Below are 40,427 nucleotides of genomic sequence, written 5' to 3'. Positions count from 1 at the left end.
GTTGCATCGGGCTTCCTTAATTGGTGCCCACTAACGGTACGTTAGGACCGCGCACGCGGCCCGCAGGGTGAGCGCTTGCGCGAATCAACGCCGGACGACGTCCGGACTGGCAAATATAAAAAAAGCCCGATGCATTTGCATCGGGCTTCCTTAATTGGTGCCCACTAACGGTACGTTAGGACCGCGCACGCGGCCCGCAGGGTGAGCGCTTGCGCGAATCAACGCCGGACGACGTCCGGACTGGCAAATATAAAAAAAGCCCGATGCATTTGCATCGGGCTTCCTTAATTGGTGCCCAAGGCCGGACTTGAACCGGCACGACTTGCGTCACTACCCCCTCAAGATAGCGTGTCTACCAATTTCACCACTTGGGCTAAACCTTTTCGATTACTGCTCTGGCGCCTGAGGCACTTCATCCGTCGTTTCTTCAACCACGGGCACTTCAACATCTGACGACAAACCGGACTGCTCTACAACTGCGGGAATACCCACATTTGCCTGAATATCAGCCTTATTTTTCGCCACGATGGCCAAACCGAAGCTCGTGATAAAGAAGATCAGCGAGAAAACGGCCGTTGCGCGGGAGAAGAAATTACCACCCCCAGAGCTACCGAATACTGTTTGAGAGGCGCCACCACCAAATGAGGCTCCAGCTTCCGCACCCTTACCTTGCTGCAACAAAATCAGACCGATAATGGCCAGTGCGGCGAGGACGTGCACAATAATAATCAACTGTTCCATAACTTTCTCTAAACGCCGTGCGGCTTATCCCAGAGACTGGGCCGCACTTTCACAAATTTGTTTAAACTCGCCCGCATTGAGGGCGGCTCCACCCACGAGGGCTCCATCTATATCCACCTGACTAAACAGGTCTTGCGCATTAGCGGCTTTAACGCTGCCACCATATAAAATATTTACCGATTCACCCGCGCCGCCCAATTGCTGACGAATTGCTGCGTGCACCGATTGCGCCTGCTCAGGGCTTGCCGTTTTCCCGGTTCCAATCGCCCATACGGGCTCATAGGCAACCACAAGCTTACTCACATCACGCACTACATCTAACACTGCGGCCAACTGTCGCTCAATAACCGCCAGCGTCTTATTCTCTTCTCGTTCAGCAAGCGTTTCCCCCACACAAACCACGGGGGTTAAGCCAGCAGAAATGGCCGCTACTGCCTTATTCGCCACCAGCTCGTCAGACTCAGCTTGAAACTGACGTCGCTCCGAATGGCCCACAATTGCATAGCGAACACCAAGGTCCGTCAACATCTCTGCCTGCAACTGCCCAGTAAAAGCACCTGCGGACAACTGCTCACTGACATCCTGAGCGGCAAGCCAAATGCCCTGCTGCGCAACCAACTCAGCGAATTGCGCGATATACAGCGCAGGTGGCGCAATGGCTACATTCACTGATGGGCTTTGTGTCCACTGGAAGTCCGCTGCCCATTGCCGATTAAAGGCTTGGGAGCCATTCATTTTCCAGTTACCCATTACCAAAGGGCGCCGCATCGCTGCTCCTTAATTCACCGGACGCACTCCGCACATAAGTTGCACCGAGTGCACATCTACGGGGTGCTGTTCAAGCGGGCGCCAATGGTAGCGAAGTCGTCGCCGAGATACAACGGCTTTTCGCCCCATAAATCAATCAATTAGCTTAGCTTTAAAATTTACATGCCCACTGCGGTTTGCACCACTTCGGCCAACTCCGTCGCCAACTTCTTGACCACAGAAGCGTCTTCACCTTCCACCATGACGCGCACCACAGGCTCGGTTCCCGAGGGACGCAACAAAACCCGCCCGCGCCCCGATAGTACCGACTCAGTCTCCGCAATTGCAGCCTCAATATTGGCATTGCCCTGCAACAGGGATTTATCCTTCACGCGCACATTGATCATGGTCTGCGGGCACTTAGTCATGGCAGACTTCAATTCGTGCAAGCCCTTTCCGGTCGACACCATAGCCAGCAATACCTGCAGTGCCGCCACAACGCCATCGCCGGTAGTCGTCACATCACCACAAATAATGTGACCGGAAGACTCCCCTCCCAAATCCCAACCGTGGTTGCGCATGGCTTCTATCACATAGCGATCACCGACATTGGCGCGCACCAGCTCAACCCCAATGTCTTTTAGACCCAACTCAAAGCCAAAATTGCTCATGAGCGTGCCAACAACCCCTGGGCAATCACGCCCTTGCTCGATTCGATGTGCCGCGATGATGTACAGGATTTCATCGCCATCGACAACTTGGCCGCGGTGGTCCACGAAGCACACGCGATCGCCGTCACCATCAAAGGCTATCCCAAGGTCGGCCCCAAGCTCCATCACCTTTTCCCGCAACACTTCCGGCTTGGTTGAACCGCAGGCACGGTTAATATTCGTTCCGTTCGGCTCATTGGCAATTGGCACCACTTTAGCGCCCAGTTCGCGGAATACATCAGGGGCCACGTGATAAGTAGCGCCGTTGGCACAATCTACAACAATTTTGAGACCCTGCAGGGTAAAGCCCCAGGGCAAGGTACCTTTACAGAATTCGATATAGCGTCCCGCAGCATCCTCGATACGCCGAGCCTTGCCCAAGCGCTCGGCAGTCACCATGGGCTCATCAAGCATCTGTTCAATCTTCAATTCGATGTTGTCGGGCAATTTAGTGCCGGAACCACTAAAAAACTTAATGCCATTGTCGCCATAGGGGTTATGAGATGCACTGATGACGATCCCCGCCTGCGCTTGGAAAGTGCGCGTCAGGTAAGCAATAGCGGGGGTTGGCATCGGCCCCAATAATCCAACATCCACCCCGGCATTAATCAAGCCAGCCTGCAGTGCAGACTCAAACATATAGCCACTGATGCGGGTATCCTTACCAATCAGGATGCGCTTCGGGCCATCGAATCGCTCGCCCAATACGTGACCAGCGGCCCAGCCAAGCTTGAGCATAAAATCGGGGGTAATGGGAAATTCGCCAACGTTACCGCGAATGCCGTCGGTGCCAAAATATTTGCGGGTCATGAAAGATGTCCTGTTTTGCGTCCCTGCTGTGCCTGTCAGCGTCTAAACCGGGCATTCTAATGTAAATTAGCGCGCCACTAAAGCGATGGAGTCACCGCGCGCAAGACCTTGAGAAGGTCGCAAGTCTCCGCCACATCGTGCACGCGCAATATCGCGGCGCCTGATTGCGCGGCCAATAACGCCAATCCTAAGCTGCCAGCAAGTCGGCCATCCACGGGTTTATCGCAAATTGCGCCCACCATCGTTTTGCGCGACACACCTACCAAAACCGGCGCGATAGCTGAAAATTCGGGCAGTGCGCGAAACAAAGCAAGGTTATGCTCCAGGGACTTTCCAAAACCAAAGCCGGGATCGAGAAGGATGCTGTCCGAACCAATTCCAGCGTCGATGCAGGCCTGCATGCGGTCTCGTAAAAAGTGCTGAACATCCACCACAACATCCGAATAGGTTGGCGCGGCCTGCATCGTTTGCGGATTGCCCTGCATGTGCATGAGGCACACGGGCAAACCAACGCTGGCTGCGGCAGCTAGTGCACCGGGCTCAGTCAGTGCGCGCACATCGTTGATTAAGGTGGCACCCGCCTTTGCTGCGGCAACCATCACATTGGCTCGACTGGTATCGACACTGACAATAGCGGGAAAACGGCTGGCCAATGTTTCGATAACAGGAATCACCCTTTCCAACTCTTCCTGCTCAGTGACCGAGGCGGCACCAGGTCGCGTAGACTCACCCCCCACATCTAAAAAGGTGGCGCCGGCGGCCACCATTTTTGCAGCCTCATCCACTACCCGATCGAGCTGAAGGTTACTGGTATAAAATCGCCCACCGTCGCTAAAAGAATCCGGTGTGATATTAATAATACCCATAACATGGGGCTGGCCTAGATTTAATTCACGGCCACCAAATTTGACCAATTGGCTCAAAGACTCATCCTTCAACGTACAGGTTTATGGTGATCGTCGAACAACGACACAAACATATTGATCATGGCCATTAATTCAGGCCTATTTTCCGCAATCTCGACGGTCCCGTTATCCAAAAATTCTGAAAAGCCGTCAACAGATACTGCGGCAGCACCGTCGAAATGTTTAAACGCCATGGACCACTTCGAAAAGGCGCGCGCTTGCGCATCGCGATATATTAATCGGCGAATATCGCAATGGCGCTTATCGCCCAATAAGGTGTCATACAACTGGTCAATGGCTAATTGGGGGCCTTCAATGATTTGAAAAAAGCTGCCGCTGCAATACAGCAGCATACCGGTTATACCGCGCAACTCGTTCTTGTTGCGCGACAGTGACAGCAAGTTAGTGAGATCTTCATCGGTAAACGGCGTTGTGGCACGGCTGACATATGCCAGCGTACAGAGATTGCCGGACATCATCGACCTCCAAACGTTAGTTGATGGGCATAAACCAGAATATAGTTGCCACTCTGCAGCCCAACAACTAAAGAACCAAGTGTAAAAAAGCCAGCCCAATGGCTGGCTTTTTCAATCAATGGTCCTTGGCGGGCCCGCCAATTGGACTGGATGGCTTCTCTTGGTCACGGGACTCACCACCCTTTAAGTGACCATTAAAGTCATTGTCATCCCAATCGCGTGGTGGACGCACCTTGCGGCGCGCCATCAAATCATCGACTTGCTCAGCATCAATGGTTTCATATTCCATTAACGCATCTTTCATAGCTTCTAAAATATCGCGATTGTCCTCCAATATTTTAGTAGCCCGAGCGTAACAGCTGTCGATGATGTGGCGCACTTCCTCATCGATCATCCGAGAAGTCCCGTCAGAATGTGCAGAGTGGTACATACCGGGGTAAGCGCCCTCTTCCTCACCGTAATTCAGCGGGCCTAACTTTTCTGACAGCCCCCATTTCGTCACCATGTTGCGCGCTAACTGGGTGGCTCGCTCGATATCGTTAGAGGCACCCGTTGTCACGCCTTCAAAACCGAGGGTCATCTCTTCGGCAATGCGGCCACCAAACAACGTACACAGCTGAGACTCCAGAGCCCGCTTACTGATACTGTACTTATCATCTTCGGGCAAAAACTGGGTGACGCCCAAGGCTCTACCACGCGGAATAATAGTCACCTTGTGCACCGGGTCATGTTCCGGCACCAATCTGCCAACAATGGCATGGCCGGCCTCGTGATACGCGGTATTTTCCTTTTCCTTCTCGCCCATAACCATGGTTTTGCGCTCTGCGCCCATCATGATTTTATCGCGCGCTTTTTCAAATTCTTCCATGGTTACCAGACGCCTATTGGCGCGCGCGGCAAACAAAGCGGCTTCGTTGACAAGGTTGGCAAGATCAGCACCGGAAAACCCGGGCGTACCACGCGCAATAATGGAGGCCTGAACTTTTTCATCCAGCGGTACTTTGCGCATATGCACTTTCAGTATTTGCTCACGGCCACGGATATCAGGCAGCCCCACAAACACTTGGCGATCGAAGCGACCTGGGCGCAACAACGCTTTATCCAGCACGTCGGGTCGGTTAGTAGCGGCGATGACGATAATGCCCTCGTTGCCCTCAAAACCATCCATTTCAACCAACAGTTGGTTCAGCGTTTGTTCGCGCTCGTCGTGCCCACCGCCATGACCGCCGCCACGGTGACGACCCACAGCATCAATTTCATCGATAAAGATAATGCATGGTGCCTGTTTTTTGGCCTGATCGAACATATCGCGTACACGGGATGCACCCACACCCACGAACATTTCCACAAAATCTGAGCCCGATATCGAGAAAAATGGCACCTTGGCTTCGCCCGCGATGGCCTTGGCCAGCAGCGTTTTACCGGTGCCCGGTGGGCCCGCCATCAATACACCGCGCGGAATTTGGCCGCCCAGACGCTGAAAGCGTGAGGGGTCGCGCAAAAACTCTACCAGCTCTTGCACTTCTTCTTTCGCTTCATCCACACCCGCCACATCGGCGAAGGTGGTCTTAATTTGGTCTTCACCCAGCAGTCGCGCCTTGCTTTTACCAAAGCTCATGGGGCCGCCGCGGCCACCGCCACCGCCCTGCATTTGGCGCATGAAAAACATAAATACAGCGATAATGAGTAGAATCGGGAAGCTGGCAAAAAATAGCTGCTGCCAGAAGCCTGCCTGCTCGGGCTTTTGTCCCACCACCTTCACGCTGTGGTTTAACAGATCATCCATTAATTTCATATCCACCAGATTTGGGCGGATCGTAATAAAACGGGAGTTGTCGGCTTGGCGTATTCCCTCGATGACTAGGCCATCTATGCTGACCTCCTTCACCCGGTCGGCCTGCACTTCCAGCACAAACTCGGAATAGGGAATCTCTTCCTTGTTGGGGGAGGCATTAAAGTTCTGAAACACCGATAACAGCACAGCGGCGATTATCAGCCACAGAACTAGATTTTTTGCCATATCATTCAAAGGGTTACCCTCACATCTTTACGTCAGCAATTAACTTTGCGGTCAATGAGCAGAAACAGATGCCCCCGCAATTCAACACCACATACACCAGCATGATACAGGTACGCACTGGTGTAAATGGTGGATTTATCACCGAGAGACAAAAGCCGGCGAGAATCCGACCAATTGATTCAACACTCTCTCTAAGTGGGGGCCAGGTCGAGAATTGCAAGCGCGCATTTCACAGGCGCAGCGAACCCACTTTAGGCTACAATGCGGGCCTCTGGGGACAAAACCCCGACACTACGTGATTTAGACAGTTCAGGATCTTATATGCCAGTCAGTGCAGAGCGCAGAAAACAATTCCGTCAAATCGGCCACAACTTAAAACCTGTGGTCATGGTCGCCGAAAAAGGGCTCTCTGAAGGCGTGCTCGAAGAGCTGAATAGAGCGCTGGAAGATCACGAGCTCATCAAAGTTAAGATCGCCATTAACGACCGCGAATCACGCAAAGCGGCCATTGAAGCCCTGTGCAAAACCACCAAAGCCGAAGTCATCCAAGAGATTGGAAAAATTGCGCTGATTTTCAGAGCCGCTCGCGAGCCCAACGCCAAACTTTCAAATATTCTTCGATAAGTAAGACTATGGCGCCCATTTCAGGGCGCCATGTACCCTACCGATAATGCACCGCGTCGATTTCATACTCGACTTCGCCCGCCGGCGTACGCACTAGCGCGACGTCACCCACCTCTTTACCAATCAACGCGCGCGCGATAGGTGAGGTAACGGAAATCATATTCGCTTTCACATCCGCCTCGTCCTCACCCACAATTTTATAGGATTGAACGGCGTCAGTTTCCAAATTTAGGATATCCACAGTAGAACCAAAGATGACTTTGTCACCCTCGGGTATTTTGCTGATATCAATCACTTGGGCATTGCTTAATTTAGCTTCAATCTCCTGAATGCGACCCTCACAAAAACCCTGCTGCTCGCGGGCTGCATGGTATTCCGCATTCTCTTTCAAATCGCCGTGTTCGCGGGCTTCTGCGATGGCGCTGACGATGCGTGGCCGCTCAACTTTTTTGAGGTGTTCCAACTCTACGCGCAGCTTTTCGGCACCCGCTACAGTCATGGGATATTTGGTCATGCATGAATCCTCTTATGCAAATCTTGCAGGCGGCGAACTTCCGTTTTTAAACCAAAACGCAACGCGACACACAGCGCCTCGGCTGCTGCTAACGTAGTGGTGTAATAAACACGGTGGCCCTCTGCTCCTCGGCGAATTGACGCCGAATCTTTAATGGCTTGCTTGCCCTCTGTGGTGTTAATGATCAGGTCGATTTCATCGTTCTTGATCATGTCCACAATATGGGGGCGCCCCTCGGTGACCTTATTGACGATCTGCACGGGCACTCCCGCAGCCTGAATCACAGCCGCAGTACCGCGCGTTGCCACCAAATCAAAGCCGAGATCTGCCAATTCTTTGGCCACGGTGAGCATGCCATCTTTATCGAAGTCGCGCACTGAAATGAATGCCCGCCCCTTGGTGGGCAATTCATCGCCAGCCCCCAGCTGAGCTTTGGCAAAGGCTTCAGCGAAGGTTTCACCGACACCCATCACCTCGCCTGTCGAGCGCATCTCAGGACCGAGAATCGGATCAACGGTGGGGAATTTATTAAAGGGGAATACCGCCTCTTTCACGCTGTAAAAATTGGGGACGATTTCTGAGGTAAATCCTTGGTCGGCCAAACTGCGACCAGCTTGACAGCGCGCGGCCACCTTCGCCAATGATACCCCGATGCACTTTGACACGAAGGGAACCGTACGCGAGGCGCGAGGATTCACTTCGATGACGTAAATTTCACCGTCTTGGTAGGCCAACTGCACGTTCATTAGCCCCACAACGCCCAATTCAAGGGCCATTTTGCGCACCTGCTCGCGCATTTCGTTTTGCACTTCTTTGTCGAGCGAATAGGGCGGCAAAGAGCAGGCCGAATCACCGGAGTGAACCCCACACTGCTCAATGTGCTGCATGATCGCGCCGATCACCACTTCCTTGCCATCAGACACGGCATCAATGTCCACCTCAATGGCATTGTTTAAGAAATGATCCAACAAAACTGGGGCGTCGTCTGAGGCCTGTACAGCCTCGCGCATGTACTGTTTAAGTTCGGATTCGTTATACACGATTTCCATTGCACGGCCGCCAAGCACATAGCTTGGGCGCACCACGAGGGGATAGCCCACCGCTTCAGCGGCGCGCAACGCCTCTTCAGTGGAGCGCACAATGGCGTTTGAAGGTTGCTTCAAACCCAAACGGATAACCATTTGCTGGAAGCGCTCGCGATCTTCAGCGCGATCGATGGCCTCTGGCGGCGTGCCGATAATGGGCACCCCCGCCCCCTCGAGTGCGCGCGCCAATTTAAGCGGCGTTTGGCCGCCAAACTGAACAATAACGCCCTTAGGCTTTTCGAGGGCCACAATTTCCAGCACGTCTTCCAGCGTGACCGGTTCGAAGAACAATCGGTCACTGGTATCAAAATCGGTAGATACGGTTTCGGGGTTGCAGTTCACCATGATGGTTTCAAAACCATCTTCGCGCATTGCCAACGCGGCGTGCACACAACAGTAATCAAATTCAATACCTTGACCAATGCGGTTGGGGCCGCCGCCAAGCACTAAAATTTTATCGCGATCAGAGGGGTTCGCTTCACACTCTTCCTCGTAGGTCGAATACATGTATGCGGTCGAAGTAGAGAACTCCGCAGCACAGGTATCCACGCGCTTGTATACCGGATGAATGTTCAACCCATGACGGTGCTTACGGAATGTTTTTTCGGTCACGCCTAGCAGTGTCGCTAGGCGCTTGTCAGCAAAGCCTTTGCGCTTAAGCGCAAACATTTTATCGGCATCGATGGATGACAAGGCCATGGACTCCAATTCTTTTTCCGTGCGCACGATGTCTTCAATCTGCACCAAGAACCAGGGGTCGATAAATGACGCTTCAAATACTTCCGCTACCGTCATGCCCGCGCGAAATGCGTCCGCCACGTACCAAATGCGCTTAGCACCGGGCGTGGTCAGATCGCGGCGAATTTGAGTCAGGGCATCACTGTCGGTGAGGTTGACGATGGGCTCGAAGCCCGCGGAGCCCACTTCCAGGCCGCGCAGCGCCTTTTGCACCGACTCCTGGAATGTGCGGCCAATGGCCATCACTTCGCCCACAGATTTCATTTGTGTTGTGAGGCGTGCATCGGCATCGCCGAATTTTTCGAAGGTAAACCGAGGGACTTTGGTAACCACATAGTCGATCGACGGTTCAAAGGACGCGGGGGTAGCGCCTCCGGTAATTTCGTTTTGCAATTCATCGAGCGTATAACCCACCGCCAACTTCGCAGCAATTTTCGCGATGGGGAAACCGGTCGCCTTTGACGCCAGTGCCGAGGAGCGGGATACGCGGGGGTTCATCTCGATCACAACCAAGCGGCCGGTTGCCGGGTCGACAGCGAATTGAACATTGGAACCACCGGTTTCCACACCAATTTCACGTAGCACAGCCACCGAGGCGTTGCGCATGATTTGGTATTCTTTATCGGTCAATGTTTGCGCCGGTGCGACAGTGATAGAGTCTCCGGTGTGCACGCCCATTGGGTCAAAGTTTTCAATGGAGCAGACGATAATGCAGTTATCGTTCTTGTCGCGCACCACTTCCATTTCATACTCTTTCCAACCAATGAGCGACTCATCGATCAGCAGCTCATTGGTGGGTGATAGATCCAAGCCGCGCGCACAAATTTCTTCAAATTCTTCCCAGTTATAGGCGATGCCACCACCGGAACCGCCCATGGTGAACGACGGGCGAATAATGCAGGGAAAACCAAACTCTTTCGGGACTTCCTTGGCCTCTTCCATGGAGTGCACGATTTTCGCGCGAGCACACTCTAAGCCAATGCGCTTCATGGCCTGATCAAACAATTCGCGGTCTTCCGCCTTATTGATTGCCTCTTCATTGGCGCCGATCAGTTCGACGCCATACTTCTCAAGCACGCCATGCTTGTGCAGTGCCAGCGCACAATTCAATGCTGTTTGCCCGCCCATGGTAGGCAACACCGCATCGGGACGCTCTTTCTCAATGATGGCTGCCACTGTCTGCCACTCAATGGGCTCAATATAAGTGGCATCAGCCATTGAGGGGTCGGTCATGATGGTGGCCGGATTGGAATTCACCAAGATAACGCGGAAGCCCTCTTCACGCAGGGCTTTACAAGCTTGCGCGCCGGAATAGTCAAATTCACACGCCTGACCAATCACAATTGGGCCGGCGCCGAGGATCAGGATACTTTTAATGTCAGTTCTTTTTGGCATTGCTGTTTGGCCTGAAGCTTAATAGTTTGAAAGAGTGTTGGGCGTGTGCGCCTAGCGACGCGCTGCCATCAATTCGATAAAGTGGTCAAACAATGGGGCCGCGTCGTGGGGCCCAGGACTCGCCTCTGGATGCCCTTGAAAGCTAAACGCAGGCTTGTCTGTGCGATGAATTCCCTGCAGAGATCCGTCGAACAAACTTTTGTGCGTTGTGCGCAAGGTCGCGGGCAAGGATGCCTCATCCACGGCAAAACCGTGATTCTGCGCGGTAATCATCACCTTGCCAGATGCCAGATCTTGCACCGGGTGGTTGCCGCCGTGGTGACCAAACTTCATTTTTACGGTTTTGGCGCCACTGGCCAGCGCCAACAGCTGGTGCCCCAAACAAATGCCAAACACCGGAATGTCCGTTGCCAGCAACTGCGTAATGGCCTCAATGGCGTAATCACAAGGCTCCGGGTCGCCCGGACCATTTGACAAAAATACACCATCCGGCTGCAGCGCTAAAACCTCAGCAGCCGAGGTTTGGGCCGGCACCACGGTCAAATCGCAACCGCGATCCACCAACATCCGCAAAATATTGCGTTTGACGCCGTAGTCATAGGCCACCACCTTGTAGGGCTTTTCACTGGGTGTGCTAAAACCCTCGCCCAGCGTCCAGGAGCCTTCAGTCCACGGGTAGGCTTTGTCGACGGTGACTTCCTTTGCCAGGTCCATGCCCTTTAAGCCGCCAAACGCTTTGGCCTGTGCCTGAGCCGTTTCGATATCGACATCGCCCGCCATGATGCAGCCACTTTGCGCACCTTTATCGCGCAAGATGCGCGTCAGCCGGCGGGTGTCTATATCGGCAATACCAACCACATTGCGCTCGGCAAGGTAATCCTGCAGGGATTGCTCACTGCGGAAGTTGCTCGCTAGCAGCGGTAGATCTCTGATGACCAAACCTGCAGCCCACACGCGATCACATTCGGCATCCTCACTATTGGTGCCGGTGTTGCCGATATGGGGATAGGTTAAGGTGACAATTTGTCGGGCGTAGGAGGGATCGGTCAAAATCTCCTGGTAACCCGTCATGGCGGTGTTGAACACCACCTCACCTACGGAAGCGCCTGAAGCGCCAATGGCTGTACCTTTAAAAATACTGCCGTCTTCAAGAACGAGAATGGCGGGACGTGGGGCACCAGTAGACAAGTCGACCTCCTAGGCAATGGCTGGCATTCTGACTTTTTTCAAGTTGAGCAAGGCAACCGCGCTTTTTACAGCACGTTGTGCGACGATCGCATCATAATCCGTATTAGGAGTGCACCGCAGGTTGCAAAAAAGCGAGATGAAACCTCTGCCTCATCTCGCTTTTTCAACGTCTTATCTCGGTCTTATCTCGAAAGATCCCCTGCGGCCGACGGGCGAATTTGCCCTGCTCTGACCTTAACCAACTTAACCGCGCATTTTACGGAAAGCACCTCATTCTGTCCACGCGCAATTTAAGTGAATTTCAGCAAGCCCGTGCCACTAAACCTTAAACTGCTTAACAATACTGGCCATGCTCGCCGCCATTTCTGCCAATCGTGCTGTGCTGGCTGCGATCTCCATAGAGCCTTCGGAAGCCTGACGGGCTACACCCGCAATATTTTCCATATTGCGCTCCATTTCTCGGGTCGCCGCCGACTGCTCCTCCGTAGCGCTAGCGATTTGATTGGTTTTGTCTTTAATGGAGCCAACACCCGCGGTAATCGCATCCAATGCACGACTCGCCTCTTCTGCTTGGGTTACCGATTCCCCGGCCTGCCCGGTGCCCTTATCCATCATCTGCACAGCTTCGCGAGCACCCGCTTGCAGGCGCTCAATCATCACTTGAATTTCCTGGGTGGACGTTTGGGTTCTGGATGCCAAGGTCCGCACTTCATCCGCCACCACGGCAAAGCCACGCCCCTGCTCACCTGCGCGCGCCGCCTCGATGGCCGCATTCAGGGCCAAAAGATTGGTTTGCTCGGCGATGCCGCGAATCACATCGAGCACACTACCGATACTTTCAGTCTCTGAACGAAGCTTGTCGATAACCTCGGCGGCGGCGTTGATATCGCGCGCCAACCCTTCAATCTTGGTCACCGTGGACGACACAACACCCTTGCCGCTGTTCGCTTGACGATCCGCCTCTTCAGCATTGGCCGCCGCTTGCGATACATTGTTGGAGACATCGCCCACCACTTCAGCCATTTCCCGCACCGCGGTAACCACTTGCTGGATCTCGGTTTGCTGGCGCACTACGCCGCGCTCCGTTTCCTTTGCGGTGCCCGAAAGTGTATTGGCCTGCTGATTCAAGTCGGTGGCGGTAACGGAGAAGTCCGCAATAATGCCATGCACCTTATCGACAAACGTGTTGAACGCGGTCGACAGGCGCCCCACCTCATCATCGGAGTTAACGGGCAGACGCTGCGTTAAATCACCCCCACCGCCGGCGATGTCTTCAAGCGCTTCCGCCACCTTATTAATGGGGCCGACAATACCCGCCTGCAAAATGAAGCTGATAACAGCTGACAATATGCCAATAATAATCACCGTGCTGACTGCACCCCAGATTGCCGCAGCCACCGCTTTATTGAGCTCGTCGAGACTCGCGGACAGATAAATAGTGCCTACTTTGCTGCCATCAGCCTGAATACTCGCCATTACGTCGACGCGATCATCGTGCACCGATATACCCAAATTGCCGGGCGAGCGCGGAGCAATTGATGGTGGCTTATCAGCACCTTTCACGCCCCGCTCATACCACACAAAGGGTTTGCCGTTTTCACCGTAGATCACGGCGCCCAGCACCCGCCCCTGTTGTTGCAGGCTACCGAGGATGTCCCGGGCAGATGCGCTGTCGCCGAAGGCAATGGCGCCAACGGTCGCGTTGCCGATGATCTCGGCGAGGTCTTGGGTGTCTGACTGAATGGTCGCCTCAACGCGCTCTACCTCAGCGCGAACGGACAGGGTGCTAGACAAGATCACCGCCATCAAACTGGTGACTGTAATTCCTAAAAATACCTTCCATTTCAATGACATACTAAACATATTCATCTACATTGCACCTTGTTGTTACGCGCCCCAATTGCACTGCACCCGGCCGGTAAGCCTCGGTTATTTGCACACCACCGCCAGACTTAGATAGGTGTCGGTTCCAACCGCCCCTCGCTTGCCGGACAATCAGGTTATCGAACCCGCAATCTAATTCTTTAACGAAATCGGAATTGGCGACTTGAATCAGTCATCGCCAGATCACTGCCCGCAGCTAGGCTAAAAGCCACAGGTACTATTGAGCATAGTCAGCGCTGGCAAAATAACCAAATGACAGAGTGAGAGGATTTGTGAGTCTAGAAGGGTATAGCGGTGCCATCACCCTAAGAGGTGACGGCAACTGAAGGGCATTCGGTGGATATTTAACGCAAGCCGAGCACGTCTTGCATATCAAACAGCCCCGATTTTCGGCCATTGAGCCACTCGGCAGCGCGCACTGCACCCCGTGCGAACGCCATGCGCGATGACGCCTTATGTGAAATTTCAATGCGCTCACCATCGGCCATAAACATCACCGTATGGTCGCCCACCACATCTCCGCCGCGCACTGTGGCAAAGCCGATGGTATCGCGCGCGCGCGCGCCTGTTTGCCCCTCGCGACCGTAGACGGCGACCTGATTCAAATCGCGTCCGAGCGAGTCAGCTAATACTTCACCCATGCGCAGTGCGGTACCCGATGGCGCATCCACTTTATGGCGATGGTGGGCCTCATAGACTTCAACATCGTAGTCATCGCCCAACACCTTCGCGGCCTGGGCCAACAACTTAAAGCAGACATTAACGCCCGTCGCATAGTTGGCCGACAGACACAGGGCGGTGGCATCCTGCGCCGCTAACAACTCACTTTTTTGTTCGTCAGTAAAACCCGTGGTGCCTATGACAATTTTCTTGTGGGCATCGGCGCAAATGCCCACATTTTCAAGGGTGGCCTTCGGCAGCGTAAAGTCGATCAACACATCAAAGTCGTCAACCACCTCATGCAAATCGCCCACTAAACGCACACCATTTTTACCAATACCGGCGAGCTCGCCAGCATCTGCGCCCACCAAACTTGAACCGGCGCGCACCACAGCCGCCGACAGCTCCACGCCGTCGGCACTGGCGATTGCCTCAATGAGCATTTTGCCCATGCGCCCAGCAGCTCCGGTGACGGCTAGCTTAATGGTCATGCAACATCCTTAACATTAAAAAAATCAATCAAAATCGGCAGCGCTTGCACTATATCTTCATATCACCGAAGAAATTTTTCATACCTTCAAACCAGGAATTCTGACGAGGTGAGTGCTTGCTGTTGCCCATTGTTTCTTGGAAATCGCGCAACATTTGTTTTTGCTTGTTCGACAAATTGACGGGCGTTTCAACCACGACTTTACACATCAAGTCACCCGCAGCACCGCCGCGCACAGGCACTACACCCTTGCCGCGCAAACGAAACATCTTGCCAGTTTGAGTCTCAGCCGGCACTTTTAACTTGACCCGCCCATCGAGCGTGGGCACTTCAAGCTCGCCACCGAGGACGGCGTCGACAAAACTAATGGGCACTTCACAGTAAAGATTGCGACCCTCGCGCTCAAAAATTGCGTGGTCTTTTACGTGGACCTGCACATATAAATCCCCAGGTGGCCCACCGGCTTCACCCGCCTCACCTTCGCCTGACAGACGAATTCGATCGCCCGTATCCACACCGGGTGGAACCTTAACCGACAGCGTGCGCGTCTCTTCTTTGCGACCCTGTCCGTGACAGCTGGTGCAGGGATCGGTAATGATTGTGCCGCGCCCGCGACAGTTGGGGCAAGTTTGTTGAACAGAGAAAAAACCTTGCTGCATGCGCACCTGTCCGACGCCACCACAGGTGGTACAGGTGCTTGCATTAGTGCCTTTCTTAGCGCCGCTACCGTTACAGGGCTCACACGCCACTAGCGTTGGCACTTTAATTTTTACGGTGGTGCCTTTTACAGCGCTTTCGAGATCGAGATCTAACGTGTAGCGCAAATCGGAACCGCGCGCTGGACCGCCACGACCTCTACCGCCGCCTCCGCCACCAAAGATATCGCCAAACACATCGCCAAAAATATCGGAGAAATTACCGAAGCCCTGACCGCCGCCACCGCCAGCCATGCCTTCAACGCCGCGGTGACCGTATTGATCATAGGCGGCGCGTTTCTGGCTATCCGACAACACTTCATAGGCCTCACTGGCCTCTTTGAATTTGTCTTCGGCGCTCTTGTCGTCCGGGTTACGGTCGGGGTGATACTTCATGGCAACTCGACGATAGGCCTTTTTCAATTCCTTTTCATCGACGCCGCGTTCAACACCCAGCACTTCGTAATAATCGCGTTTAGACATAGGTTTGGTAACTTGTTGGGGTACGCGCGCAATGTTGGCTCGTACGGGTTAATGCACTTCGGTTAAAACAACGGCGCGACTCATGACAAGCCGCGCCTTGTTACTTTCGATCAACAGAATTGGCTAACGCCAACACTTACTTCTGATCGTCTTTCACCTCTTCAAACTCGGCATCGACTACGCCGTCATCGGCTTTGGCATCAGCTTGATCGGCACCGGCCTGCGCACCGCCAGCAGCTTGCTGGGCCTGTGCTTGCTCGGCATACATCTTCTGCGCCACGGGGCCAGAGGCTTCGGTCAACTTCTGAGTCGCCGCTTCCATCGCCGCCTTGTCGTCACCTTTCACCGCAACTTCCGCCTCTTTCAATGCGGCTTCAATGGCGGCCTTTTCTTCGTCGGTAGCCTTGTCGCCCGCCTCAGTGAGGGTTTTCTTAGTGGCGGAAATCAAACCGTCCAAGGTATTGCGAGCGGTAACAACTTCTTCGAACTTCTTATCCGCTTCGGCATTGGCCTCGGCATCTCGCACCATTTTCTCGATTTCATCGTCTGACAAACCCGAAGAAGCCTTGATGACGATAGACTGTTCTTTGCCGGTGGCCTTGTCTTTCGCGCTCACGTTCAAAATACCGTTGGCGTCGATGTCAAACGTCACTTCAATTTGTGGCATGCCGCGCGGCGCAGGTGGAATGTCTGCGAGGTCAAAACGACCCAGCGACTTATTCTGCGACGCCTGCTTGCGCTCGCCCTGTACCACGTGAATGGTCACTGCCGTTTGGTTGTCTTCCGCGGTCGAGAACACCTGCGACTTCTTGGTGGGAATAGTGGTGTTCTTTTCGATCAGTGGCGTAGCCACACCGCCCATGGTTTCGATACCCAAGGTCAGGGGTGAAACGTCCAACAGCAATACGTCTTTTACGTCGCCAGACAGCACCGCACCCTGAATAGCCGCACCAATGGCTACCGCTTCGTCTGGGTTAACGTCTTTGCGTGGCTCTTTGCCGAAGAAATCGGTCACGTATTTTTGCACCAGTGGCATACGGGTCTGACCGCCCACCAAAATCACGTCGTTAATTTCGTCAACGGACAAGTCGGCGTCAGCCAAGGCCTGCTTGACGGGCTCCATTGAGCGCTTAACCAACTCTTCAACCAGCGACTCAAGCTTCGAGCGCGTCAGCTTCACAACCAAGTGCTTGGGACCCGTCGCATCGGCAGTGATGTAAGGCAGGTTCACTTCGGTCTGCTGGCTAGAAGACAATTCAATCTTGGCTTTTTCAGCGGCTTCTTTCAGACGCTGCAAAGCCAGCGGATCGCTGTGCAGGTCGATGCCGTTGGTCTTTTTAAACTCTTCTGCCAAGTACTCGATCAAGCGCAGGTCAAAATCTTCACCGCCCAAGAAGGTGTCACCGTTGGTCGCCAACACTTCAAACTGGTGTTCGCCATCAACATCGGCAATTTCAATGATAGAGATATCAAAGGTACCGCCACCCAAGTCGTATACCGCGATGGTGCGATCGCCTTTCACCTTGTCCATACCGTAGGCCAGTGCCGCTGCGGTAGGTTCGTTGATGATGCGCTTCACTTCCAGACCGGCAATTTTACCGGCGTCTTTGGTGGCCTGACGCTGAGAATCGTTGAAGTAGGCCGGTACGGTAATCACCGCCTCGGTCACAGACTCGCCCAAATAGTCTTCGGCGGTCTTTTTCATTTTCTTCAGCACTTCGGCAGAGATCTGTGGGGGGGCCTTGCGGTCGCCCTTCACTTCTACCCATGCGTCACCGTTGTCGGCGCCAACAATTTTGTAGGGCACCATTTTGATGTCTTTCTGCACCACGTCGTCGGTGAACTTGCGCCCGATCAGACGCTTCACGGCAAACAGCGTGTTGTGGGGATTGGTGACAGCCTGGCGCTTGGCACTCTGGCCCACCAGCACTTCACCGTCATCGGTAAAGGCTACAATGGAGGGCGTAGTACGATCACCTTCAGCGTTTTCAATGACGCGCGTCTTGTCGCCGTCAAGCACAGCCACACAAGAGTTGGTGGTGCCTAAGTCGATACCGATGATTCTACCCATGAAAATTCTCCAGTTACTTAATCGTAAAATTCTTTAACGTGCGTCGCTGACTGCGCCAGTGACATTCAATGTTGGTCAGGTTTCGCGGCTGCGTTTGCGCTTTGCCGGCTACTTGCTGTCTATATTGGCGCTGTTGACAGATTTTCAACCCCACCAAGGTATTTTCTCAGCCTTATTCTGGCGCTTTAGACACCACTACCATTGCGGGTCGCACTAGGCGGCCATGCAACATGTAACCCTTCTGGAACACGTCCATCACGGTGTTTGGCTCCATGTCAGGGTTGGGCACCATGGTCATCGCCTGATGAAATTGCGGGTCAAAGGGCTCGCCTTTGGGATCAATCTGGACCACTTGGTGGCGCTTGAGTCCGTCGATGAGGGATTTCAAGGTCAGCTCCAAGCCTTCAGTCACGGGCTTAAACTGCTCGTCGGCGCCCTCCACGGACGCCAGCGCGCGCTCAAGATTGTCGGCCACCACCAACATGTCTGACACAATCTTCTCTTGGCCAAACTTGTGGGCTTTCTCAACGTCCTGCTCGGCGCGACGGCGCGCATTTTGCGCCTCTGCCGCAGCCCGCAGCGCGTTGTCCTTTGCCTGCTGCAATGCTTCTTCCAACTCCGCCACGCGGGCCTCTAGGCTGTTTTCCTCAGGCGTATCAGCAGGGTTCTCAGAGGTATCAACGGCCTCTACGTGGGGTGCTTCTTGTGCCTGATCTACCTGGGGGTTGTCTTGTTCAGTGGTCACTGTGGGTTGCTCCAATTAAGTCGAGGTCGGCGCTGCGACGCCAGAAAAACATTGCAGGCTATATGGGGCCTCTCACCGGACATTCAAGGGAAATTTCACACAGGGATTGCATAGAGCGATTTTTACTGTATAAATACACAGCAAAGACCGCAGGAGCCCCACCATGCTCACACATCTCAGCATTCACAATTTCACCCTCGTCGACCAATTAGCGCTGGAACTGGATCAGGGCCTAACCGCCATCACCGGTGAAACCGGCGCCGGGAAATCACTGCTGCTTGATGCGCTAGGTATGGCGCTAGGTGACAAAGCCGATGCCGACAAGGTGCGCAGCGGCACCGACCGCGCCGACATCTCAGCCACCTTTGATGTCAGTCAACTCGCCAAGGCCCGCCAGTGGCTGAGCAGCCATGAACTCGAGGCCGATAGTGAGTGCATACTGCGCCGCACAATCAGTGCTGACGGTCGATCGCGTGCCTACATTAACGGCCAGTCCGCCACGCTTACCCAGTTGCGCAGCTTGGGCGAGCTGCTGATCGACATCCACAGTCAGCACGCCCACCAGCGGCTGCTAAAAAAAGATCATCAGCGCGCACTCATTGACCTCTACGGTGGCCACACCAGCCTGTATCAAGCGGTCAAAACCCATTGGCGCAACTGGCAGTCATTGCAGGAGCAGCTTCAACAGCGCCAGCAAAACGATGCTGAAATATCCGCCCGCACGCAACTGCTGCGCTATCAGGTAGAAGAGTTAGATCAGCTAGACCTGCAACCTCAAGAGTTGGATGCGCTGGAAACCGAGCACCGCCAACTGGCCAATGCCGAATCGGTCATGACCGCCAGCCACCAGCTGGCAACCCTGTGTAACGACGACGAACAGGGCCTGCTCGAAAACCTCCACAAGGGCTTACAACTGCTGCGCAGTCTGCCCGACAAAACCGAGCATCTGCTGGAGGCAGAGCAACTGCTGGTGAACGCCCAAATACAGGTGGAGGAAGCCCAGCACGCCATCGACCAACACATCGACAGCTTTGACGCCGACCCGGCGCGGCTCCAATGGCTGGAGCAGCGGCTCGACGCAATCTATCAAATTGCCCGAAAGCACCGCGTCAGCCCACAGGATTTGTGTGAGCTACACCAGTCACTGGCTCAGGAGCTGGCCAAGCTGTCCGGCGGTGATGTGGATCTCGACCAATTGGCCGCAGACGCCCACAAGGCTGAAGCGGAATACCGCAAACTCGCCCTGGAGCTGAGTCAACAACGCCGTCAGGCCGCCATGCACTTGGAGCGAGCAGTGAATCGACAACTGCAGCAACTGGCCATGGCCAACGCCTCGATTGAAATTGCGTTTAACGAATGTGTACCTAGTGCCAGCGGGCTTGAGGAGCTTGAGGTGTTGGTCAGCACCAACCCCGGCCAACCCCATCGCAGTCTTGCCAAGGTGGCCTCGGGCGGTGAACTGTCGCGTATCAGCTTGGCCATTCAGGTGTGTATGGCCAACAAATCCACCATACCCACGCTCATTTTTGATGAAGTTGATGTGGGTATTGGCGGGGCGACAGCGGATATTGTGGGCCGCCTACTGCGCCAGCTGGGCAAATCCGGTCAGGTGTTGTGTGTCACCCACCTTGCGCAGGTAGCCAGTAAGGCCCACCAGCACCTGCAAGTGCGTAAAACCAACCGAAAAGCAGCTAGCCAATCGACCTTGGTGGCGCTCGAAGGCGACGCAAAAGCGGAGGAAATTGCGCGCATGCTCGGCGGCGTGGAGCTCACCGAGCAGTCGCGAGCCCACGCCCGCGAGATGCTGGCCATGGCCCAGTAGCGCGGCTACGGGTCCCGCTAACACGGGGACCAGACCACAAAAAAGGCCGCTAATGCGGCCTTTTTTACAATGCTTAGTAAAGGGTGTGCACACCTACTTTATCGGCTTTACGTACAGCACAAGATTGTGGTCTGTGAGCTCATAGCCATGTTCCGCTGCAATTTTTTCCTGCAGGGCTTCAATTTCACTGTTGTGAAACTCGATCACTTTGCCCGTTTCCATGCACACCATGTGGTCGTGATGATCGCCGCGATCGATTTCGAACACAGAATGGCCGCCATCAAAATTGTGTCGCGTCACCAGCCCCGCCGTTTCAAACTGCGTCAACACGCGGTAGACAGTCGCCAAACCCACGTCTTCGCCCTGATCCAACAACGCCTTGTAGACCTCTTCAGCGCTGTAGTGGTGACTGCCATCAGACTCCAAAATCTGCAAAATTTTCACTCGTGGCAGCGTGACCTTTAGGCCAGCCTTGCGCAATTCCTGATTTTCTGAAGTCATCTAGCATCCTCTATGCAGTATCTGGCGAGTCCGGTATTATCCCCGTTCGCTCAAGTTTGTGGAAGCCCTACGATGTTGTCCCTGTTCCGCGCCGCCGTTGCGCACCTGACCACCCTTAAAACCGCCCTCCTGTGCAGCCTATTGTTGCTCGGTGGCTGTAGCTACTTTCAATTCCCTGGCGTGTACAAAATTTACGTACAGCAAGGCAACATCGTCACTGAGGAGATGGTAGAACAGTTGCAAACCGGCATGACCCGTCGCCAAGTGCGCTTTGTGCTGGGCACCCCGCTGGTGGAAGACACCTTTCACGCCGATCGCTGGGACTATATTTGGACGCTAAAAGACCCAAAGGGCGAAACCAAGAAAAACCTTTTCACCGTCTATTTTGATGGCGACCAGCTGGCGCGCTTTGAAGGCGATTACCGCAAAACGCCGGTACAAGACACAGAAGCGCTGCCAACTGCAGATGAGGCCGCTCAGGCTGAAGAAACCGCCGCACAGGCCGCAGAAGATACAATATCCACCGACCAATAGCGGCTTCGGTTGATGCTAAAAGGCCCGCACATGCGGGCCTTTTGTTTTGTATGACTCGAGTGAAGCAGGGTTAGCTATCACCTGTTTTCGCCTTTTCCGCGCGCCGGCGACGGGCCTCTTTAGGGTCGGCGGTCAGTGGCCGGTAGATCTCGACGCGATCCCCCTCTTGCAACTCGTGTTCACGCGCGGGCTTTAGCCCCTTGGTACCCAGTGCTTGCCCAAATATACCCATTTTGGCGGTTTCGATATCCAGGTCTTTAAAATGTTCGACAATGTTTGAGCGCACGACCGCTTGGTAGGCCGTGGTTCCCGGCTCCACCAATAACGCAATGATTTTCTGTTGCGTCGGCAGCGCGTAGGCGACCTCCACCCGAATTAAATCACGATCTGGCATCCTACCCCCTCAAGCTTTATAGAGTTGCTCGGCCCGCTTGCACAGGCTATCCACCTGCTGCGATGCCACAGATTCAAATACCTTACCGGCAGCCAGCGCCACCAACCCATTGCTGAGTTCGAACTCAACACTAAAGATGACTTTGCAGCCCAAATCGCCCAGCGCCAAAAATTGCCAGCACCCATTAAATCGCTTGAACGGCCCCTCTACCAAGGCCATATCCATACGCTCAGGTGGCTGCAGCTGATTACAGGTGACAAAACTTTGCTCAATACCGGCCGCCTTGAGGGTCAATCTGGCCGAGAGCGAGGCGTCGGTTTGCGACAACACCTCGGCGTTAACACAACCGGGCATGTATTCTGGATAGCGCGCCACATCGTTCACCAGCGCGAACATCTGTTCACAGGAAAAGCGCACCAGCGCACTGCGCTCTATTTTGGCCATACGTTCGCCACCGTGGATCTGGGAACACTAAAGGAACGGCATTCTAGCCATTGCTAACGGCGGCGACCAGTGCCGACTTGCGGCAAAGGCTGTTAAGATCGTCTCCTTGATGCCAGATCCTGACCTTGGCACCCACAATACGTAACAAAAAATAATAGAAGAAGTGACATCTATGACTGCACCCAGAGAGCAATTCGGTTCCCGTTTAGGGTTTATTCTTGCCGCCGCGGGCTCCGCCGTAGGCATTGGTAATCTGGTGGGGTTTCCCGTCAACGCCGCGAAAAATGGTGGCGGCGCCTTCCTCCTGATGTACGCCATTTTCGTTTTCGTAATTTGCCTACCTGTGATGATGGCCGAATTGGCCACGGGTCGCCATTCCGCAAAGGGTCCGCTGGGCGCCTATGCCAGCCTGACCCACGGCAACCGCATGTGGGGCATCGCCGGCTGGCTGTCCACCGTCACGCCCTTCATGATTGCCGTCTTCTACACGGTAATCACGGTTTGGTTATTTGAGTATTTATTCAGCGCCGTGACCGGTGACTTGGATGTGCTTGCCGACCCCGCCACCTTTGGTGCGTTCATCAACAATGGCAACATCTTCATCCACCTCGCCATTGTGGTGGCTATCGTCAACCTCATTTTGGTGGGCGGCGTTAAAGAGGGCATCGAGCGCAGCGCTAAGATCCTAATGCCCGCGCTATTTATGATGCTCATCGGCATGGTGATTTTCGTGCTCACACGCGATAACGCGATGACCGGTTTAAAGTTCTACCTGATCCCAGACTTCAGTAAAATCACCGGGCCGGTAGTGAGCGGCGCCCTGGGTCAGGCCTTCTTTTCGCTCAGTCTCGGTATGGGTATTTTAATTACCTACGGCTCTTACATGGATAAGCGCAGCTCTATTACCAGCTCTGCCAAAATGGTTGCCTTGGCAGACACCGGTGTGGCCTTCTGCGCCGGACTAATGATCCTGCCTGCGATTTTCAGCTTTAACCCCGAGACCGACCCAACCCAGCTGTCAGATTCCTCGGTAAGCCTTATCTTCACTTTCTTGCCGAAGATTTTTCTGGCTCTGCAAACCAGCATTGGCTACATGGGTGCCAGCGTCGTCGCCAGCGTCTTCTTTTTGTTGGTGTTCTTCGCAGCCCTAACCTCCTTGGTGTCGATCATCGAAGTGCCCGCGGCAAGCCTCGTAGACCAAAAAGGCTACAGCCGTAAAAAGGCCTTGTTGATACTGAATATCGGTATGGTTGTGTTCACCATCGCCTGTACCGCATCTTTTGGCATGGTGGGCTGGCTAACGGAATTCGTACATTATGCAGGCTCGCCCAAGTCGCTGTTTGATGTGGTCTATGACATTTTTTACGACACGATTCTGCCGCTCAATGGCCTGCTAATTTGTCTATTTGTCATCTATCGCTGGAAGAAGTCCAACCTCAACGAGGAGCTTGAAACCGGTGATGACGGCTTTAAAGGCTCCTTCCTTGAGCGCTACATGAACTTTTCACTGGGTACTTTTATCCCGCTGATCTTGGCGTTGATCTTCATCAATACCGTCGCCATCAAGTTCTTTGGCCGCTCGCTGCTGGCCAGCATCGGCTTCTAAGGCTACCCACCACATGAACGCGCTTGGCTCAGCCGAGCGCGTTCGCCTTGTAGCACTCCATCACGCACCCCTATATAATCGCCGCCCTATGGCTAAACCAAAGAAAAAACCCGCAGACAACACCATTGCGCAAAATAAAAAGGCGCGCTTCGACTATGCCCTGAGCGAAAAGTTCGAGGCTGGTCTTGAGCTGCAAGGCTGGGAAGTAAAGAGCTTGCGCGCAGGCAAGGTCCAGTTAGTGGACAGCTTTGTCCAGTTTCACCGTGGCGAAGCGTGGCTGATGGGCGCGCTGATCTCTCCCATGCAGTCGGTTTCGACCCACTATGTGGCAGAGCCCAGTCGCAAACGCAAGCTGTTGCTCAATCGACGAGAATTGGCGCAGCTGCAACAGGGGGTCGAGCAAAAGGGCTACACGGTCGTTTGCACTGCACTCTACTGGAAGAACCACCTGGTCAAAGCCGCCGTGGCGCTGGCCAAGGGTAAGGCCGAGCACGATAAGCGCAACGTCGAAAAAGAGCGCGATTGGAACCGGGAAAAGCAGCGCGTTGTGCGCGACCACAACCGCTAGTTCAGTCCCAATCTTCGCGCCCTGCGACTTGCGGCATTCGCCACCTCAGCCGTTTTACTTAAGCACCTTGCTGTAACAAGGTGCTCGCTGTAGCGGAGCCTAAACGCTCTGCATTTCACAATAATAAATGAAAGATGGACAGGTTCATGAGTGCACCCAGAGGTCAGTTTTCAAGCCGATTCGGATTCATTATGGCTGCGGCAGGTTCCGCCGTGGGCCTGGGCAATATCTGGGGTTTCCCCACCCAAACCGCAAGCAATGGCGGCGCCGCCTTTGTGCTGGTGTACTTAGTTTTGGCCTTTGTGCTGGCCTATCCGGCACTAATGGCGGAACTGGTGATTGGTCGCCACGCGCGCGCCAATATTGTCACAGCCCTAGGTGGCCTGAGCGACAAACCCCTGCTGAGCAGATTAGGCCGCTTTACTGGCTTATACGGTGTGTTGACCGCCAGTTTGATCCTCAGCTTTTACACCATTGTGGCCGGCTGGATGATTTGCTACTTGGCGGCTTCTGTCACCGACATGACCGGTATGGACGATGCCACCCACTGGCTCACCAGCATGTCCGTGGAGCGCAATTTAATTGCCAGCTTTTTGTTTGCGGGCCTCACGCTCTTCATCATTTCCAGCGGCGTGCAAGACGGTATCGAGAAATGGTCTAGCCGCTTGATGCCGATGCTGGTTGGCCTGTTAGTACTGCTGATTGTCTACGTATTAACCCAACCCGGCGCCATGGAGGGACTGCGCGTCTATCTGATGCCCGACATGAGTCGCGTGCTCGAACCCAAACTCATTATCAGCGCCATGGGGCAAGCGTTCTTCTCGCTGTCTTTAGGCGTGGGCACCATGCTGGTGTACGGCTCCTATCTTTCGAAAGAGGAAAGCCTGCCCCGCATGGGAGCCATCGTTACCGTGGTGGACGTGGGTATCGCCTTTATTGCGGGCCTGCTGATTTTGCCGGCCATGTTTGTGGCCAAGGAAGCGGGCATTAACATCACCGATGCCGCCGGCAATTTGATTGGTGATTCCGACATTATTTTCCAAGTGCTACCGCCACTGTTTGACTCAATGGGCGGTGCCGGAGATTTTGTGGCACTCGCGTTTTTTGCCTTGATGACTATCGCCGCGCTAACCTCCTCCATCAGCATGCTGGAAGTGCCCGTATCGCTAGCCGTCGAGCGTTTCCAGATTCGCAGACCGCTGGCAGCACTTGCCATTGGCGGCAGCATCTTCGCAATTTCAACCCTAATCATCTTTAACTTCGGCAGCCTGTTTGGTTTTGTTATCGATCTAACCACCAAATATTCCCAGCCGCTGTTAGGTGTGGCCATTTGTCTTTATTGCGGTTGGATTTTTAAACGCAATCAACTGCTGGAAGAATTGAAACAAGGCCATGACAACTTGGAACAAGGCGTGTTTTGGAAAATCTGGCCGTTCTACGTAAAGGTCATTTGCCCGCTGTTAATCTTATTTACCTTCTGGCAATCACTCGCCTAAATCATTTAGAAAACCGTGTAGACCCCCCAAAAAAACGCCGTCAACATGACGGCGTTTTTTTGGGTCGCTGCACGCAAGAGTGCGCACCTGCTGTTGCGCAGCGTGACTTAGACAATGCACAGCCACTAGGCTAAGAAAATACGCAACCGCGCTAGCATCAATGCCAGCGCGACTTACTCCTGCTCTGCTATACGACGCTCTGCTATAAGACGCTCTGCGCCAACGCGCTACGGCGCGACACCCAACTGCTGCAGCATAAACGCAAAATACTCTGCCGATTCTTTATAGCGCTGGAACCGGCCCGATTTACCGCCGTGCCCCGCTTCCATATTGACCCGGAATACCAGTGGATTGTCATCCGTTTTCAAACGACGTAAACGCGCCACATACTTAGCGGGTTCCCAATACTGCACCTGTGAATCCCACAGCCCCGTGCCCACAAACATCGCGGGGTACTGCTTCGCTTCTAGTTGATCGTAAGGCGAGTATTGCAACATGTAATCATAAAAGGCTGTCTGTTCGGGATTGCCCCACTCATCATACTCATTGGTGGTCAGCGGAATACTTGGGTCTAGCATGGTGGTGACCACATCCACAAAGGGCACCAACGACAACATCACCCGATAATCGGCCGGCGCCATATTCGCCACACCGCCCATCAATAGTCCACCGGCACTGCCACCCATGGCAGCAACCCGATCGGGCGCGGCGAAACCTTGAGCCACAAGTTCACGCGTGACATCAATAAAGTCAGTGAAGCTGTTCATCTTATTAAACAACTTGCCGTCGTCATACCAGCTGCGCCCCATCTCTTGACCGCCGCGAATATGGGCAATCGCAAACACCACGCCGCGATCCATTAAGCTCGGGCGCGTAATGCCGAAGCGTGGGTCAGAGCTGGAACCATAGCTGCCGTAGGCATACTGCAACAAAGGCGCGCTGCCATCTTTTTTAAAGCCCTTGCGATATGCAATCGACACCGGAATTTTAGTGCCATCGCGCGCATCAACCCACAAGCGCTCGGTGACATAATTTTCGGCAGAAAAATCCCCCAGTACCGGTTCTTCCTTCAACAACCGCCGCTCACCCGTGTCGATATTGACCTCGTAAATGCGCTCGGGCGTGGTTAACGACGTATAGCTGTAACGCAACCACTTTGAACTCGCCTCTGGATTGACATCGACGCCCATGGTGTAGGCGGGCTCGTCGGAGCTCACCCACTCATTGGCTTGCTGTGGGCGCATAATGCGAATGCGTCGCAGACCTTCAGAGCGCTCACCCACGGCAATAAAATCATCGAAAAGTGTCACCGACATAATCAGGACAGTGTCGGAATGGGGAATCATTTCCGTCCAGCGTTCGGGTTGATTCCACTGGCCTTCATTCATCACCATCACGCGGGAATTGGGCGCCTGCCAATCGGTCTTGATCACCCAGCGACCGTTTAAGTGGTCTGCTTCATACAAGTGATCCCGCTGACGCGCGGCGATCACATGGAATTCGCCTGGGTCGGACGCCAGTGTACACCGCTGCTCGCTGCTCACGGTGCTCTGGACGCCAATGCAAATATACTTCTCTGAGCGCGTGCGCCCGATGCCCATATAGAAGCTATCGTCTGGCTCGTGATACACCAGTGTGTCATCGCCGGTGGGCGTGCCCATCTTGTGCACTTTCACCCGCTTGGAGAGCAGAGTGATCGGGTCGTTTTCCACATACCAGAGACTGCGATTGTCGTCGCCCCACAACATATTGGCCGCCGCGCCAGTCACCACATCCGGCAGCAGCTCGCCCGTGGCGATTCGTTTCGCCCGCAGTGTGTATTGGCGGCGACCATTGGTGTCCTCCGCCCAGGCTAACCACTGGTTGTCGGGGCTGACCTCCCAATTGCCCACCTTAAAGTAATCGCGGCCGGCCGCCATGGCATTTTGATCGAGCAGAATTTCCTCGGGAGCTTCCATGCTGCCCTTGCGGCGGGCAACAATGGGGTAATCTTTACCGGTCTCGTAGCGGCTGTAATACCAGTAGCCATGCTTGAGGTAGGGGACGCTCGCATCATCCTGTTTTATGCGACCGACAAACTCCTCATACAACTGATCTCGCAATGGCGCGCTACTGGCAAGCAGCTGGTCGGCATAGGCATTTTCCGCATGTAAGTAGGCCAACATTTGCGGATCTGCACGGCTGTCGTCGCGCAGCCAATAATATTCATCCATGCGCTCGGCACCGTGCGGCGCCGTCACCGTTTTCGGCTGCTGCTGGGCGACGGGGGCCGTGGGCTGCTGACTGCACGACTGGAAACACAGTGCCGTCAGCGCCAAACCACACAGGGGCAAACCCCTGCGAATCAATTGCCATTGCTTCATTATTTTTCTCCTTATGAATAGGCCTACCCAGCGCTTATCGCCAGTTCTGAGAAGGGTTCGAGCATTCTGCTGCCGGCGCCCCAATAGGTCAAAAAAAACGAGGGGCGTTTGGCACTTTTCTGAGAAAAAACGCAATAAACGCCCTTGAAATCCGGTTTTGGCGTCCCTAATTTCTGTTCATCTTTCGCAAAACTCCATAGTGAGGCGCTTTTGCCTGCAACCACGGGAACTCGGTTATGGCCTTTTACGCGAGATACAGCCTCCCCCGCCCTGCACTTGCGGCTGCCCGCAGTGCGTCTCACACCTATTTGTTTTTGAAACGATTCCACCACCTTTTCCCATACCACGGAGGACGCTATGCTGGAAGTGAGCCAGTTAAGCCGGCGCTACGGTGAATATCTCGCCGTCGATTCGGTCAGTTTTTCAATATCAAAGGGTGAAATTGTTGGTTTGCTTGGCCACAACGGCGCAGGCAAAACCACCATCATGAAAATGTTGAGTGGGTTTTTAGAGCCCGACCACGGCAAGGTCATGGTGGACGGTCTCGACCTTGCTCAACACACCAAAAAAATTCAACACAGCCTAGGCTATCTGCCTGAGAATCTACCGGTCTACCCGGAGATGACCGTGGCCGATTATCTGGATTACGCCGCCGATCTCAAGGGCTTAGCGGGCAATCACAAGCGCGAGGAAATTAAGCGCGTGATTGGCGCCACCGACATCGGCGCCAAGCTCAACGCCACTATTGCCACCCTGTCGCGCGGCTTCAAACAACGGGTCGGCGTAGCGCAGGCGATTCTAGGCCGCCCCAAGGTACTGATCTTGGACGAGCCCAGCAACGGCTTGGACCCAGAGCAAACATTGCAGATGCGCGCACTGATTCGGGAAATTGCGCGCGATGCCACAGTCATTTTGTCGACCCATATCATGCAAGAGGTTGAGGCCCTGTGCTCCCGGGTTCTGCTCGTGCGCTCGGGCCAGTTAGCCGTAGACGCCAAGCTGTCGGAGCTGTGCCAAAGCAACCGCATCCTGTTGGACACCAGCCTACCGAGCGCCGATAAAGAATTATTAGCGCAACTGACGGATGTCCTCAGTGTGGAACTGTTGCCCTCGAGCACGCCAAGCGCAGGCGACCCAAGCCCCTGTTTTCGATACGCCATTGCAATTGCGCCCGAGGCCAATCAACGCGCACTGTGCGCGCGCATCGCCAAAAAACTCGTCAACGCCAATCATCAACTTTGGCAATTGACCCCCGAACAACGGGATTTGGAAACCCTGTTCAAAGCGGCCAACACTCGACAGCAGTCAGTACAGGAGGTGAACCGTGCAGCCTAATACGCTAGTAAAAACCCGCCACCCTGCCCTGCGCGTGGCGGCAAAAGAAATCACTCTCTTTTTTGCATCGCCCGTCGCCTATTTATTTTTAGGCAGTTTTGCAGCCATCACCCTGTTCGCCTTCTTCTGGGGCGAGGCGTTTTTTGCTCGCAACATTGCCGATGTACGACCGCTGTTTGAATGGATGCCACTGTTGCTGATTTTTCTTTGCGCCACGCTCACCATGCGACTGTGGAGTGACGAGCGACGCAGCGGCACACTAGAACATGTGCTCACTCAATCTGTACCCCTGTGGCATTTTGTGATGGGTAAATTTTTAGGGTGTCTATTTTTATTGTGCCTTGCACTGCTGATCACCCTGCCGTTGCCAGTGACCGTGGCGCTGCTGGGCGACCTCGACTGGGGACCCGTCTGGGCCGGCTACCTCGCCACTGTGTTGTTGGGTGCCGCCTACCTCAGTATGGGGTTGTTTGTATCGGCACGCAGTGACAATGCCATTGTCAGCTTGATAAGTGCATCAGCCCTTTGCGGCGCTTTCTACCTACTCGGGCACCCAGTGGTCACCAATTTGTTCGGCCATCAAACGGCGGAGTGGCTGGGGCTACTCGGCACCGGCACCCGTTTTGAAGCAATAACCCGTGGCGTTATCGACCTGCGCGACCTCTATTACTACCTCAGTATGGTGGCGGTGTTTTTAACGCTCAATACCCTCGTGCTCGAACGCGAGCGCTGGGTGACTCAACGACATCGCCCACAACATCGCCAATGGCGACTCGTCACGGGTCTCGTCATCGCCAACGCATTGGGCGCAAATCTGTGGCTTGGTCAATTGACCGCGCTGCGCTTGGACGTCACTCAAGGCCAGATCTACTCGCTGTCTGACGCCACGCACAACTATTTAGATCAGCTACAGGAACCACTGCTGATTCGTGGTTATTTCAGTGGCAAAACGCACCCACTGCTGGCACCGCTGGTACCACAAATGCGCGATTTAATTCGCGAATATGAAATTGCCGGCGGCGGCCAAGTGAGAGTCGAGTTCATCGACCCCCTCAGCCACCCCGAGCTGGAGCAAGAGGCCAACCAAAAGTACGCCATTGTGCCAGTGCCATTTCAAGTGGCGGATCGGTATCAGTCATCCATCGTCAGCAGTTACTTTAACGTGCTCATCGCCTACGGTGACGAACATCACGTCCTTGGGTTCCGTGACCTCATCGAAGTACAAGCGCGCTCCGAATCCGATTTAGATGTGCAGCTGCGCAATCCTGAGCACGATCTCACCCGCGCCATTAAGAAAGTACTGCATAGCTACCAGGCTGGCGGCAATTTATTTGATACCGTTAAAAGTGAACTCACCTTTACCGGTTATCTGTCGCCTAACGAGCTGCTGCCTCAGCCACTGATTGACTTCCGCAAGACAATTACAGACGTATTGCAGGAATATCAATCGCAGGCGCAAGGCCGTTTTACGGTGCGAATGGATGATCCGGACGCAAAGGGTGGCGAATTAGCGCAGCGCATCGCCGAAGACTACGGCTTTCGACCCATGGCGACGGATTTGCTGAGCGGCGATAGATTCTATTTTTATTTGACACTCTCAAATGGCGAACAACTGGTCCAGCTACCCCTCGACGACCTGAGTGAAACCAGTTTCAAACGCAATCTGGATGCCGGTATTAAACGCTTCGCCTCAGGGTTTACCAAAACCGTGGCGCTAGTGGCGCCCGAATCTGGCTATTCGCCCTATGCATCCGGCGGCGCACGATTCGATCAACTGGAACAATTTTTAGGGACCGACCTCAACGTCCAGCGCGAGGACCTAAGCGATGGCAGCGTGAGCGGCGACGCGGATCTGCTAATGCTGGTTGCGCCGGAGAATCTGGATGAGAAATCCCTGTTCGCGGTGGATCAGTTTTTAATGCAGGGCGGCACTGTCATCGCCGCAACCTCGCCTTTTTCTGCATCGCTCAGCAGTCGGAGCTTGAGCTTGCGGGATGTGCACAGCGGCCTGCAAGATTGGCTTGCTCACCACGGATTGAACATCGAGAAAAAACTGGTGCTCGATCCACAAAACGCGGCCTTTCCCGTACCGGTCACTCGCAATTTAGGTGGCTTTCAAATACAAGACATGCGATTGCTGGACTACCCATATTTCCCAGATCTACGGCGAGCGGGCTTAAACCAGACGCACCCCATTACGGCATCGCTCGGCCAGTTGACGTTGGCCTGGTCATCGCCCATTTCAGTAAATGAAAATGACCCGCGCACCATTACCGAGCTGCTCCACAGCTCTGAAGGCGCCGGCCTATCCAGCGACCGCAATATAATGCCGACGCTCACAGAGCAAGGGCTGAGCCCAATGCAGGCGCAAGAGGATGTAGGGCGCCATGTCCTGGGCGTCATCAGTGAGGGACGATTTGAATCTTACTTTAAAGATAAGCCTTCGCCCCTGTTAGCGAAAAACGACGCAGATAATGCTGATCAAACTCGCGATAGCGATGCGAGCACACCGATCAATCGCGTGATCACTCATTCGCCAGAGGCCGCGCGCATTATCCTCTTTTCGTCCAACGACTTCTTACGCGATCAGGTCATCCGCCTTGCCGGCGGTGCGCAGCAAGGTGAATACCTTGCAGGCTTACAGGTGGCGAATAACGCCATAGATTGGTCGCTTGAGGATGCAGGATTGATGAGCATCAGATCGCGCGGTCACTTTAACCGCACGCTGCCACCGTTGGATCAACGCACTCAGGTGTTTTGGGAATACACCAACTATCTACTCGCGGCTATTGCGCTGGCAGCAATCGCACTGTTTGCCCGCCAACACAAACGCAAGAAGGCGCGTATCTATCGCGCGCTACTGGCACAGTAAGGAGGCACACATGAAAAAACTATCTCAATGGCTCGGCGGATTGTTGGCCGTGCAGTTACTGGCTGCCTCGGGCATGCTTTGGATGGATACATATCAACAGACGCCGTTGGCCGCTCCGCTATTGGCGACGTCGCCTGCGGCAGTAGATAAAATCGTGATTACCGAAGGTGACCAACACACCACGCTCGTGAAGTCATCGGAACAGTGGCGGCTGCCCGATCTAAAGAGTTTACCTGCCGATCAAAGCAAGGTGGGCAATTTGTTGGCGAAACTGAGCGAACAAAAAACAACCTATCCCATTGCAACGCAAAGCAACAGTCATGAGCGATTTGAACTGACCGAAGACAATGCCCAACGGCGCGTACAATTATTCGCGGGCCAGGCTTCGGTCGGGCACTACCTACTCGGCACTTCGCCCGGATTGCGCCAGCTGCACCTGAGGCGCGCTAATGAGGATGCCGTTTACACAGTGAATCTCAATCGCTTTGACTTTTTAGGCGATCAACAGCAGTGGCTGGATCGCAGCCTGCTCGCCGCCAAGTCGCCGGTGGAAATTGCAGGGGCGGACTTTACGCTTAAAAAAGAGGAGCAACACTGGGCCCTAGTTGACGCCGAGGATATCGAAGTTGACAGCGGCAAGGTGAGCGCGCTGGCCACAGCGCTGTCAAATTTGCGCGTGCAGTCAGTCGCAGAGGGGGTAATCTTCGAACCCGAAACGAGCGCAAAACTGCAGGTCGTCAATACCGGGCAACCAGAACCGCTGCACTACCAACTAATGCAACATGACAATAAATACTATATAAAGCGTAGCGACTTCGACACTGCCTTTGAGGTGAGTGAATTCGACTTTAAGCGCTTGCATGCACCCGAACTCTCCACCTTGGTAGCCAACCACAACAAGGAGGACGCCAACACAGGGGATCAATCATAGAACACATCCAGCGCGAGTTTACGCCCCGCAAAACGGGGCGTTTTTATAAAAAAATCCAATATATGAAACGCGGCTTCTGCCAATATTTTATAATTGGGCGCCTTGAAAAACAGCATTGAAGCACCATCTTTACCTATGCCAACGCTGTGCTCAATGAGACTTCATTGGCAACTTTTGTTTTCCACATGTATCGCTTATTGTGAGGATATATTATGAATGCAATCGACTTAACCCCCCTCTACCGCAACAGCATCGGCTTCGATCGGTTGGCGCAATTATTAGATAGCGCCATGAGCGCCGACACTGTGACTTCGGGCTACCCTCCCTACAATATTGAGGAGCTAGAGGAAAATCGCTACGGTATTACTTTAGCGGTTGCTGGCTTTGAAGAGAACGAACTCGATATTACCGTAGAGAAGGGCGTACTGACTGTGCGCGGTAAAAAGCAGAAAGAAGAGGATCGCAAGTTCCTCCATCAGGGCATAGCCAATCGCGCCTTCGAGCGAAAATTTAATTTGGCAGATTATGTCCAGGTAATTGGCGCAGACTTGAGCAACGGCTTGTTGACTATCAGTTTGGTCAAAGAAATCCCTGAGGCTATGAAACCCCGTACCATTGCCATCAACCAACGCAGCAATGTGTTGGAGCACAAAACTGATAAACAACGCGATCAAGCAGCCTAACGCCAGCGGCCGGGTGCCGCAAGGCCCCGGCCCTTTTACTGTGCTGCACCACAACCAGCCCGCACCAATATGCTAACGTGAGCGCAATGGTCTAGCGCTAAAAGGGAAGCTCATGAAAAAATTTGCTCGCTTCATCCTACTGCTGAGCAGTTTTACATTACATGCGAGCGCAGTATACAGTGCGCTGCCCGCGGTAGATGCCGACGGTAAGCCCTTCCCCTCGCTGGCCCCGATGCTAAAGCAAGTCAATCCCGCAGTGGTCAATATCGCCACCTACTCCACCCAACAATACAACCACAACCCACTCCTGAACGACCCCTTTTTTCGCCATTTTTTCAATGTGCCACGCCATTATCAACAACCCAAAAAACGGCAACAAAGTGCGGGATCTGGCGTGATAGTGGATGCTCAAGATGGCATTATCATTACCAACTACCACGTCATCAAAGATGCAGATCAAGTTCAGGTATCGCTCATTGACGGGCGCACCTTTGCCGCAATAATTCGCGGCACCGACCCTGAACTGGACATCGCGGTGTTACAAATTCAAGCAGACCAACTCACCGCCGTCAGCACCCTAGGGCGTTTCACAGTCGAGGTGGGCGACTATGTGGTGGCCATAGGCAATCCCTTTGGACTCGGTCAAACTGTCACCACCGGCATCGTCAGTGCGCTCGGGCGCAGTGGCCTTGGCATAGAGGGTTTCGAGAATTTTATTCAAACGGATGCATCTATTAATCCCGGCAACTCCGGTGGTGCGCTGGTTAATTTAGCCGGCGAACTGGTCGGTATAAATACGGCCATTATCGCGCCGGCAGGCGGCAATGTCGGCATCGGATTTGCCATTCCCACGGCCATGGCATTGGCGAGCATGCGCCAGATTCTCAAGTACGGCGAAGTGCGCCGAGGGGATTTGGGCTTAGGGCTACAAGATATCAGCCCCGACTTGCGCAACGCCTTTCAACTGCCACTTGGGCAACACGGAGCACTAGTGTCTGAGGTTCACCCAAACTCTACCGCTCACGCCGCGGGACTGCGGGTGGGTGATATTGTTGTGGCTATCGATGGAGACGCAACCCATTCGAGTGCGCAATTGCGCAGTTTATTGGCAGTAAAGGCCATCGGTGACACAGTCACGCTTACCATTCTGCGCGAGGGAAGGGAACACGCACTGAACGTTGATATTCAACCGCCGCAAATCGCCAGTGCGGACGCCTCCGACATCCACCCACTGCTATCAGGGTTACAACTGGAAAACGCCGCGGACAACCAAGGCATTTGGGTTACCGCAATGGCCCGAAACGCTCCCGCCGCCTTCAGCGGTCTGCGCCCAGGAGACGTGATAGTGGCAATTGATAAACGACGGGTGAAAAACCTGCACGACTTGGCCACCATTGCCCGCCAAGGTGGCCGAACACTGCTGCTCCAAATTTTGCGCAATGGTCGCAGTTACTATGTGCAGTTGCGCTAGCGAATATTTACTGGCACTCAGCACAGTGGCAAGTGCGAAGCACTGCGCTGGCACGCATCGATTGGGGCGATGGTTAAAGTGCTGATTGCTAAAGTGCTGATGACAAAAGTGATTACTACGGGTTTACTGCGGCGCCAGCCACGATTTAATCGCCCGCGCTAATTTTTCCGGCTGTTCCAGGGGCAGCATGTGTCCACTACCGGGAATGACGCACTGGCGCACCCATTGATTGCGTTTTACCAATGCCGCCACCCAAGATTCAGACACCAATTTATCCTGTTCGCCGTAGCAGTAGGTGATTGGGATCTCAAGCGAAGCCAACGCTGCTTGTAGGTCAAGCCGTTCACTGGTGACGCGCAGCTGCTGAATTAAATTGTCCACCCCCAGACGTTGATCCATCGCTTTCATACAATCGGCAATTGCCGAGCTGGATAAATTCTCGGGAGCCACCATCTGTGCAATTTTATTGTCATGCAATCCGCGATAGCCAAACCGATCGATAGCGTGAATGAGCTGTTGTCGCTGCAATATTTCTTGGGTGGGCAGTGCACAGGCACTGTTGGCGCAGACAAATAGTCGCTCGATTCGGTCTGGGGCGGCCAGCGCCAAGGCGGCGGCTAAATAACCGCCCAAGGAAAATCCAAATACCGCAACCGGATTTGCGGGCAATTGCGCCACCAAGCCATCAACCACATCGGCCACACTGGCACCCACAGGGATCGCCAAATGCCTGCAGTTAAGGTCCGGGAATTGCGGCCACAACCATTGCCACAACTGTTCGTCGCATTGTGTGCCTGGGATAAAGTAAATTGTCGGCGCGTCTACCAAACGTGTTCCTGCAACCACTGCCAAAATGCGGATACTGACACAGGCGCGACAGAATTGAAAAGCTTGCTTACACTTCGCGGCGCATGTGTTGGGCTATGTCATCCATGTGCTTGCTCATCTCGCGCATAGCCAAATGCAATTCGTGCTCTGCGCGTCGGCCCGCAGTTTTTACACCGCGCACCAATTCCGCACCCGGACCTTCCACAAAACTGCCCAAATCCATTTTTGCAAGATGTGCCTGTAGCACGAGGTGATCCCATTGAGTGTGTGAATTACGCAGTGCGCGCTGCGCCAAAGTCCTCGCCTTTTGGCGCCCTGAAATTAACGCTGCCTTTGAATCCATGGCGGCCAAGTGTGCCTGCAAGCGAGCCACTTCGCTCGCCCGAGATAAACGCTCAGCGACCTCGTGCATCTGCTCATCCAAATCTCCGAGCTTGGCGCCAGCGTGATTTAACTCCGATTTAACTTCGGATACTAATCGCTTTATACGATCGCGCTGCGGACTTTCATGGGGCGGTTGTTCTGAGGGCGATTGTTCTGACATACATCCTCCTGAAAAGGTGGTGCTCAATGCGCCCTTTACTAAAGCACAGGGGCCACGTCAGGAGAAGGGTGTCGCTAAATCAATGTCACATAAAAAAGCCCGCTGTCAGCGGGCTTAGCTATAAAAAACACCTAACATGGGCACCTACTAGCGCGCCGCAACTGGGTCTTTGTGTAGTGCGCGCCTACCTATAAATCCAGCAGGCCACCACAAGATGCACATCAATACCGCGCAGGTCCACAATGCTAAGCGTTTACGCGTCAATCCGCTTGTAGAATGCGCTGAGCCGCTTGCACATGTTCTGCGGCTTCACGCCCCAAGGCGGTGAGGTATCCGCCATCCACATGATCGACCAACCCCTTTTGAAACAATCGTTGTGCCGCGGCAATTGCTGTCGGTGAGGCCTTGCTGTGAACCTTGAGGCCAGCCAAGGTACTACTGAGATCAAATTGCAACAGCAGGTTAACTTCGTCTTGCAGCTCTGCGGAAAACGCCATAAACAACCTCTGTATACGAATAGTGAAAGCTCGACATTAGCAGCACCCCGCCGCGCTTTCCATAAAAAATTACCGCCAAAAAAAACGCCCGCAGAAGCGGGCGTTTTTCAAAGCGGGGCTAGCTTATTTGTAAATCAATATCTTGCCCACTGACTTGTCAGCACTCTGGCCAACAACACGCAGTTTCAAACCATAAGGTACCACCTTACGACCCGCGTCTGGCATATCGGCACTCATGTAGCTGTTGCCGTCGTCAAACAGAGGGTTGCGCTTGGTGAAGTTGTCTTTCAGCGTAAAGCCTGCGTAGCTGAAGTCCAGGAACAACTTCGGCGTTTTCTCAAGGCTAAAGGCCGCATCGTGGATTTGGTAACGGGTGCTGGCCGCTTCGCCATCGTTCCACGTTACGGTGTGTTGATCGGCATCCACAACACCTAGGAAACCGTCACCTGGGTGAACACCGGTCCAGTTGTCTGTGAAGCCGTTATCCACATACCACACCAACATACCTTCGTTGAAAGGCATTGGCTGGCCGCCACGCATAACATGCGCCAAACCTTGGTCAACGCCTTGATGGGTGCGCCACTCTACAAGGTAGTAGTGCTCGTTATAGGACTTGCCGTTGTTAACGCTAAAACCGTCCAGCGCAAACTGATTGTTGCTGTCGGCGTTGTCAGCCAATACGTTGTTGCCATCGGCGGTGATAACAATGTCGTCAGCGTAAAAGCCGGGGTTTGCGACATAGCCGTCAGTCCAGTAGTAGAACATCACGTAAATTTGCTGGCCTGCAAAAGCACTCAGGTCAAACTCCGCGTCCACCCAGCCGTTCGAGTTGCCGGTGAAGCCACCACCAAAGTTTTGACCATAGGGGTTGGTATTTGAGCTGATATTGCCGCTAATCAAGTGCTGATCAAAGTTCTGATCGAACACCATGACATAGCCGTAATCCCAGTCTTGCTCAATGTCTAACCACGCCTTAAAGGTCAGCTTAGCCTCGCTCGCGCCGGTCAAATTTACGGGTGCGTACATGGCATTTTCTAAATTGTTGCCAGAGCCACTGTAGTAGGCAAACTCACCACTGGTGGGCTGAGCGATAACCACTTCTTTCAGGGGCAAATCAATGCGAATCGCATCGTTGTTGGTACCTTTGCTGGCCGCTTGATCTAACAGCGCTTCGTAACCACCGGCGGGAATGTCATCGCTGTGCACTGTGGCACCGTGCAACCAGTTGCCGCCTAAGCTGTTTTGCAGGAACTCTTTACTCCACGCGCTGAAGCCAGTTGGCTCAGTGCCAGGAATGGTGCCCGCCCAGCTACCGCTAGACATGATGGACCAGTAGGACACGGGCTCACCGGCGCCGGTGTACTGAGTGTCATACTCATCAGGCAGGCCCAGATCGTGGCCGTATTCATGGGTTGCTACACCGGCTGCGGCATCCGCAGGCTGAATGGTGTAGTCATAGGCGGACATCATGCCACCCCAGTAAGGCGCATTGGAGGGCGTTCCGGTTGGGAACACACCACCCAAGTTCCAGCGGTGAGACCAAATGGCATCTTCGCCTAACTGGCCGCCACCGGCTTCTTCACCAACAGAGGCGTGGAACACCATAATGTGATCCACAAGGCCGTCTGGCTCCCAAAAGTTGCCGTCGCCGTCCAGATCGTAGCGATCTTCCTGGTCAAAATCGGCCAAGTTAATGCTTGGGTCCGCAGAGGCCGCCATCAAGGCTTCTTTGATCAACGCACGCGCGTTGCCATTGGCGTTGTTGCCGTAGTAGGCCGCGTTTTGTGAGGCGGTGTACCAGCCAGCTACGCTACCTTCGACACTGTAGCTGCCACCTGACTGCTGCTCATAGTGGCTGCGCATGGTGATCAAGGATTCACCGTTGGGGCCAGCGTAGGTTTCGCCAAACAGCAGGTCCGCATAGTGAGATGCGGCGTAGTCGGCGTAGTACATGGCCGTGTCAGCGGGCTGATTGTCGTTGTGTTTAAAGTCTTGGAAGTCCATCAAAATGGCGAGCACTTTGGCAGTGCGCTTTTCGCCATCATAGGCTTCTGGAGTCATGTTGGCAGGTGCATTTTTCTTGGCCTGACCCAACTTGTTACCCTTGCCATTCATCATGGACTGCTTGAGTTTCGCAGACTTGTTTTTGGCAAAGGGCGAGGCTTCCCACTTATGCTTGGCGCGCTCAGCTTCCTGGCGCTCGCGCAAATAGGATTTAACGGCGGCTTCCGCTTCCGCCATAGAGGCAGTGGCAGGAATTTTGCCGGATGCGCGCAGCATATCCAACAGACGGTCTTCGTTGGCAATGGCCAAATCGAAGGGGCCTGAAGCATGAGTGGGGGTTGGCGCGGCCACTGAGGCTGTCGAAAGTAACAGCGCACCCAGTGACAGGGCGTGAAGGGGTTTCAGCATGATTGAACTCCAAGATTTTCAACGCTTATCATTATTGTCTAGCTCCATGTCGGGGTAGCGCATCAATATATGGATATAGATACGCCCCCCTGCTGGCGACAGAGTCGATTGCACCGCTTAGCCGCCAGTAGCCGTTTTAGGCAGG

33 protein-coding genes and 1 tRNA gene are annotated in these 40,427 nt (G+C 54.1%); 11 read left to right on the top strand and 23 right to left on the bottom strand.

All coding sequences use genetic code 11. From position 1 onward, the window contains the following. Positions 1–289: 289 nt before the first annotated feature. The 7 genes from FHS30_RS03600 to ftsH form a co-directional block, all read right to left on the bottom strand. Positions 290–374, bottom strand: a tRNA-Leu gene (locus FHS30_RS03600). Between the two features lie 13 nt (positions 375–387). Continuing rightward, positions 388–741, bottom strand: coding sequence for a preprotein translocase subunit SecG (gene secG, locus FHS30_RS03595; protein ID WP_183908383.1), 354 nt, complete (start codon positions 739–741; stop codon positions 388–390). A 24-nt stretch (positions 742–765) separates the two neighbouring features. Continuing rightward, positions 766–1,509, bottom strand: coding sequence for a triose-phosphate isomerase (tpiA, locus tag FHS30_RS03590; RefSeq protein ID WP_183908381.1), 744 nt, complete (start codon positions 1,507–1,509; stop codon positions 766–768). A 158-nt stretch (positions 1,510–1,667) separates the two neighbouring features. Next, positions 1,668–3,008 carry a phosphoglucosamine mutase gene (glmM, locus tag FHS30_RS03585; RefSeq protein WP_183908379.1) on the bottom strand — a complete coding sequence of 447 codons (1,341 nt, stop codon included), beginning with the start codon at positions 3,006–3,008 and terminating at the stop codon, positions 1,668–1,670. A 77-nt stretch (positions 3,009–3,085) separates the two neighbouring features. Further along, positions 3,086–3,874, bottom strand: a complete 789-nt coding sequence (gene folP, locus FHS30_RS03580; protein WP_183909231.1) for a dihydropteroate synthase — start codon at positions 3,872–3,874, stop codon at positions 3,086–3,088. A gap of 68 nt (positions 3,875–3,942) precedes the next feature. Beyond that, positions 3,943–4,389 carry a BLUF domain-containing protein gene (locus FHS30_RS03575; RefSeq protein ID WP_183908377.1) on the bottom strand — a complete coding sequence of 149 codons (447 nt, stop codon included), beginning with the start codon at positions 4,387–4,389 and terminating at the stop codon, positions 3,943–3,945. 115 nt (positions 4,390–4,504) lie between these two features. After that, entirely contained in the window at positions 4,505–6,409 is a 1,905-nt protein-coding gene (ftsH, locus tag FHS30_RS03570; protein WP_183909230.1) for an ATP-dependent zinc metalloprotease FtsH, read from the bottom strand. Positions 6,410–6,730: 321 nt separating this feature from the next. Here ftsH and yhbY point away from each other — a divergent pair, with 321 nt between their 5' ends. After that, entirely contained in the window at positions 6,731–7,033 is a 303-nt protein-coding gene (gene yhbY / locus FHS30_RS03565) for a ribosome assembly RNA-binding protein YhbY (protein WP_183908375.1), read from the top strand. A 37-nt stretch (positions 7,034–7,070) separates the two neighbouring features. On the opposite strand, the gene greA is transcribed toward yhbY, so the two are convergent. From greA to grpE, 8 genes are all read right to left on the bottom strand, one after another. Beyond that, positions 7,071–7,547: a transcription elongation factor GreA gene (gene greA / locus FHS30_RS03560; protein ID WP_183908373.1), complete on the bottom strand. Its 477-nt coding sequence runs from the start codon at positions 7,545–7,547 to the stop codon at positions 7,071–7,073. Continuing rightward, entirely contained in the window at positions 7,544–10,765 is a 3,222-nt protein-coding gene (carB, locus tag FHS30_RS03555; protein WP_183908371.1) for a carbamoyl-phosphate synthase large subunit, read from the bottom strand. The genes greA and carB overlap by 4 nt, the downstream gene beginning before the upstream one ends. Before the next feature lie 51 nt (positions 10,766–10,816). Continuing rightward, on the bottom strand, positions 10,817–11,953 hold the full coding sequence (gene carA / locus FHS30_RS03550; protein ID WP_183908369.1) for a glutamine-hydrolyzing carbamoyl-phosphate synthase small subunit: 1,137 nt from the start codon (positions 11,951–11,953) through the stop codon (positions 10,817–10,819). A 318-nt stretch (positions 11,954–12,271) separates the two neighbouring features. Beyond that, positions 12,272–13,822, bottom strand: a complete 1,551-nt coding sequence (locus FHS30_RS03545) for a methyl-accepting chemotaxis protein (RefSeq protein WP_183908368.1) — start codon at positions 13,820–13,822, stop codon at positions 12,272–12,274. A gap of 359 nt (positions 13,823–14,181) precedes the next feature. Then, positions 14,182–14,988: a 4-hydroxy-tetrahydrodipicolinate reductase gene (gene dapB, locus FHS30_RS03540; protein WP_183908366.1), complete on the bottom strand. Its 807-nt coding sequence runs from the start codon at positions 14,986–14,988 to the stop codon at positions 14,182–14,184. A 49-nt stretch (positions 14,989–15,037) separates the two neighbouring features. After that, on the bottom strand, positions 15,038–16,165 hold the full coding sequence (gene dnaJ / locus FHS30_RS03535; protein ID WP_183908364.1) for a molecular chaperone DnaJ: 1,128 nt from the start codon (positions 16,163–16,165) through the stop codon (positions 15,038–15,040). Between the two features lie 136 nt (positions 16,166–16,301). After that, entirely contained in the window at positions 16,302–18,236 is a 1,935-nt protein-coding gene (gene dnaK / locus FHS30_RS03530; protein WP_183908362.1) for a molecular chaperone DnaK, read from the bottom strand. Positions 18,237–18,408: 172 nt separating this feature from the next. Further along, complete coding sequence (gene grpE / locus FHS30_RS03525) at positions 18,409–18,981, bottom strand: nucleotide exchange factor GrpE (protein ID WP_183908360.1); 573 nt, start codon at positions 18,979–18,981, stop codon at positions 18,409–18,411. A gap of 163 nt (positions 18,982–19,144) precedes the next feature. Between grpE and recN the strand changes: the two genes are divergently transcribed. After that, entirely contained in the window at positions 19,145–20,803 is a 1,659-nt protein-coding gene (gene recN / locus FHS30_RS03520; protein ID WP_183908358.1) for a DNA repair protein RecN, read from the top strand. 93 nt (positions 20,804–20,896) lie between these two features. Here the strand turns inward: recN and fur are convergent, their stop codons facing one another. Continuing rightward, positions 20,897–21,304 carry a ferric iron uptake transcriptional regulator gene (fur, locus tag FHS30_RS03515; RefSeq protein ID WP_183908356.1) on the bottom strand — a complete coding sequence of 136 codons (408 nt, stop codon included), beginning with the start codon at positions 21,302–21,304 and terminating at the stop codon, positions 20,897–20,899. 72 nt (positions 21,305–21,376) lie between these two features. Here fur and FHS30_RS03510 point away from each other — a divergent pair, with 72 nt between their 5' ends. Continuing rightward, positions 21,377–21,838 carry an outer membrane protein assembly factor BamE gene (locus tag FHS30_RS03510; protein WP_183908354.1) on the top strand — a complete coding sequence of 154 codons (462 nt, stop codon included), beginning with the start codon at positions 21,377–21,379 and terminating at the stop codon, positions 21,836–21,838. A 70-nt stretch (positions 21,839–21,908) separates the two neighbouring features. Here the strand turns inward: FHS30_RS03510 and FHS30_RS03505 are convergent, their stop codons facing one another. Together FHS30_RS03505 and FHS30_RS03500 are read right to left on the bottom strand one after the other, a co-directional pair. Next, positions 21,909–22,232 carry an RnfH family protein gene (locus FHS30_RS03505; RefSeq protein WP_183908352.1) on the bottom strand — a complete coding sequence of 108 codons (324 nt, stop codon included), beginning with the start codon at positions 22,230–22,232 and terminating at the stop codon, positions 21,909–21,911. A gap of 9 nt (positions 22,233–22,241) precedes the next feature. Next, entirely contained in the window at positions 22,242–22,676 is a 435-nt protein-coding gene (locus tag FHS30_RS03500; RefSeq protein WP_183908350.1) for a type II toxin-antitoxin system RatA family toxin, read from the bottom strand. Between the two features lie 172 nt (positions 22,677–22,848). On the opposite strand from FHS30_RS03500, the gene FHS30_RS03495 reads away from it, so the two are divergent. The 3 genes from FHS30_RS03495 to FHS30_RS03485 all read left to right on the top strand — a co-directional run bounded on the left by FHS30_RS03495 (position 22,849) and on the right by FHS30_RS03485 (position 26,346). Next, the gene (locus FHS30_RS03495; protein WP_183908348.1) at positions 22,849–24,282 is read left to right on the top strand and encodes a sodium-dependent transporter; all 1,434 of its coding nucleotides are present in this window, start codon (positions 22,849–22,851) and stop codon (positions 24,280–24,282) included. A gap of 88 nt (positions 24,283–24,370) precedes the next feature. Then, entirely contained in the window at positions 24,371–24,850 is a 480-nt protein-coding gene (gene smpB, locus FHS30_RS03490) for an SsrA-binding protein SmpB (RefSeq protein WP_183908346.1), read from the top strand. A gap of 146 nt (positions 24,851–24,996) precedes the next feature. Beyond that, complete coding sequence (locus FHS30_RS03485; RefSeq protein WP_183908344.1) at positions 24,997–26,346, top strand: sodium-dependent transporter; 1,350 nt, start codon at positions 24,997–24,999, stop codon at positions 26,344–26,346. Positions 26,347–26,573: 227 nt separating this feature from the next. Here FHS30_RS03485 and FHS30_RS03480 read toward each other — a convergent pair whose 3' ends face one another. Then, entirely contained in the window at positions 26,574–28,709 is a 2,136-nt protein-coding gene (locus tag FHS30_RS03480; protein ID WP_183908342.1) for a S9 family peptidase, read from the bottom strand. A gap of 357 nt (positions 28,710–29,066) precedes the next feature. On the opposite strand from FHS30_RS03480, the gene FHS30_RS03475 reads away from it, so the two are divergent. The 5 genes from FHS30_RS03475 (at position 29,067) to FHS30_RS03455 (ending at position 36,001) form a co-directional block, all read left to right on the top strand. Beyond that, on the top strand, positions 29,067–30,044 hold the full coding sequence (locus FHS30_RS03475) for an ABC transporter ATP-binding protein (protein ID WP_183908340.1): 978 nt from the start codon (positions 29,067–29,069) through the stop codon (positions 30,042–30,044). Beyond that, positions 30,034–32,916 (top strand): Gldg family protein, encoded by a 2,883-nt coding sequence (locus FHS30_RS03470; RefSeq protein ID WP_183908338.1) that lies wholly within the window; start codon positions 30,034–30,036, stop codon positions 32,914–32,916. The genes FHS30_RS03475 and FHS30_RS03470 overlap by 11 nt, the downstream gene beginning before the upstream one ends. Before the next feature lie 10 nt (positions 32,917–32,926). Beyond that, the gene (locus FHS30_RS03465) at positions 32,927–33,847 is read left to right on the top strand and encodes a DUF4340 domain-containing protein (protein ID WP_183908336.1); all 921 of its coding nucleotides are present in this window, start codon (positions 32,927–32,929) and stop codon (positions 33,845–33,847) included. Positions 33,848–34,059: 212 nt separating this feature from the next. Beyond that, complete coding sequence (locus tag FHS30_RS03460) at positions 34,060–34,530, top strand: Hsp20 family protein (protein WP_183908334.1); 471 nt, start codon at positions 34,060–34,062, stop codon at positions 34,528–34,530. 112 nt (positions 34,531–34,642) lie between these two features. Continuing rightward, positions 34,643–36,001, top strand: coding sequence for a Do family serine endopeptidase (locus tag FHS30_RS03455; RefSeq protein WP_183908332.1), 1,359 nt, complete (start codon positions 34,643–34,645; stop codon positions 35,999–36,001). A 123-nt stretch (positions 36,002–36,124) separates the two neighbouring features. On the opposite strand, the gene FHS30_RS03450 is transcribed toward FHS30_RS03455, so the two are convergent. The 4 genes from FHS30_RS03450 to FHS30_RS03435 form a co-directional block, all read right to left on the bottom strand. Then, on the bottom strand, positions 36,125–36,847 hold the full coding sequence (locus FHS30_RS03450) for an alpha/beta fold hydrolase (RefSeq protein ID WP_343048907.1): 723 nt from the start codon (positions 36,845–36,847) through the stop codon (positions 36,125–36,127). A 49-nt stretch (positions 36,848–36,896) separates the two neighbouring features. Further along, a complete protein-coding gene (locus FHS30_RS03445) occupies positions 36,897–37,373 on the bottom strand; it encodes a hypothetical protein (RefSeq protein ID WP_183908327.1) in 477 nt (158 codons plus the stop codon). 260 nt (positions 37,374–37,633) lie between these two features. Further along, the gene (locus tag FHS30_RS03440; RefSeq protein ID WP_183908325.1) at positions 37,634–37,870 is read right to left on the bottom strand and encodes a TIGR02647 family protein; all 237 of its coding nucleotides are present in this window, start codon (positions 37,868–37,870) and stop codon (positions 37,634–37,636) included. A 123-nt stretch (positions 37,871–37,993) separates the two neighbouring features. Beyond that, complete coding sequence (locus tag FHS30_RS03435) at positions 37,994–40,282, bottom strand: immune inhibitor A domain-containing protein (RefSeq protein WP_221197126.1); 2,289 nt, start codon at positions 40,280–40,282, stop codon at positions 37,994–37,996. Positions 40,283–40,427 lie beyond the last annotated feature (145 nt).

This window comes from Simiduia aestuariiviva (assembly GCF_014192475.1).
Classification (GTDB): domain Bacteria; phylum Pseudomonadota; class Gammaproteobacteria; order Pseudomonadales; family Cellvibrionaceae; genus Simiduia; species Simiduia aestuariiviva.
Note: the sequence above shows the minus strand (reverse complement) of the source record. Positions and strands in the feature narration are given on the sequence as shown.

Excerpts from the sequence above, each read along its gene's own strand:
- secG (WP_183908383.1), bottom strand. The coding sequence starts at position 741 with ATGGAACAGTTGATTATTATTGTGCACGTCCTCGCCGCACTGGCCATT.
- tpiA (WP_183908381.1), bottom strand. The coding sequence starts at position 1,509 with ATGCGGCGCCCTTTGGTAATGGGTAACTGGAAAATGAATGGCTCCCAA.
- glmM (WP_183908379.1), bottom strand. The coding sequence starts at position 3,008 with ATGACCCGCAAATATTTTGGCACCGACGGCATTCGCGGTAACGTTGGC.
- folP (WP_183909231.1), bottom strand. The coding sequence starts at position 3,874 with ATGGGTATTATTAATATCACACCGGATTCTTTTAGCGACGGTGGGCGA.
- FHS30_RS03575 (WP_183908377.1), bottom strand. The coding sequence starts at position 4,389 with ATGTCCGGCAATCTCTGTACGCTGGCATATGTCAGCCGTGCCACAACG.
- ftsH (WP_183909230.1), bottom strand. The coding sequence starts at position 6,409 with ATGGCAAAAAATCTAGTTCTGTGGCTGATAATCGCCGCTGTGCTGTTA.
- yhbY (WP_183908375.1), top strand. The coding sequence starts at position 6,731 with ATGCCAGTCAGTGCAGAGCGCAGAAAACAATTCCGTCAAATCGGCCAC.
- greA (WP_183908373.1), bottom strand. The coding sequence starts at position 7,547 with ATGACCAAATATCCCATGACTGTAGCGGGTGCCGAAAAGCTGCGCGTA.
- carB (WP_183908371.1), bottom strand. The coding sequence starts at position 10,765 with ATGCCAAAAAGAACTGACATTAAAAGTATCCTGATCCTCGGCGCCGGC.
- FHS30_RS03545 (WP_183908368.1), bottom strand. The coding sequence starts at position 13,822 with ATGAATATGTTTAGTATGTCATTGAAATGGAAGGTATTTTTAGGAATT.
- dapB (WP_183908366.1), bottom strand. The coding sequence starts at position 14,988 with ATGACCATTAAGCTAGCCGTCACCGGAGCTGCTGGGCGCATGGGCAAA.
- dnaJ (WP_183908364.1), bottom strand. The coding sequence starts at position 16,165 with ATGTCTAAACGCGATTATTACGAAGTGCTGGGTGTTGAACGCGGCGTC.
- dnaK (WP_183908362.1), bottom strand. The coding sequence starts at position 18,236 with ATGGGTAGAATCATCGGTATCGACTTAGGCACCACCAACTCTTGTGTG.
- recN (WP_183908358.1), top strand. The coding sequence starts at position 19,145 with ATGCTCACACATCTCAGCATTCACAATTTCACCCTCGTCGACCAATTA.
- fur (WP_183908356.1), bottom strand. The coding sequence starts at position 21,304 with ATGACTTCAGAAAATCAGGAATTGCGCAAGGCTGGCCTAAAGGTCACG.
- FHS30_RS03510 (WP_183908354.1), top strand. The coding sequence starts at position 21,377 with ATGTTGTCCCTGTTCCGCGCCGCCGTTGCGCACCTGACCACCCTTAAA.
- FHS30_RS03505 (WP_183908352.1), bottom strand. The coding sequence starts at position 22,232 with ATGCCAGATCGTGATTTAATTCGGGTGGAGGTCGCCTACGCGCTGCCG.
- FHS30_RS03500 (WP_183908350.1), bottom strand. The coding sequence starts at position 22,676 with ATGGCCAAAATAGAGCGCAGTGCGCTGGTGCGCTTTTCCTGTGAACAG.
- FHS30_RS03495 (WP_183908348.1), top strand. The coding sequence starts at position 22,849 with ATGACTGCACCCAGAGAGCAATTCGGTTCCCGTTTAGGGTTTATTCTT.
- smpB (WP_183908346.1), top strand. The coding sequence starts at position 24,371 with ATGGCTAAACCAAAGAAAAAACCCGCAGACAACACCATTGCGCAAAAT.
- FHS30_RS03485 (WP_183908344.1), top strand. The coding sequence starts at position 24,997 with ATGAGTGCACCCAGAGGTCAGTTTTCAAGCCGATTCGGATTCATTATG.
- FHS30_RS03480 (WP_183908342.1), bottom strand. The coding sequence starts at position 28,709 with ATGAAGCAATGGCAATTGATTCGCAGGGGTTTGCCCCTGTGTGGTTTG.
- FHS30_RS03475 (WP_183908340.1), top strand. The coding sequence starts at position 29,067 with ATGCTGGAAGTGAGCCAGTTAAGCCGGCGCTACGGTGAATATCTCGCC.
- FHS30_RS03465 (WP_183908336.1), top strand. The coding sequence starts at position 32,927 with ATGAAAAAACTATCTCAATGGCTCGGCGGATTGTTGGCCGTGCAGTTA.
- FHS30_RS03460 (WP_183908334.1), top strand. The coding sequence starts at position 34,060 with ATGAATGCAATCGACTTAACCCCCCTCTACCGCAACAGCATCGGCTTC.
- FHS30_RS03455 (WP_183908332.1), top strand. The coding sequence starts at position 34,643 with ATGAAAAAATTTGCTCGCTTCATCCTACTGCTGAGCAGTTTTACATTA.
- FHS30_RS03445 (WP_183908327.1), bottom strand. The coding sequence starts at position 37,373 with ATGTCAGAACAATCGCCCTCAGAACAACCGCCCCATGAAAGTCCGCAG.
- FHS30_RS03440 (WP_183908325.1), bottom strand. The coding sequence starts at position 37,870 with ATGGCGTTTTCCGCAGAGCTGCAAGACGAAGTTAACCTGCTGTTGCAA.
- FHS30_RS03435 (WP_221197126.1), bottom strand. The coding sequence starts at position 40,282 with ATGCTGAAACCCCTTCACGCCCTGTCACTGGGTGCGCTGTTACTTTCG.